Origin of the sequence: Halobacillus sp. SY10, from assembly GCF_045401165.1 — a bacterium.
Lineage (GTDB): Bacteria > Bacillota > Bacilli > Bacillales > Halobacillaceae > Halobacillus > Halobacillus aidingensis.
This window is the reverse complement of sequence record NZ_CP174345.1, coordinates 1764824-1821204: the sequence shown is the minus strand read 5'-3', so window position 1 is coordinate 1821204 and position 56381 is coordinate 1764824. Positions and strand designations below refer to the sequence as shown.

Here is a 56381-nt window from a genome sequence, read left to right as displayed (position 1 = left end):
CTCTTCTTTAGGCTCTTCAGAAGCAGGAGCATCTTCAGATCCATCATCGATTGTAATGATGACTGTTCCGACAGTTGTTGTTTCACCTTCGTCCACATGGATGTCTTTGACCGTTCCATCTACTTGGGAAGGGATTTCTACTACTGCTTTATCGTTTTGTACTTCACAAAGTACATCGTCTTCTTTAACTTCGTCGCCAGGCTTGACGAACCACTTCGCAATTTCACCTTCGTGGATACCTTCACCGATATCAGGCAGTTTAAATTCGAATGCCACGGTTATTACCTCCTAGTATTAGAGATGATTAAAAGTTCATAACGTCGTTGACTTTTTCAACGATCGTGTTGTGATTTGGCAACCATACTTCTTCTGCTTGTGTGAATGCATAGACCGTGTCTGGTGCAGCTACACGCAATACAGGCGCTTCAAGGTGAAGGATGGCTTTTTCTTGAATTTCAGAAACAACGTTCGCTGCGATACCCGCTTGCTTTTGAGCTTCCTGGACAACTACAGCACGGTTTGTTTTCTTAACAGATTCTAGGATTGTTTCGTAATCGACTGGAGATACAGTACGAAGGTCAATGACTTCTGCACTGATTCCGTCTTTCTCAAGCTCTTCTGCAGCTTTAAGAGAAGAGTGAACCATTGCACCATAAGCAACAAGAGTAACGTCTGTACCTTCGCGCTTAACGGCTGCTTTATCAAGATCTACTGTATATTCTTCTTCAGGCACTTCTTCACGGAATGAACGGTAAAGTTTCATGTGCTCAAGGAAGATCACAGGATCGTTATTGCGGATGGAAGAGATCAATAGACCTTTCGCATCGTATGGATTAGATGGGATGACTACACGAAGACCAGGCTGTTGAGCCATTAGACCTTCAAGACTGTCTGCGTGAAGTTCTGGTGTGTGTACACCGCCGCCGAATGGAGAACGAACAGTAATCGGCATTGGACGAGTACCGCCAGAGCGGTAACGATAACGTGCCATTTGACCGCTGATTGCGTCCATGACTTCGTATACGAAACCGAAGAATTGAATTTCAGGTACCGGACGGAAGCCTGTAAGAGCAAGCCCGATGGACATACCGCCGATTCCGGATTCAGCTAGTGGTGTATCAAATACACGATCTTCGCCGAATTCTTTTTGAAGACCTTCAGTCGCACGGAATACTCCGCCGTTTTGACCAACGTCTTCACCGAAAACTAGCACGTTTTCATCATTTTTAAGTTCTGTGCGCATCGCGTCTGTGATGGCTTGGATCATTGTCATTTGTGCCATGATTTACTTCGACTCCTTTTCCTTGTATTCTTCCATCTGCTCTTTCAAGTTAGAAGGAAGTTCCTCATGCATGATACCGATCAAATCAGTAACCGTTTGTTTTGGAGTATTGTCAGCTTCTTTAACAGCTGCTTTGATTTCTTCTTTTGTTTTTTCGATCAGTTCGTTCTCTTCCTCTTCAGACCATAGGCCTTTCGCTTCGAGGAACTTACGGAAACGAACGATTGGATCTTTTTTCTCCCACTCGTTGTCTTCATCTTCCGTACGGTAACGAGTCGGATCGTCTCCGGCCATAGTGTGTGGACCATAACGATAAGTAAGTGTCTCGATCAATGTCGGACCTTCACCGTTCACAGCACGCTCACGAGCATCTTTCGTTGCCGCATACACAGCAAGTACGTCCATACCGTCAACCTGGATGCCTTCGATTCCGGCTGCCACTGCTTTTTGAGCGATTGTTTGAGCTGCAGACTGCTTCTCAACAGGTACAGAAATCGCGAAACGGTTGTTTTGTACGACGAAAATAGCCTGCGCACCGAATGCACCAGCAAAGTTGATACCTTCGTAGAAGTCACCTTGAGATGCACCGCCATCACCTGTGTAAGTGATTGCTACAGCATTTTCACCACGTTTTTTATAACCAAGACCAACACCAGCTGTCTGCGTGATTTGCGCACCGATGATGATTTGCGGGCTCACTGCGTTCACACCTTCAGGCATTTGGTTACCTTTATGGTGTCCACGGGAGAATAGGAATGCTTGATAAAGTGGAAGACCGTGCCAGATCAACTGTGGTACATCACGGTACCCTGGAAGAATAAAGTCTTCCTTCTCAAGTGCAAATTGGCTTCCAAGCTGGGATGCTTCCTGTCCAGCAGTTGGAGCGTAGAAACCAAGACGTCCCTGGCGGTTAAGCGCGATGGAACGCTGGTCAAGAATACGCGTATAAACCATACGGCGCATAATTTCTTTCAGATCTTCATCAGATAGGTCAGGCATAAAATCTTCGTTTACGATTTCGCCTTCTTCGTTAAGGATTTGAAACATTTCGAACTGATTTTCAATGTTCTCAAGAGTTCGTTTCAAATTCATTCACCCTTTCCTTTCGTATTTTAAAATGGATGCTGTGAGTAGCTTTCCCAATTATGAAAAAAAACTGTACCGATTTGCTCTTTACGTTTTACCCTGAACACTTCTTTATTAATCATGCAGGGACGTTTATAGAAACTGTTACATTCTTCAAGTAAGATTCAATGGTACAATGTCAATCCATTATGTAGTTTAGCTCAAATCGCCATCATTCGTCAATCACTTCGCTACATAATATCTATACATAGTCATAGAGGCTTCTGACAGCAGTCGAAAAATGACTTATTTTGTTATTTCAGAACATGATACTGTATCACCACAAAATTAAGCCTGTATTAATCTTACGTTTTTTCCCCTATACAATCAAATGAATTGTTTAGTTTAGAGCCAATTTATAATTCCAGACTTCGGATCCTTCATTATGGAAGAGATGCCGGACGTGCACCTCCCTCATTGTTAAAAAGGTAGAGATAAACGTTTCACGATCAAATGTCCTCACTTAAGACAAAAAGCCGTTGACGAATCACGTCAACGGCTTTTCCATTACTCTTCTGATGTCGAGGATTCTGATTGTTCCTCATAGGTTACATCAAGTTCCATCGCTTCATAAAGTTCTTTTTTCAATGCATTATACTCTTCTGTATGTTTGTTGAACGTTTCGTTATGTTCAATCACTTCATTATATTTCTGATTGATCTTATCGATTTGTTCTTGAAGTTGTTCTTCTGTTAAATCCTCATTCTGCATCATTTCATATAGTTTGGCATCCAAAGTTAAAGCTTCGTCATAAGCCTTATATAAATTTTGATACGAATCATACCGTGCATTCATCGTTTCGACTAATTGCTCTGCTTTTTCCTTTGCCTCTGCATTCTCTTCGTCCAAGTCTTCGATTAGAGGTTCAATCTTATCGAATTCCTCTTTTGCTGTATCAATGCTTTCTTTTTCAAGCTCAAGCTTTTCTCTGCGCTTTTCTACGATAGAGGCCGCCTGCTTGGACTTCTCTTGGATTTCATCAAATTGATCCATGTTCAAATTGATGATTTCTTCATATAATTGTTGTTCTTCTGTCTCAAGATCCACCATCGGCTGCTGCTGTTCGCGGAAAGCATCTTCTAACGTCACCGCTTTTTCAAGATGTTCATAAATCTGTTCTTCTGCTGACTGACCTGTACAGGCAGACAAGAAAGCTGCTACTGCCAGGAGCACCACTAGCTTATGTACTCGCACACCTTTTCCCCCTCGAATTCCGTGAAACATTATTGTAATCTAAACGTATCTACAATAGTATAATAAATGATATCAAATTGAAAGTGCCTTTTTCACATATGTTACCATTGACATGGAGAGGAAAAAGGTCTATTTGAGAGAGCTCTTTATTCCATTCATTATATATACTGAAACCAATGAGTTAGAGCTTTTTATGAAAATGTATAGTTTGAAAGGATGTTGCTTAATGATTACAATGGACGATATTGTTCGTGAAGGTCACCCCGCTTTGCGTAAAGTGACAGAGGAAGTACCCCTCCCCCCTTCTGAGGAGGATAAAGAAACGTTGGAAGAAATGATTCAGTACTTGAAGAATAGCCAGGATGAGCAAGTTTGTAACCGGTACGGACTCCGTCCTGGGGTCGGCTTAGCTGCACCGCAGATCAATGTGAATAAACGGATGCTGGCGGTCCATTTCACGGATATGAAAGATAAGTTATACAGCTATGGCTTATTCAATCCTCGTATTGTCAGTCATTCGGTGGAAAAGACTTACCTTTCTACAGGAGAAGGCTGTCTTTCCGTCGATCGTGAAGTCCCTGGTTATGTTCCGCGCTATCGCCGTATCACAGTGAAAGCTACGGACCTTGAAGGTAATGATGTGAAGCTGCGCTTGAGAGATTATGCAGCCATCGTGTTTCAGCATGAAATTGATCATCTGCACGGGGTCATGTTCTATGATCACATTGATCAGGATAATCCTTTCAAAGAGCCTGAAAATGCTACACCTGCCGATCGATAAAACAAACCAAAAGCTCCACCGTCACCGACGGTGGAGCTTTTTTATCCTTTTAACTTCTTCCATATAAGCTCCCGGTTGTCGAAGACTCGATTTTGAGATATTCCTGGGTTCGTTGCTTGGGTTGAGCGTCAGGGGGGAGCGGCGAGCTTCCTCGGGCTAGTGCCCTGCGGGATCTCACCTATCTCCTTTCTCCCACGGGAGTCTCGCAGCTTCACAACCACCCCATTCCATTTAAGGGAGAAACGAACCCTTTACCAAGTTGGATGGTCTTCCACTATCCCACTGTTAGAAGTATAAGGCACTCTGTATTAAGCTTTTACGTTCCGTAGAAAGGTTTATGTTATACACTTCCCTCGATCATACAAGCTGATTTTTAGAAGTGGTTTCGGGAATCTTCCTTTGCAAAGGGGCGGAGGGGAATGGCGAGACTCCTGCGGGAAAAAAGTGCAGGGTGAGACCCCGCAGGACGCAGTCCGAGGAGGCTCACCGCGCTCCCGCGGAAAGCGAGCCATTCCCTGTAGCCCCACCCACTCAATAAAGGTTATTTCAGCAATCCTAGTTCATAAATTGCATGGGAGAGTCCATCTTCTCCAACATCTTTCGTGACGAAATCGCTGACAGCTTTGGTTTCAGGAACGGCATTTCCCATTGCGACTCCTGTTCCTACCTCACGGATCATTTCTATATCATTCAAGCCGTCGCCAAAAGCGTACGTATCTTCCATCTTGAGACCGGCTGCTTCGATCATCTTTTTAATCCCTTCTGCTTTTGATCCTCCTTTAGGAAGTACATCACAGGAAACGGGATGCCAGCGAATGTAATCGAAGGAATCATAGGCTTCTCTGTACTCTTCTATTTCGTCCCCTTCACAGAATAGAAGGGACTGATAAATGTTTCTTCCTTTAAAAAAGGACGCATCAGCACTTGGATGGTCGATATACAGCGTCCCAAGACTTTCTTCTATATGATCGTGATCCGGTACGGAGGACTTCATCTCTTCATGATTCATGAAAACCATCGGATGGTCGTTCTGCTCTGCGTGCTTATGAAGACGCGCAAGTTCTGGTTCAGACAATGGATTCGTATAAATTTCTTTTCCCTCGAAAACGACATACTGACCGTTAAAGCTTACAAAGGAATCGATTCCAAGTTCTTCTCTCAACTTCTTATACATGAAAGGAGCACGTCCGGTGGCAATGGCGCAGTACACACCTTCATCTTTAAGCGCTTGAATCGCTGCTTTCGTTTTCTCCGGCAGTTTTTTATCGTGATCCAGTAGTGTTCCATCAATATCAAAAAAAGCAATTTTTTTTGTCATATTCTTGTTCCTCCTCGTCGGCTGCGTACAATTTCTCTTATGTATCATAGCATACCCCATTCTTTGGCTATACTGTAGCATGAGTGGATAGGTTTGAGAAGAAAAACACACGATATATATAAAATCTAATATGTAATTGTTTCATTCTTCCACAAACCGTATTATACTAGAGATAACAGGGATTGGGCGGTTTAACGTTTTTTGTTTTCTTCATTTGGAAGAAAGGGGATAGATGCCGATGATGAAGCGTCTACGAAGGAAGCTTAGAAAACGTTGGAAAAATTTCTTGAAACGAAAAACATACGCGTAAACCATTGTTTAGGGGTGTACCGAGCACCCGCACATACCATTATCATTCCCATATACGAAATAATCGTGCTATGATGATGACAGGACAAGAATGTGGAAATTATATCTAGTTAGGAGCGATAGAGTAATGATATTTAAAGTATTATATCAGGAACTTGCGAGCGAAGTTCCTGTCCGTGAACATACAGAAAGCATGTATGTGGAAGCGGAAACAGAAAGACAAGTTCGTGAAAAATTAAAAAATGAAGGATTCAATATCGAATATATTCAGGTGCTTGATGAGGATCACCTTGAATATGAAAAGCAATCCGAAGATTTCAAAGTGGAGAATTTTTAACTGATGAAATTCGTGAAAAATGACCAGACAGCCGTATTCGCCCTGGGCGGACTCGGTGAGATCGGTAAAAACACGTACGGTGTACAATTCCAAGACGAAATCATCCTCATTGACGCTGGTATCAAATTCCCGGAAGACGAGCTGCTCGGTATCGACTATGTTATTCCGGATTATACGTACCTCGTCCAAAATCAAGACAAAATCAAAGGGCTGTTCATTACGCACGGTCACGAAGACCACATTGGTGGAATTCCTTACCTGCTGCGTGAAATCAACATTCCAATTTATGCGGGTAAACTGGCGCTCGGCCTCATCCGTAATAAGTTGGACGAACACGGTCTGTTGCGGAATGCAAAGCTGAATCCGATTCAGGAAGACGATGTAATTAAATTCCGTAAAACATCCGTTTCCTTCTTCCGTACGACGCACAGTATCCCTGATTCCTACGGAGTTGTGGTAAAAACTCCACCAGGAAACGTCGTACACACAGGAGACTTCAAGTTCGATTTTACCCCTGTAGGAGAACCAGCGGATCTTGCTAAAATGGCTGAAATCGGTAAAGAAGGCGTGCTCGCCCTATTATCCGATAGTACCAATGCAGAAGTTCCTGGTTTTACAAAGTCCGAACGAATCGTGGGACAAAGTATCGATGACATCTTTTCGCGTATGGATGATGGTCGATTAATCTTTGCTACCTTCGCATCAAACATCCACCGTCTTCAACAAGTGGTGGAATCTGCCGTGAAGAAAGGTCGTAAAGTGGCTGTTTTCGGACGCAGTATGGAATCTTCCATCCGAATCGGTCAGGAACTGGGATATATCCGTGCCCCTAAGGATACATTCATTGATGCCCAGCAGATCAACCGACTTCCAGCAAATGAAGTCGTGATCCTGTGTACAGGCTCACAAGGTGAACCAATGGCTGCCCTGTCACGTATTGCCAACGGTACTCACCGTCAAATTCAAATTCAACCTGGCGACACCGTCGTGTTCTCTTCTTCCCCAATCCCTGGAAACACGATCAGTGTCAGCCGTACAATCAATAAACTCTACCGCGCCGGTGCAGATGTCATCCACGGCCCATTGAATGACATCCACACTTCTGGTCACGGTAGTCAGGAAGAAATGAAGCTGATGCTTCGTTTGATTCAACCGAAATTCTTCATGCCGATTCACGGGGAATATCGTATGCTGAAAGAGCACACGAAACTCAGCCACGATTGTGGAGTCGAGCCTGAGAACTGCTTCGTCATGGATAATGGTGACGTACTGGCTCTTGGTAAAGACGAAGCAAGCGTTGCAGGTAAAATTCCTTCAGGCTCTGTCTATGTTGACGGAAGCGGTATTGGTGACATCGGTAACATCGTCCTTCGTGATCGACGTATTCTTTCCGAAGAAGGTCTTGTGATCGTTGTCGTAAGCATCAACATGAAAGAATTCAAGATCGCGTCAGGTCCTGATATCATCTCCCGCGGATTCGTCTACATGAGAGAATCAGAAGACTTAATTAAAGAAGCACAGAATCTCGTCAGCTCCCATGTTGAAAAAGTGATGGAACGTCGCACGACTCAATGGTCTGAGATCAAAAATGAAATTACAGATACCATTGCACCGTTCTTGTTTGAAAAGACGAAGCGTCGTCCGATGATTCTTCCAATCATTATGGAAGTGTGATCATAAAGAAATCCCCGCTGGAATTCCAGCGGGGATTTTCTTTTATGTCAGGCGTTTCAATGCTTTTTTCATATCCGGTAAGTCGAGGTTTCCGGATTCAAAGAACTCTTTGACGATATACTTGGAAAAGTTCACTGCTGACTGGTAATCAATTTTTCCAGGGAGTGGGGCCTGGTCTTCAATGACGACATCGATCAGCACAGGTTTTTCGGAAACGAAGGCTTGTTTCATTTTTGTAGAGAGCTCCTCATAGGATTCAATGCGATATCCTTCTCCCCCACAAGCTTCCGCAAACTTAGCGAAGTCCACTTCCCCTAAGTTCGTCGCATAATTTAGGTGCCCCATCTGTTCTTGTTCGTATTTAATCATTCCGATTTTACTATTATTCAGCACAATCATTTTGATTGGCAGGTCATATTTGACGGCCGTCACAAAATCATGCATCACCATGGAGAATCCACCGTCGCCGGACACTCCAATCACCTGCTTATCCGGATACGCTTTTTTCGCTGCTATCGCGCCTGGAAGCCCACTTCCCATCGTTGCGAGCCATCCGGACAAAACGAATTTCTGGTTCACGAGGTGTAAGAAGCGAGAAAGCCAAACGGTCACGTTCCCTACATCCCCAGAAATAATGGCTCCTGGTTCCATATGCTTTTCAAGTTCATACATCACTTGAGGTGCATGTAATGGGTTCTCAGTGGATCGTTTCTCTTCTTGTAGCGCGATTCTCCAATCGTTCATTTTTTCCTGGTAATACTCGAGGTACTCTCTCTTCTCTACAGATGCTGTAAGCTTCGTCAAAGCGGCGAGCGTCTCTTTACTGTCGCCAGCTAGGCCAACTTCAATGGGATAGTACTTCCCAAGGTTTTCAGGTTTATTGTCAATTTGTATGGCTGTGACCTCATCAGGGAGGAAATCACGGTATGGAAATTGTGTTCCTACTAGAATCAACAGGTCCGTTTCTTTCATGGCATGATAAGCTGGTTTCGTTCCGATTTGACCATGCTGCCCAAGGCAATACGGATGATTATCCGGTATCACTCCTTTAGCAAGCAAACTCAAGATAATCGGAGCTTTGATCGACTCGGCAAAATCAATCAATTCGTTCGGAGCATTTCTCGTTCCCTGCCCCGCCAGAATAATCGGTTTCTCTGCTTTTTCAATCCTCTCTCTCGCTTCGTTCAATTGGTTCTGCGAAGGGAAGATTTCTGGTCTGTAATAGTCTCCAGATGTGAGGCGAACCTCATCTGTCTGTTTGGCTGCAAATAAATCATCCGGAACGATCAGTACAGACACTCCTTTATGGGCGTATGCCTCTTTGATTGCCTGGTCAAGTAAGTCCGGGAGCTGGGCTTCTGTCTCTGCCCGACGATTGAAGACAGCAACATCATCGAACATTCTCTCCAAGTTGATTTCCTGGAACGCCCCCGTCCCCACTTCTTCACTATGCACTTGTCCGACGATTGCCAGCACAGGCGCGCTGTCCGCTTTGGCATCATAAAGGCCGTTAAGTAAGTGGACAGCTCCTGGCCCTGCAATCGCTGCCGTGACACCGAGTTTCCCTGTCAACTTCGCATAAGCGGCCGCTGACAGTGCTCCGGTCTCCTCATGACGGACTTGGATGAATTCAATTTCATCCTGCCTTTTCCTTAAATCATCAATCAATTCGTTGATAGAGTCTCCCGGCATTCCATATATGTGATCGACACCCCAATTAATTAGTTGTTGTGTCATGACTTCTCCTGTTCGTTTATTGAACATCCAAATCATCCTTTCAAGCTCCATAAATTATCTTCTATAACCTTTCTTATTTCCTTTTCCAGCATTTCTTAAACACTTAAGGCTCAACGACCCCTTCTCTGAGACATTTGTTATGACTCACTTATCAGTAGAAACTTCACACAAATGGTTGAAATTAAAAAAAACGCTCCGATCAATACGAAGCGCTTTTCCTATTATTATTTTTCATTGCTCTTGTTTTCCAGTTCAAGTATTTCATTGCCTAACTGTTCAATTTTCTCTTCCAAGGATTTCATAAACACGATTTTAGAATCCAATTCTTCTTCGTACTCAAAAGTTTGACCAAGGATGTTTTTCATTTGTTCATCCAAAAACGCCACAATATCTTGAGATGCCTCTCCTGTGCCCTTTGAAAAAGCGTGGATATATTTTTGATTTTGCTTTTTCAAGCTTTCATTTTGCTGCTTTAATTGATCCAACTCCTGTTTTTTTTCTATTAATTCAGAAAGGGCTTTGGAATGCTTTTTTTCTATTTCTCTATTGGCTTTCTCCCATTCGGATTGTTTGTTCTCCCATTTTTCCACTTCTTTTTCGAACGCCTTGATATTGGATTGAAATTGCTCATTTTGTGTTTTTAATTGGATGACCATTTGTCCATTGGTCTTTTTCTGCTCCATCAACTTATTTTTTTCTTCCTTTAATTCCTGTACAGCCTCTTGTAAAGTAGGTAATTTTTCTTCATATGTTTTACTCGCTGCTCTCCGTTTTTCAATTTCCTCTTTTAAACTTCGGACCTTCTGTTGTAGATGTGACTTTTCTTCCAATGAATTCTTTAAACGGGCTGCCTGAGAGTCATTTTTGGAAAGAAGTCTATTTATTTCTCTTACCTTTTGATCATATTGAGTTTTCAGTGTTAAAGCTTTTTCCATTTCTGTTTCTTGTTGACTCTTTAATTGTTTATTAGTTTCTTCATACTGATGAAGTGACTTCTTATACGTGTGAATTTCTTTATCTTTTTCCACATGTGCAGATTCCAAATGATTGATCCTCTTTTTACATTGATCCCTTTCTTCCATAATGTATTGTTTATCTTCTTCCAATGCTTTGTTTTGTTTTGATAAGTCTGAGATTCTGCCAGCATGAGCTGCTGATTTCTCTTCATATTCTTGAATGGTATTTTTTAATTGTAATTTTATATCCTCCCGTTCTCTTTCCTTATTCCTTAACCGGTATTCCATCTCTTTGAGCTCTTTTTTTGCTGAAGCGAGATGGTGCGCTATCTCTGATATATTGTTTTTGTAACGCTCCGATTTTTCTCTCCATACTGTCACATCAACTTGAAGAGCTTCCTGACGCTTCTGACTGTTTCTTAATTGCGTTTCCATACCTTGCAACCTTCTGTGAGCTTCCTCTGCTGCTACTCCCTTTTGTTTAAGTAATTCTTCATTCTCCTTTATAAGTTCAGCATTCTCTTCTTTGAGCTTACTTAACAGAGCGTAGTGGTAATTCTCCTGATAATCCTTAACCTTTTCTTTATATTTCGCGAGCTCTGATTTAAAATGAATGATTTTCTGTTGAAGAACGATGGTGTCTTTCTCCATTTTCATTCCTCCCGATTAAGTATTGGCTTAATCATTTAACAAATCTAAAATTTCTTTTAAATTCTTTTCATTATCTTCCAGAAGCGACTCCCAGCCTTCGGTGTCCTGAGAAACAGAAGTTGAAGACATCAGCTGTGACGGGCTACTATGGACCATCAGCATCATAAGTATCATATGAAGGGTTTCCCCATCTAAAAACAAATAACTTTGTGCTGTATTTCCGCCTTTTACTGCATCCAACTGCTTCACCATCCATTGTTTCAAATATTTTTTCATAAGTATCTGCAGATCTCGATCATCCACCTTCGTCCTCCTCCTCCCTCACATTTGTTCCACCGATATTGATTTGATTCAAGGAAGGAATTCCTTTTTCAAACCCTTCCCCATACGCAAAACCATTCAAGCTCTCTGCATATTTTTTATGAGGTTTCCATTTAAGCTGAAAATTATTGAATGATAAAGATTCCCCTGGTTCAATGTGAGTCGCACCTATAGGCTGCAACCAAAACTCTTCTTTTTCCGATTTTTCGTTAATCTTTTCCCATGCGCCGGGCATGCGTACTTTTTTCGTAGAATCTTTGTAGACATACTTTCCTGAAAAATGAAGAATGGAATTCTCCTTTAGCTTTAAGCAAATATAAGGATTTTGAAACACATCCTTTCCATTGTTCTGAATATGAAAACTGCCTATAAGCAGGCTTTCGTTTGCAGGATCGTGGGAAAATTGAATCGAGTATGTAAAATAGCTGTAAATGTGGGAAGCTTCTTTTTTCTTTAATTCTTCAATCCTTGCTTTGATGGATTGCATATACTCTTCGTTTTTTCTTTTCCACTGTGAAATTTTAGCATCCACTTCGACCACCTCCTCCTCGTTTTATCTTTAAGCGAAAAAAATAAAAAAGAGAGGAATAGATCCTCTCTTTCAAGATATGCTTAAATCTTAACCCTCATCACCATTGTCATCCCCATTAGGGAACAACACAGGGCATTGTGGTGGGATGGTCGGGGACGGGCAAGGCGGGATAGGAAGAATGTCACGCGGCTGACAGAATTCAGCTACGATTTCTAGTGTAACATCGAATGTAGACTGAATGCTCTGGCAAAGACGTACAGTAACATCAACATCAAGTTCGTCAACTTCTGTTCCGTTTTCTACACAAGATGCCGTACACACGAAGCAGCTCAAGTCTGTGTATTCAACGTCAATCTCTGTACCTTCTGGTGCACAAAGCAGTACTTGCTCACAACGTGTAAATTCTGCACTGCCTACCTCAACTGTTCCGCCACCCAACTCAGCTGTAAGTTCAACGAAGATCGTAACCTCGAAGTTTTTACGGATGTTGACCAATTGAAGAGTCAACAATGTTCCATCGACAACAAGTTCCTGGTCCACCCGGCCAAGAACCTCGACACCGTTTGGTTCAACTTCACATGTCACTGTATCAATTTCGATATCGTCACATGTCAGCTGGCTTCCATCAGGACCGACTGGCAATTCAAGTCCATCGACACTTAAATCAAATGTCGCTTCATTGATAATCCAATCATAAACTTTTTCAGTGTTGATACATAGGAGCTCTTGGCCCCCTGTAAGATTTTTTGCTTGCATGATATGCAAACACCTCCGAATAAGATTTTTCTTTCATTCGTAGCATATGAACGGATGTACCGATGGGTCTAGTGCAAACGCTGATATTTCGTTCGTTTTAGCATTTTGTGCGAACACCTATAGTCGATTCCGGGACATGTTGTTATGTGACTGTCCACATTAAAATAAAAATCTCTAAATAATCCATTTTTCAAGGCATACAATGATTATTATAGGAATATATCTGCGAAACTTCTGAAATCATCGGCACATATGTCACGCATTGGCAACACAAAAATAGTATATTAATGTGCTTGAAAAGGGTGATGAGTGATGGATCAAAAACGTCCGGATAACACAGCAGAACTGGAATCGAAGATGGAGAAGCTTTCCCTTTATAAAGAAATGCTGCATTCATTGAAGAAAACAAATGTCATCGATGACTATCTTCTTACTAAACAGGGATTTTATGATTCTAAGTACCAAACAGAAGGAGTTTTTAAAAAAATGGAAGAATACCATTATAATGCTGAGCAGAGAACTCAGCAGCTCACTGCTCAGCTACAATCCGTGACGGAAACGGTAAATGGATTAAAAAAAGATATCGACTTCATTAAAGAAAAGATGGACCGTATCCAAGTCCACGATTTGATGGAGAAGATGAACCGTTTTATGGATCATCAAAATGTGAATAAAAAAACAGAGGAATCAAGCGAAGTGGACCGTTTAACTCAAGAAATTCAACAGCTGAAACAACAAATACAAACCGTTCAACATCCAAAAGAAGTTCCAACAGGAGATATGCCACCTAAACAAAATGAAAAAGTACGCACATCTGAATACCGCAAACTTCAAAACATGCTTAAATCATCCAGAATCTCGCCGCAGCGAAATGACTATCACCAGCCAGTGGCTCATCAACCATCCTACACACCATACCAGCAGAATTACCCTACTCATTCTTCAGGGTTTCAGTCGCAATCACCTTCTTACCCTAAGCAAACAAAAGCCAAGGTAGGAAAGTCAAAAACGTACGTTAACCCTCAGTTCGATCTGAATCAACAAACAACCGTTAGAGCAAATTCAAAAAAAAACGATGAAAAAACCGCCCAAATCAATATAAAAAATAATCAAGAGCTGACGAACAGAAACATTCAGTTTCAATTGATGAAACCAGAATCAGCACAATTGGATATCCAACATGCAGAGATGCAGAAAAAACGCATTCCAAAGAATAAGTCCACAAATATTCAACCCGACGCGAAAGTAGAAAACAAGAAGCCTCAACCCGACAATTCTGATAATGAACCTTCAAAAAATAAAGAACGCTCCCTATTCTCCATCTTCCAACGTTGGAATAGTTAACAATGAAGATCATGAAAACACTGTATGATCAAATGGTTCAACAAGGTGCTCTTGCTCTACCATATGAGACGTGTGGGTTTGTAACAGGAACGGATGCCCATTATATTAAAAAAATTTGGCCTTTAAAGAATGAATGGAAATCGACCAATCGTTATTATGTCAGTAAGAAGGTTGTTGCCGAGACATTACAGAAAATAAAAACCATGGATCAAATGGTGCTGGGCATCTATCACTCTCACCCCACCACAGCACCTACACCCTCTTTTTATGACTTAAAAAATCATCCTGATGATGATGTGAAAATGATTATCCTCTCTTATAAATCCGCCCCCCCAACTGTAAAATGCTATACCGTCCAAGCCTATACTTATGATGAACACCCTTTTTTTATAGAATAAGCATCTGCCCTGCCCCTTTATGAAATTCTGACTATAATACAATATAAAGGTTAAGGAGAGGTAATTATGAAAGCTAGAAATGTGAAAAGACAAGTTCAAAATGTAAAGACTTATAAAGCTTCAAGTCAACCCATTGTCATAAACACATCTTCAAATAAAAGCAACCGTCCTGTAAGACGGGGCGGATGTTGCGGCCGTAAAAGAACCTGATTCACTCGCCTCCGAATGAGAGAAATGTGCGTTCTTATATTAGGCACCTTAACCATAAGTAACTCTTTGTATCTAACGTTTTGAAGTTCATTGGATCATTTTAAAACTAGTCTCCAAACGAGACCTTTGAATAATAAATATATTATAAACGTAAAAGAAGCAGACACTGTATGGTAGTGTCTGCTTCTTACCGTTTATATTTGTTATATACCTGTTCTGATAAAGAAGCAATTTTTAATCCTCTAATACGAGATTCTTCTCAAAACGACTAATATCTTTATCCGCACCTATGACGATAAGGACATCACTCTCTTTGATTTCTTCCGTGGCCATTGGCGAAACGATGACGTCCTTGTCTCGTTTGATGGCGACAACGTTACATCCGTATTCGGCACGGATATCAAGATCCACGAGCGTTTGGCCGCCCATTTTGCTTCCTGCTTTCACTTCGACAACACTATGGTCATCAGAAAGCTCGATATAATCGAGAATGTTATTGGATATGATGTTATGTGCGATTCGTTTCCCCATGTCACGTTCCGGGTGAACGACTTGATCGGCACCAATCTTATTTAAGATTTTTTCGTGATAATCATTTTGTGCTTTGACCGTAATCATTTTGATGCCCATTTCTTTCAGTATTAATGTCGTAAGCATGCTTGCCTGAATGTTATCACCAATAGCAACGATGACGTGATCGATGTTGCGGAATCCGAGCTCTTTCAGCACATTTTCATCAGTAGAATCGGCAATGACGGCGTGTGAAGCGATATCACGGTATTCATTTACTTTATCTTCATCAAGGTCAAGGGCGAGAACTTCCATCCCTTCACGGCTCAACTCGCGGCAAATGCTGCCTCCAAACCGGCCGAGACCGATGACGGCAAATTCTTTTTTCATACGTCAACCTCCAGCTGTCTCGCAAAATCTATGCTTATTCTATCACATAAATTCCCACCTCGACATATGAACCTCCATATTAATAAAAGATCTTCCACTAAAGCTCCCTATTCTTGAAGACTCAGTTTCGAGATGTTTGTTGGAGTTTAGGGGCTCCGGGAAACAGTTCGCTTTCCATGGTGCGGGCGCTGAGCCTCCTCAGGCTACGCCTTCCGGGGTCTCAGCTGTCCCACACGTCCCATAGGAGTCTCATCGTTTCCCTCCGCCCCTTGGCCATATAAGTGTCTCGAAACCACTTCCAGAATAAGCTGCTTTTATGCACAGATTTAATGGAGGATACGAACTTGCAGGCACTCTATTCTGGGTGCGGAAAGCTTGTTATGTAGCGCTTTATGCATATAACACAAGGATAGTGGGAGAACCCCCACACAGTAATGTGGTTCGTTTCTCACATTCATGGAAAGCGAGTGGCTTCCCAACCACCCCTGACGCTCCACACTGCAAACGAACCCCGAAATCATCTCGAAACTGAGTCTTCAACAATCCTGCTATTTTCTTTAATAACGAGAAAAAGCATAGAGCCCGTGGGCTCTATGCTTTTTGCTTAGTTGAATTATTTTTTTCCTTTTACATAATCCGCGTCGAAAAGGAAGAGTCTCATTAATAGAATGAGAGATGGAATCAATAATAACAGTCCTGCGATAAACACGATGACCAAAGCGATCGCCATAGATTCGTTGGTCACACCACTCGTAATGGTCACGTAAGGGTAGAGCAAGTACGGCAAGTGAGAGGCTCCGTAACCAAAGAAGGCTATGAAAAATTGAATCATGACGGCGATGAACGCCCAGCCATAATACTTCCCTTGATATACGAGAAAGACAGCGATCATGAAAAAGGCGACGGATATTCCGAAGACCCACCATAATTCAATGGCTCTTTGAAAATGATCCATATTTTGCTGACTGAGTGCGATGAATGTCGTAAGACTGGCAATGATTGTCGGCGAACTCCAAAACAATGCGTATTTTCTAAGGATTTCTAGCGCTGGCTCATCCCCTGCCCTGTTGGCATAATAGGTCAAAAACATGGCGCTGATATAAAGAACACTAACGATGGCAAGGAAAACGACACTCCAGGAATATGGACTACTCAATAGTTTACCAAACAGCAGTTGAACGCCCTCTGAGGTCTCTTCGATGTATCCACCTTCGGAAATGGTAAGAGCTGTGGAAAGAGACGCCGGAATAAGCAGGCCTGTTGCTCCATATAAAAACATATAAAGAGAGTTGTCCTTCGATCCATAGTTTTCAAACGCATAGAAGGATCCGCGGATGGCGAGCAGGACAATCGCTATACTTCCCGGAATGAGTAAGGTTTGTCCGAAGTAGTACGCCATATCCGGGAAAAACCCGACCAGTCCAACGAAAAAGAATACAAAAAAGACGTTGGTCACTTCCCATACGGGTGATAAATAACGTGAAATCAGCTGGTTAATCAAATGATCCTTCTTCGTCATTCGTGCGTAATAGGCGAAAAAACCAGCTCCGAAGTCGACGGAAGCGACGATCAAATACCCATAAAGGAAGAGCCATAGTACGGAAATTCCTATCAATTCATAACTCATGCGTCACCCTCCTTACTTGCAGCGGCTGTCTGAGGATAACGATGTTCCAACTCCAATTCAGCCGGTTTTCCTTTGAAAATTTTGCGCAATGTGATGAGACATCCCATTCCCAGCACAAGGTACACAGCTGCGAAAAGGATGAACATCGAGAACACATACGGAGAAGTTGTCGCACCTTCTGCAACGGTCATGAATCCACGTAAAATCCATGGTTGCCGCCCTACCTCTGCATAAATCCACCCGAACTCGATCGCAAGCATCGTCAGTGGGCCTGTAGCTACAATTCCCCATAAAAGAAGCGGGTTGTACTCGTTCCACTTTTTCATCTTCCAGAAAATGAGGAATAGGAGCGAAATCCCAAGTGTATAGAAGCCGATGCTGACCATGAGGTCGAACATGTAGTGAATCCATAAAGGAGGCCGTTCTTCTTCTGGCGTTTCATTCAGCCCTTCCACCTCAGCATTAAAATCACCGTGCGCAAGGAAGCTCAACGCTTTCGGAATCCGAATCGCATTTTCCACTTCATTGTTTTCATTCAACGTACCGAATACAACAAGGTCCGCGCCTTCTTCTGTCTCAAAATGCCACTCCCCTGCCGCCAGTTTTTCCGGTTGGTACTCTGCGAGGAATTTAGCTGATAAATCTCCAGCAACAGCTGTCAGAATCGCAAATAGAAATGTCATCATAACCGTTAGCTTCAACGCTTTTTTATGATATAACGACCCTTTTTTCACGAGAATGATAAAGGCTGCAATTCCTGCAAGTACAGCAGCAGCTGTTAAATACGAGGAGGAAATGACGTGAAACACCTTTGTCGGGGTCGCAGGGTTAAACATCGCTGCGAGAGGATCCACCGCTGTAAAGCGTCCGTCCTCCATTTCGAATCCTTGTGGTGTGTTCATAAATGAGTTGACTGTCGTAATGAAGAAAGCAGACAGTGTTCCTCCGATGACTACAGGAATAGATAATAGCCAGTGATAGATCGGTTTCTTAAACCGGTCCCATGTATATAAATAAATCCCAAGAAAAATCGCTTCAAAGAAAAACGCGAACGTTTCCATGAATAATGGCAAAGCAATGACATTCCCTGCCAGCTGCATGAAACTTGGCCAAATGAGTGATAACTGCAAGCCAATCGCCGTACCTGTCACCACTCCGACAGCTACAGTAATCGTATAGCCGCGAGTCCAACGGCGGGCAAGCAATGTATAGTGTGGATCTTTTTTCTTAATTCCGATGAGCTCCGCAATCGATACGAGCACAGGAACACCGACTCCAAGCGTCGCGAAAATCGCATGGAAAAGCAGTGTCATAGCTGTAAGCGCCCGGCTGACTTCCACGGTTTCAAATCCAAACATCTTTGTTCCCCCTAACTAAAATCGGTCACTTCTACCGTTAGTATAAAGTGTGAAAACGGTTCATGGTCAGATGGTTGTTGACGATTTTGTGACATCCTTCACAAAGTGTCTATTTTATGAAAATCTTACCCGATCTTTTCCATGCTGTCGAACGATATGCCTATACCTCCTCTTCCCCATTGGTCACTTAAATTAACGTACAAATGCCGATGACCAGCACACCTCTTCTTCTGGTATAGTTCCCTTTTCTGGAAGACTCAGTTTCGAGACTTTTGTGTGAGTTTAGGGGCGGAGGGGAATAGCATAGCTCGCTTTCCTTAGGAGACAAGGAGCACATACCGCGCATCCTTAAAGGAAGCCTTGACTGGTTGAAATAATGAATGACAATTCCTGGCCATGGATACGGGGTCAGGGAAACGACGATTTGCGTTGTCCTGGATCAGTCAGTAGAAAAACACACACGTTGTGAGTCCTTTAGCTATTCATGCGGACGTTTCCCAGACCCTGTTCTCAAGCTTTATTCGTGCAGGATGCGTGGTTTAAATAACTCTATAACGGCGTGTGTGAACAGGCCTTCCTTGCAGAGCTCGGCAGGTTACTGTTAGAAGGATTTCGAGACACTTCTATGATAAAGGGGCGGAGGGAAACGGTGAGACTCCTACCTTAAGTGTGCAGGCGCCTTGGTCAGCGGCGTATGGACTGGACTGAGTTGGAGGAGATAAAGGAAACACGAAGAGCGGAGCGATTCGATGTTGACTTATCGTACAGAAGCGAGGGAAGTCTCACTAGCCGCTAGGCGCCGGAACCGGATACCTAAGAGGAAGTGCGTGGTAGATGAGACCCCGCAGAGCTTTAGCTCGAGGAGGCTCATCACTCGCCCACGGAAAGCGAACCTTTTCCCGGAGTCCCTAAACTCCCACAAAAGTCTCGAAATGGAGTCTTACACAACCCTGCCATTTAGTTCAACAAAAAAAGACACCGGGTTTCCGGTGTCTTACTGAAATGTTTATATGGCGTCGAGCATTTGGAACTGGGCTTTTACGAGGTCGTAGTACTCGCCTTCCTGGTCCATCAGTTCATCATGCGAACCCTGCTCAAGGATGCGTCCGTTTTCGAGAACGAAAATGTTGTCCGCTTCTCGTATGGTCGACAAGCGGTGGGCGATCATAATCGCCGTCCGTCCTTTAAGCAGTTTACGAAGCGCCTGCTGGATTTTCAGTTCTGTTTCTGTATCGATACTAGCGGTTGCTTCATCTAAAATTAGAATTCTTGGATTGGCAAGAAGCGCACGAGCAAAGGACAGGAGCTGTCGTTCACCGGCGGATAGGATGTTTCCGCGTTCTTCTACTTCTGTTTCATACCGATTGTTTAAGCGTTGAATAAAGTCATCGGCTCCGACGACTTTTGCCGCTTCGATGACTTCTTCATCGGAAGCATCGGGACGTCCGAAGCGGATGTTTTCCATGATCGTTCCTGAGAAAATGAAGGTATCCTGCAGGACGACACTGATCTGCTGGCGGATACTATCAATCGTGGCATCCTTCAAGTCTACCCCATCGATTTTGACCGAACCCTTGGTCGGATCATAGAAGCGACTGATCAAGTTTGCAATCGTCGACTTTCCAGACCCGGTATGGCCGACAAGAGCGACGGTCTCACCCTCTTTCATTTCAAGATTGATATTATGGAGGGCGATGCGTTTAGAATCATAGGCGAATTGAACATGATCAAATTCGATATGGCCCCTCATGTCTTTCAATTCAATGGCATCTTTCTTCTCCTCCACGTTTGGTTCCTCATCCAGGAATTCAAAGATCCTTTCGGAGGCAGCCATCGCCATCAGAAGCTGGTTATACATCTGTCCTAAACGGGAGATCGGCTCCCAGAACATGCCAAGGAAGAAAGCGAACATGACAAAGTCACCTACTTCGATACTTGACTGCAAGATTAAATGGGCTCCATAAGCCACAAGGATGACTGTTCCGACCGCATTGCTCATTTCAACAAATGGGCGGAACATGGCACTTTTCCTTGCAGCTGTGTTCCAGGATTGGAAGTTATCCGTATTCACACCATTGAAGTACTCTGTATTTTCTTTTTCCTGAGAAAAAGATTGAGTAATTCGAATGCCCTGGAGGCTTTCATTCAAGTGCGAATTCAACTTGGATTGTTGAATACGTACATTCTGCCAGGAGCGCCGGATGTTACGGCGCAGCTTTGTTGAGATATAGAACATGATCGGCAGGATGACGAGAATCGCAAGCGCCAGTTTTGGACTGAAGACTAATAAAATGACGACAATTCCCGTCAACATGACCACGTCCATCAGCAGGTTGATGATTCCGTTCGTAAACAATTCCTGCAGGGAGTTGATGTCGTTCATGATCCGGACAAGGATCGACCCCGCGGACCTCGAGTCGAAAAACTTATGTGAAAGTCTTTGAACATGGGAAAACAAGTGCTGCCTCAAGTCATAAATGACATTCTGACCGAGGATGTTCACATATTTTATTCTAAGCCCATTTCCGATGTAACTGAGTAAATACATGATGGCAATTCCAACCACGAGTTGGATCAATAGATTGGTGTCCCTATCAGCAATCGCAATATCAATTGCTACTTGACCAATTAAAACGGGAACAACCAGCCTCACGATGGTGGATACGAGCATCGCAATGATCGCTACGGGCAGCAATGTTTTGGCATAGGGCTTCAAGTACTTAAGCAGCCTCCACATTTGCGCCCAGTTGAACGGCTTTTCAATCGCCTGGTCCTGCGTATATTTAAAACGATTCAAATGGGTGCTCGTTTCTGGTTCATGCTTTGGTTTGCGAGCCATGGTCTCCCTCCTTTTATGAAATTTTAGATGTCTTTAAAATTTTCTCTTTATCCTGGTATTGAATATCGTAGATTCGTTGATAAGGTCCTCCATTAGTTAAAAGGTCCTCATGCACTCCACGTTCCTTGACCGCTCCGTCTTCAAGAACGATAATTTCATCGGCGTGTTTCAATGAGGAAATACGGTGTGCGATGATGAATGTCGTACGACCTCTCATCACTTCCTGCAACGCTTTTTGAATCTTGAACTCTGTTTCCATATCAACAGCAGACGTTGCATCATCCAACACGAGAATCGCTGGATCAATAAGAATCGCACGTGCAATGGCAATCCGTTGCTTTTGACCGCCGGAAAGTCCCATTCCACGCTCTCCTAAAAGAGTGTCATAGCCGTCCGGCATCTCCATGATAAATTCATGAGCCTGTGCCCTCTTGGCGGCATCGATAACATCTTCAAGTGTCGCGTCGGGATTTCCATAAGCGATGTTTTCTTTAATGGTCGTAGAGAAAAGAAATGACTCCTGTAAAACAAAGCCGATATTTTTGCGCAGACTTTTCAATCCATAATCCTGGACCGGGCGGCCATCGACGAGAACTTCCCCTCTTTCCGGTTCGTAAAAACGGGTGATCAATTGAGTGATACTCGTTTTTCCTGAGCCTGTAGCTCCGATTAGTCCGATCGTTTTTCCAGGAGGCGCATCAAAGCTTATATCTTTCAATGCAGAATCGTCATCTTCAATATAAGTGAGAGTGACATCCTTGAATGTCACATGACCTTGCAAACGATCTTGATGAATGGCTGAGTCCTTCTCACTTATTTCTTCTTCTGCTTCTAAAATTTCAAGCAACCGTTCACCAGAAGCTTTTGCCTGAGAGAAAAGGTTAATGACAAAACCTAAGTTCATCAAAGGGCCAAGAATATACCAGACTAGACTGAAAAAGGCCACCAATTCTCCTAACTGCATCGAGTTGTTCATAACCATGTAGCCACCGTAGGCAAGCAGAGCGACAACGGATACGTTACCGATAAATTCCATCAATGGGAAATAACGAGCCCATATGTTGGATGTTGTAATGAATTTGGATCGGTAATCTTCACTTCTGTTCGAAAAACGTCCGATCTCAAAATTCTCTCTTGAAAGAGATTTAACGGTATTCATCCCGCTAATATTTTCCTGCACCCTGGTATTCAGTTTCCCGAACGACTTACGGATCTTCCGGAATGCCGGGTGGACTTTGCGATCAAACCGGTACACCACAAGTGCTAGAAACGGCATGGCAGCCATCGTGACAAGGGCGAGGGGAATGGAGAAATAAAACATGACGCTCAAACTGATTACAATTAAGAGGAAGATTCGGATAAGTTCCGAAAATCCAACGGAAAGGAAGAAACGAAATCCTTCCACATCTGCCGTAAGTCTCGACATTAAATCCCCTGTCTTCGCATTGTCATAATAACGGAAAGGAAGCCGCTGCAGCTTTTTATACAACTCATCACGCATCGTATATACGGAACGGATCCCGAAGAAGTCCCCTAAATACTGGTGATAATATGTAGCAAACCCTTTGAGGATCATGAGTGCGATAAATGCGATACATATATAAGGAATGAGACTGTACTCTTCAGCGAGAACGACATCATCGATTGTCACTTTCAACACGATTGGATATACGACGGTAATAATGGTCACGAAGAATAATGAAAACAAGGACCAAAAGAAATATTTTCGATACGGCCAATAAAATGCCTTTAGTTTTTTAAACGTATCCAAAGGTTTCCCTCCTTCTTATTTTTTAACGTAATATTAAATATATCGGGTTACGAAATAAATATCTACCCATTTGCAATAATTTTTGAAATTTTCTATCTAGAGGATGATTTTCCCTCATACAAAAGTTGTAGAAGTAAGTGTTTGGAGGCTTCCAGGAAAGGTTCACCTCCCTCTCTGGATCTTCTCATTAAAAATCTTGAACCAGAACCTTCAGCATGAGAGAGCTCATTTAGAATTTCCATAGAAAGCTAAGGTATTTTAAAACACAACCCTACCATTCTTATGGTGGTTCATCTCCTTCTATACCTTCTTCATGGGTAAGCTTATTGATCCTCTTCACTATTCCCTCTACTTTTGTTTTCGTGGTTATCCAAAAAAATTTGTGTCTTTAAATGTAAAACATTGAATTCTCCTGTCAGATTCCGCTATTCTAATAGAGGAGACCGGAAGATGGAAAGGAGTTTATTGATGAACTTATTTGAAGAAGGATTAAATTTTAATTTTGATGTCCTCGTTGAGTGGCTGATCACGGGAGGACTGAAAATCATTGTCATCCTCATCGCCTTTGCGATCATCAAACCTCTAGGTACAAAAGCGATAGAAGCAGCGATTAATCGTATGAGTCAGCAGCGCAATATTACAGACGGAAGAAATAAAACATTACAAAAAGTTGCTGTAAACCTGTTTTCTTATGTATTACTATTTATTCTGATTATGATGTTGTTAAGTGCGGTGAACATCGAAATCGGACCATTGCTTGCTGGTGCCGGAATTCTCGGTTTAGCGATCGGATTCGGTGCCCAGGGTCTGGTTTCTGATATCGTTACCGGATTTTTCTTACTGATCGAGCGCCAGATTGAGGTGGAGGACTACGTCACAGCCGGCGGTTATGACGGGGTCGTTGAAGAAGTCGGTATCCGTACGACGAAAATACGCAGTTTTGATGGGACATTGAACTTTGTACCGAACCGTAACATCGTCGGTGTCGCCAACCACTCCCGCGGCAACATGCGCGCGCTGGTGGACATCGGCATCGGTTATGATGAAAACATCGATGAGGCATTGGCCGTTCTGCAAAAAGTCGCGGACCAATTCGCAGAGGACGAGCGTTTTGTCGAAGGGCCGAACGTGCTGGGTGTCCAGAGCCTCGGTTCTTCTGACGTTGTCATCCGTATCCTCGGTAAAACCGAAAACATGGAACAATGGGCGGTTGAACGTGATATGAGAAAAGCGATGAAAGAAGCCTTGGATGCTGCGGATATTGAAATTCCATTCCCACATCAAGTGTATATTCAAAAAGAATCCTAATAAAAGAAATAACCCGACCTCGAGAGGTCGGGTTATTTTGATTCTTCTTTCCACATTTCCACTTTTTTGATTTGTCCTTTGACTAAATCAACGATTTTAAAATGATACCCTTCCCCTTCGACAACGGTGCCTTCTTTCGCTTCAAAATCTTTCGTATACATCCATCCTGAGATCGTATCAATATCGATATGATCCAATTGGATATCAAAGAAATCATTGATGTCCTGGATAGCGGTCTTGCCTTCGATCAAAAAGTGACCGTTTTTCAGCCGTTTAATATCTCTTTCTTCTTCTGCATCAAATTCATCCCGGATTTCTCCGACGATTTCCTCAAGAATATCTTCCACGGTCACAATGCCTGACGTTCCCCCGTATTCATCAATAAGGACAGCCATATGCGTGTGATCTTTCTGCATTTTGACAAGCAGGTCGTGAATTGGGATATTCTCAAATACTTTCATGACCGGTCGCAAAAACGGACGGAGCGTACTCTGATTTTCCGCATCATCATAGAGCAGTTCCTTCATATGAATGATGCCGATTATTTGATCTTTGTCGCTCTCAATTACCGGATAGCGTGTATAGCGGTTATGCTTCACTTCCCTTACCGCATTCGACACCGACTGCCTTACATCGAGAACGGCCATTTCTGTGCGAGGAATCATAATCTCTTTTGCCGTACGATTATCAAATTCAAAGATACGATCGACATACGTATACTCGGACCGGTTGATCTCACCTTTCTGATAGCTTTTCGTAAGGATGTGTCTCAGCTCTTCTTCCGAGTGGACTTCATCCGATTCACGAGCTGTCTGAAAACCGAGCATACGCACGAAAATATTGGCGGATCCGTTCAACAGCCAAATGAGTGGATACATCAATTTGCTGTACAACATGAGAGGTCTCGCTAAAAGCAAAGTAATGCTTTCTGCCTTCTGGATCGCCATTGTTTTAGGAGCGAGCTCTCCGAGAACGACGTGTAAAAAGGTGATGACAAAAAAGGCGATGACAAATGAAAGGGTGTGGGTGAGTCCTTCTGGTAAAGCAATTTGATCGAACAAAGGTCTCAACAAAACTTCAAGTGTGGGTTCCCCTAACCAGCCAAGCCCGAGGGCAGTAATCGTGATGCCTAATTGGCATGCACTTAGATAATAGTCAAGATCACTGACGACACGAATGGCATTCTCCGCTTTTTTATGCCCTTCCGCTACCTTTGCTTCCAGTCTTGTTTTTCTAACCTTTACGATGGCAAATTCACTGGCTACAAAAAAAGCAGTGAGCAGGATCAAAATTGCTACTGCTGTCAATTTAATCGTTATTTCCATCAGGGCCACTCCTTATAAAAAAGAAGGAGGAAACCTCCTCCTTCTCTCATCTATCCTCTATTGTTAACTGGAATGGCCAACCTATGCGCACATTAAAGGTTTCGAAGTGTTTTTTCAACGATATTGACGCCTACAGTGAGTGCTTCTTCCTTCGGTTTCAACGTCGATTGGTGAAGACCTGCTTCAGAATCAACACCAAGCCAGAACATGAATCCTGGAATTTCTTTGAGCATATATCCGAAGTCTTCGCCCGTCATCGCCATGCTCGCTTCCTGAAAACGATAATCTGTCTCTTTTACGATTTCCTCAAAGCGCTGCACTTGTTCTGCATCGTTGAACACCTGATGATAATTGGCTCCGTAATCGATGTGAATATCACAGTCATTCGCGATTTCATAGCCGCGCGCCACCTTTTCGATCTCCCCTTTCACCTTTTCCATCGCTTCTGGAGATAAAGTGCGGATCGTACCTTCCAGCCGGGCTGCCTGAGCGATAATATTCTGCACCGTTCCTGCTTCGATTTTTCCGATGGTAATGACCGCACTGTCCAATGGATCGACTCTGCGGGCGACGATTTGCTGCAAATGGGAAACGAATGCACTTGCTGTGACGACCATATCATGAGTCAAATGAGGAAAGGCCGCGTGTCCCCCGACGCCTTTGAAGTCGATGAAAAGTTCGCTCGTATTAGCAAACAGTAACCCAGGTTTTGAAGAAACGGAACCGACCGGTAGTTCTGGTGCCACGTGCAACCCGAAAATCACATCCGGGCGGTGCCTGTCCATCGCTTCCGATTGAAGCATCGGTTCTGCTCCGCCTGGACCTTCCTCGGCAGGTTGAAATAGGAAAACGACATCATCATCGGCCGGTTTCTGAGCGAGGCGTGTCAAAGCTCCAAGCGCGATGGTCATATGAAAGTCATGGCCACAGGCGTGCATACGTCCATCGTGCGTCGACTGGAAGTCATACCCTGTCTCTTCCGTCAAAGGAAGTCCATCGATGTCGGCACGGTAGCCGATCGTTTTTTGACCGACGTTCCCTTGGACTCGTACAAAAATTCCTGTACGCCACATTTCTACCGTCAAAGCTTCTTGAGGCAGTTGGTTTATATAATCCAATAAATACTGCTGTGTTTTGTACTCTTTGAAGCCAAGTTCAGGAATCTGATGCAGCTCTCTTCTGATTCTAGTCAACATTTCTTGTTTCAAAAAGAATCCCTCCCTATACGAAGGGCCCTGCTCCAGGAGCAAGGCCCTTCCATCTGTTTAATCGGATTGAGAAAATTAGTTATCCAGTTTACGAAGTGCCTGCATGATTTCAGTCTTGGACTTCGTCTGATCGTCGATTTCTTTGATCACTTTGGCAGGTGTGCCGGCGACAAGTGTGTTTGCTGGTACATCTTCTGTCACAATCGCTCCAGCAGCAACGACCGCACCTTCACCGACCGTTACGCCTTCTAGGACAACCGCGTTCGCACCGATGACGACACCATCTTCAATGACGACCGGTTTAGCAGAAGGTGGTTCGATGACCCCTGCAAGGACAGCACCGGCACCGATGTGGCAGTTCTTCCCGACCGTGGCACGTCCTCCAAGCACGACGTTCATATCGATCATCGTCCCTTCACCGACGACAGAACCGATGTTGATCATCGCTCCAAGCATGATGACCGCTCCGTCTCCAATTTCAACTTGGTCACGGATAACAGCGCCCGGCTCGATGCGTGCGTTAACTTTTTTCAAGTCAAGCAAAGGAATCGCTGAATTACGGCGGTCGTTCTCAAGCACATAGTCCTCGATTTCGTTTTCATATTTTTCGAGAATTGGCTGGATGACTTTCCATTCTCCGAAAATAACCCCGGAGTTGCCTGTGATGAAATCCTGCACCTGTTCACCAAATTCGATGTTTTCCAAATTTTCACCTTTCAAATAAACTTTGACCGGTGTTGATTTTTCACTATTTGATATGAATGAAATGATTTCATTTGCGTCCATTTGTTTCATGAGTAGTTCCTCCTTTATGTATCTTTCATCCTTTACTTTATCAAAGGAGGGCTGACTTTTTCAATCTTCTTTTTTTGGAATTCTGAGAATTAGTAGAAAACTTAAGACAGCAAGTACGAGTAATCCCATGTACACAAGATGCAGACCTGATGTCAATCCATCCTGTAAAACAAGGAGAGCTTCCTGACTTAACAGCTCTCTCGTTTCCTTTCTAAGCAGGGAATTGGCAGAATCGACACTGAAAGACGCTGGAAGACTCGAACTCTCAATAGCATTTGCCACCTGGCTGTTCAAGATCCCTCCAAGCAAGGCGGCTCCAACAGCACTCCCAATCGTCCGCATGAACATATTGGTCGCGGTCGCAATGCCTCTTTTTTTCCAATCGACACTGTTTTGAATCGAGACGATAAATGAGGTCGACGATAACCCCATGCCGATTCCTATGAATAACGAGCCCATCGCAGCAAACAAGGGGCCTTTTTCCGGACTGAGCATGGAAAAGATGATTCCTCCTATGATGAGCGAGACCCCGCCAAGGATGGCGGTCGGACGAAAACCGATTTTCAAAATCAGGCGTCCAGCGACAGTAGCTGCGATCGGCCAGCCGATCGACATCGTCGTCAAAGTGAAGCCGGCAACGGTCGCTGATTGCTCCATCACCCCCTGGACGAAGGCCGGTAAATAGCTGCTCACGCCGATAAGGATCATCCCGGTCGTAAGCGATGTGAGGTTGGCAAAGCGGATGGAACGGATGTGCCATAAATCCATCGGCATCATCGGATCATCCGTTTTTCTCTCGTGAAAGAAAAAGGCCAGGGCACCAATGAGAGATACGACAACCATGGAAAGCATCGTCCATGACATCCAATCGATCCCTACCCCGCCTTCTACAAGGATAATCATCAACGTGCTGACTGTGATAACGACCCACATAGAACCGGCAACATCCACACTCCTTTTTTCTTTGGAAACCTCTTCTTTAAAGAAAAAGAGAATGCCGAAAAGAGCAAGCAGGCCGAGAGGGATATTCATCCAGAATACATACGGCCATGAGAGGAGGTCGACGAAGAAGCCCCCAAGCGCAGGACCCGTCACAGCTGAGATGCCCCAGACGCTCGATAAATACCCTTGGATTTTCGCGCGCTCTTCTTTTGTATAAATATCACCAACAATCGTTGTCGCAATCGGCATCAAGGCTCCAGCTCCCAGTCCCTGGACGAGCCTTGCCCCGATCAGAACATTCATCGACGGAGCAAGAGCACAAAGAACAGCCCCTAATAGAAAAAGGCTGATTCCGAGCATGAAGATCGGTTTCCGACCGAAAACATCCGCTAATCGGCCAAAAAGCAGGACGGTCGCTGCATTCGTCAGGAGATACGCAGAAAATACCCAGCTGTATAAGCTGAACCCTCCCAGATCCGCTACGATACTCGGCATCGCCGTGGAAACGATCGTCGCTTCAATCGCTGCGAGGAACATGGCGAGCATAATCGATGCAAGCACAAGCCCCCGTTTTTGTTTATCTTTCTTCATATGTAGGTTCACCTTCAATACAAAAATAGATGACATCTTAGATGCCATCTATTCTATCATAATCGGTTTATTCACTTGCTTCTACCATTGTATGTTTGAAAGTTTCATGATAATGCTTGCTGAATTGTTTGAGGATTGTCCGACGTGTTACAATCCCGTCGAATTCTCCTTGTGGATTCGTCACGCAGACAAAAGGATAATCAATAAGCTTGTGCATCGCATCAATCATATTGTCATGGAGCTGTAGACAAGGCACTTCATCATCCATCACTTCACTAACCGTCATTTCAGACAGTCGATTTAATTCAAATTGTTCAATTCCCAACGTTTCTTCCAAAATTTTCGTTTTGCTGATGACTCCCTGAAATTTAAACGTAGGATCCAGTACAGGTACCGCAGAATAACCAGACTTCACTAAAACCAAAAGCGCATGCTCGAGCGGGTTACCAATTTGCACGTGGGCTACTTTCTCTGATGGAATCATAAGTTCTGAAACGAGCGGGATCCTCAATGCTTCTTTTTCTAAACTAACCATGTTCTTATTCACTCCTCTTTTTCTTGAACATTGAAGGAGCAGAAAGAGACGCTCTTAAGACCATTACATATTCTAACACAATTTCTCCCTAAGCACGAACGCAATTTCCGACATTTCTCTCTCTCGCTTACTTCCGACTTCCTTTTACCCCAATCACTGTTCTCGTTAAACCTATTTAAGTATCCAGTCTTTATAAAAACAAGAATCCGGCGTATAATGAAGACAGTTCATTACATTGGAGTTGAAAAATTTGCTCACACACACCTTTACAAAGCGTGAAGAAATCGCCAATGCCATCACCCATGGAATCGGTGCCATTTTAAGCATCGCGATGCTCGTCCTGCTCATTGTGTTCGCAAGTATCGGCGGCAATGCCTGGCATATTACGAGTGTGACGATCTACGGGGCCACTATGCTCATCCTGTATGTATCCTCGACGCTCGTCCACAGTTTTCCACCAGGCCGGGCCAAGGATCTGTTTGAGATCTTCGACCATTCCGCCATCTATCTATTCATTGCCGGAACGTACACACCAATCATGCTCGTTCCGTTACGGAGTACACTCGGGTGGACGTTGTTCGGCATCGTCTGGGGCATGGCCATTCTCGGAATTGTTTTCAAAGTGTTTTTCGTCAAACGATTTGTTGTGATGTCTACGGTTTTCTATGTACTGATGGGCTGGTTGATCGTTCTCGCCTGGGGTCCATTGACAGCGGAAGTACCTGCAGCAGGCATCACCTATCTCGTTGTAGGAGGCGTCATGTATTCGATCGGATCGATTTTTTACGTCTGGCGGAGCTTCAAATACCACCACATGGTCTGGCATTTGTTCGTTCTCGGCGGTTCGATCCTCCATTTCTTCTCGATTTTTTTCTATATCATCGGTTGATGGAAGACTCGCAGGGTGCACCTGCGAGTCTTTTTTTATGGAGAATTCCCTTTCTACGCCTCAACGGGTCCCCCTGCAAGAATAAAAAAGAACTCCAATGATTTTCCATTGGAGTTCCTTCATTAAGAAACGGTTTCCCCTTTTTCTACAATCTTCTCCCAATTCTCTCCTCCGTCTTCAGAGACATACGCTGCACCATTAAAGGTGTAAATCGCCATTCGATTGTCTTCTTCTGCAAAATACATGACAGCGTCTTCTTTCAGGTCGGGAAGTGGAACATCCGATGTGCCGGATTCACCAATTAAATAGGATGTCATGGTCGCTTCCCCAGTGTATAAGCCATAAAACAATTCATCTTCGTTAAAATATAGTCCTCCAGCTTGTCCAGACTCAGAAATCCTCTCAAAGCTCTGACCACCATTTTCGCTTAAGAAAACCCCTGAGTCTGTAGCTACGGCTACCGTTTCTCCATCTGTAGGATGGACAGCCATTTGGAATACACCGCCTTCGATTCCTTCCGCATGGATAGACTCCCATGTCGCGCCAAGATCTGTACTCCTATAAAATCCTTGATCTAATTGGGAATTAGGCTGCTCATTGAACACGTAAACAGATTCATTGGCAAACCCTGCTCCCATGACGTGAAAATCACTTTCCCCATCAAAAGCAAGAGCCTCTAAACTCTCTTCAGAAACTTTTCCTCTTTGCAGACCCAGCGGATTTTGAAGATCACTGGAAGGAATCGGGTGCCCTGAAGACAGAAATCCGTCCTCCCTCACCTGGAATCCCATGTAATCATGAGGGTGATACACCGCTTCTTTCCATTGCCCCTCCTGAAAAATTTTGATTCCTGTGTGGGCGGCAAAAGCGAACCCCTCTTCCATATGGCCAAGACCGTGGACATGTCCGAGATTTCCTTCAAATGATTGTAAGTATTCCTGATTCTCCGCCTTATCTTCTGTGCTGTCCTTAGCTTCTCTTGCCTCTTCTTCGACTTCCTCGCTGCAAGCACCAAGAAAAACGAAAACTAAAAGAAGACTCAGTGCTGCTTTTTTAACGTTTCCCATGTTTCCCCACCTCTTTTTAAAAATACCCCCGGGCAGTTTTACACCGGGGGGTTGTATTTGCTATACGACGTCATAGCCTTGTTCTTCGACAGCTTCTCTCATTTCTACTTTATTGGCGCTTTCTGCGTGGGAAACTTTTACGTTACCTGTATCCAGGTCCACGTTCACATCGTTGACGCCATCGATTTCTTTCAGTGCTCCTTCAACAGCACTCTTACAATGTCCGCATGTCATTCCTTCTACTTTCAATGTTGTTTCCATTTTCAACATCCTTTCATCTTTCACTTGTTTGCTTCATCAACAACCGACGGGGATTATGGAGGAAAATTCCCCCTCTCCCCTATGAACTAATAATCGTATCAGATTCCAAGTTTTCATTTTATATTTTTGCCCGCTTCAGTCTAAGTGAGTTTGTGACAACACTTACTGAGCTGAAGGCCATGGCGGCGCCGGCTACCCATGGCGCGAGAAGCCCGAGAGCAGCGACCGGGATGCCTGCAGAGTTATAAGCAAGCGCCCAGAAGAGGTTCTGTCGAATGTTGCTCATCGTTTTTCTGCTCAAGCGGATGGCCTGGCTCAAGTGAGCAAGGTCTCCACCTACAAGTGTAATGTCTGCCGTTTCAATGGCAACATCTGATCCGGTCCCGATGGCGATTCCGATATCAGCGGTCGCAAGAGAAGGGGCATCATTGATACCATCTCCCACCATGGCGACTTTTTCTCCACGTTTTTGCAGTTCTTTCACTTTTTCAGCTTTCTGTTCGGGAAGGACCTCAGCAAAGACTCCATCGATTCCGACTTGCTTGGCAATCGCATCAGCAGTACGTTGGTTATCACCTGTGACCATATAAACGTTGAGGTTCATTGCTTTTAAATTTGCAATCGCTTGTTTGGATGTTTCTTTAACTGTATCTGCTACGGCGATATAGCCTCTCAATTCCCCTCCGACGGCGATGAACATTGCTGTTTTCCCTTGTTGTTCCAGTGTAACCAAGGATTCTTCATACAAACCATAATCGATGTTTTCGCGCTGCATCAATTTTCTTGTTCCAATATAAACATGTTCGTCGTCCACCACGGCTTTAATCCCATGTCCAGGAATCGCTTCGAACTCTGCAGCAGCTGTTTTCGTGACACCCTTTTCCTCTCCGTATTGGACAATCGCTTCTGCCAACGGATGTTCGGATGATTTTTCTGCAGAAACGACGAGAGGTAATAAAGCTTTCTCATCATCAAAAGCTACAAAATCAGTTACTTCCGGTTTTCCTTTTGTGACGGTGCCTGTTTTATCTAATAGAATCGTCGTCAGTCGGTGGGTGCCTTCCAAATATTCACCGCCCTTGAACAAAATCCCCTGCTCAGCGCCTTTTCCTGTACCGACCATGATTGAAGTCGGGGTAGCCAGGCCAAGGGCACATGGACAAGCGATGACGAGAACAGCAATGGCAGCTTCCAAGGCAGGCGGCCATTCTCCCGGAGAGACGATGAGAAACCACACAAGGAAAGTCAAAATGGCAATACCTACAACAATCGGAACGAAAATTCCAGAAATCTGATCCGCCGTTCTTTGGATCGGTGCTTTCGATCCTTGCGCTTCTTCCACGATTTTGACGATACCGGATAAAGCCGTATCTTTTCCTACCTTTTCTGCTTTCATTGTAATCGTTCCGTTTTTGTTGATCGTTGAGCCGATGACTGGTTCTCCTGCTTGCTTATCGACAGGGATCGATTCTCCTGTGATCATCGATTCATCGACAGAAGTGATGCCGTTGATTACCGCCCCGTCCACAGGGATTTTTTCTCCTGGTTTAACGAGGATTTCATCGCCGACCTGAACATCATCGACAGGAACTTTTTCTTCTTTTCCATCACGGATGACGGTCGCTTCTTTCGCCTGAAGGTTCAACAGTTTCGTCAATGCAGCTGTCGTGCGGCCTTTGGCAAGTGCTTCAATAAGTTTCCCTACAAGGATGAGGGTGATCAGTACGGCACTCGTTTCAAAATATAACTCAGGCGTGACCCCAGGATTCAACTGCCAGCGGATGGCTTCGACCAAACTGTAAAAGTATGCGGCCGAAGTTCCAAGTGCTACAAGGACATCCATATTGGCACTTTTATTAGACAGCGCCCGGTAGGCTCCTTTATAAAACTGGGCTCCGATATAGAATTGGACAGGAGTTGCGAGCAAGAATTGAAACCATGGATTCATCAGCCACATGGGCACCGGAAGACCGATATCCCAAGGTAAGTGACCGACCATCGCGTACAGAAGCGGAAAAGATAACAGGGCTGAAATCCAGAGTTTCCGCTTTTTCTCTTTGATTTCTTCTTCCTTCTGCTCTTTTTGTTCCTCCCGGTTCTGCTTCGTAACCGCATGATAACCTAGTTTCTCGACTTTCCCAATGATGTCATCGACGGTCAGTGTGTTTGGGTCGTATTCGATGACACCCGCTTCTGTCGCTAAGTTAATGTTCGCCTCACTCACACCACTTGTTTTAGACAATACCTTTTGTATTCTTGATGAACAGGCAGAACAGGTCATGCCTTGAATATCCAGCTCTACACGCTCTTTTCGCACACCATAGCCAAGCTTTTCGATTCTCGCCTGAATGTCTTCCGGCTGGACCTTTGACTCATCATAGTGGACATTCGCCTTTTCCATCGCGAGGTTGACGTTCGCCTCAACGCCATCCATTTTGTTGAGCACTTTTTCAATTCTTGTGGAGCAGGCGGAGCATGTCATCCCAGTGACCCCTACATTCATCTGCTTCTTATCTGCCATACTTTTGCCCCCTTTACTTCGAGAACTGTCGGACAACTTTCATCAATTCATCAATTGCTTCGTCGCCATTGCCTTTTTGAATGGCATCTTTGACGCAATGATGCGTGTGACGCTCCAACAAGTTGTATCCGACTTTATTCAAAGCGTTATTGATCGCTGATATCTGCACGAGTATATCCACACAGTAACGATCGTCTTCCACCATTTTCTGAATGCCGCGAACTTGACCTTCGATACGTTTCAAGCGGTTCAATACCGCCATCTTTTCATCTTGTGTCCTCGGTTTGACCGGTTGTTTCCCACTATCTTCCGGAAGATGATTCTCTGTCATAACACCGCCTCCTTCGCTTACTATTATATACCCGGTATAGGTATTATAGTCAATTGTTTCACCTTGGTGATCCTTATAATTTTTACTAGTTTATTTATTTACTACCTTAGGGTATAGATATTTAAACTCCGAAAATATAGAGGTGATTGTTTTGTTGTCTACCATTTCTGTAATCGCTCTTGCGATTGGTCTTTTATGTTCTCTTATTATTACCGTGGATATCATGAGGCACCCACAAATGATGAAGATTATGAATATCGTCTGGCCGATCAATGGATGGTTTATGGGCCCTGTCGCCCTGTGGACTTATTTTAAATGGGGACGTCTGAAAAGTAAGGATAATGATAAAGAGGATCATCGAGGCAGACCTGCGAAAGTGTTTGTTTCCACGAGCCACTGTTCAGCAGGCTGTACCCTTGGCGATGCTGTAGGTGTACCGATTGTTGCCTTGACGGGCATGATGATTGCAGGCTCCACCTTGTTCGCCCACTACATCGTTGAATTCGTGCTGGCTTACTTATTCGGCATCCTTTTTCAGTATTATGCGATCTATCCGATGAATGAAGATCTCGGAAAAAAAGGAGCCGTTTGGGCTGCTATTAAAGCTGACTCCCTATCGTTGATCGCTTTTGAGGTGGGAATGTTCGGTTGGATGGCCATCGTCCACTTCGTCCTGTTTCAGGAGCCACCGAAGCCGAACGAGGCTTCTTACTGGTTCATGATGCAGATTGCGATGATTTTAGGGTTCTTGACAAGTTATCCGGCTAACTGGGTATTGGTGAGAAAAGGGATTAAGGAAGAAATGTGAAAAATGGATCGATGAATGGAATCGCAAAAAAAATTGTTAACAAAAATAAACGTCCAGGAGGGATACCCTGGACGTTTATTTCTTATTACCTCAAATATTTATCGTGAGAATCAATCATATCAGGGTTAAGCCCTGTAGACGTTTGCGCATCTTTCTGCATCGATTGATTACAAGATTTACACACATAGGACGCCTTAGGATTTTTACTTATCTTCATATACTGCGGGTCTGAACGGTCTAATTTATACGTCTTTTTGCAAAAGAAACACTTCTTTTCCATGCCACTCTCCCCTTTTTAAAAAGGAAATTTGTTCAGCCACTGGCCTCCATCAAGGGTAACGACCTCTCCATTCATATAAGCCCCTTCTTCAGATAGAATGAACTTCGCAAGGCCTGCGATTTCCTCTGGCTTCCCTAAGCGGCCAAGAGGTACGGAAGCAAGGGTACGCTGGGCTGCTTTTTCCGATTGAAACAGTTTCTCAGCTCCACCCGTCCGTTCGATTGGCCCAGGTGCGATGGCATTGGCACGAATGCCGTATTTCGTTCCCCATTCCACAGCGAGCGTACGGGTCATCGTAAGCACCCCTGACTTCGCAGAAGCGGAATGAATCACACCAGCACCCGCATTCCAAGCGTAGGTGGCGACGATGTTTAAAATCGACCCTTTGATTTCATTTTCAATCCAATACTTTCCGACCGCCTGGCTGCAATAAAAAGTTCCATTTAAAACGATGTTGATGACAGAATTCCAACCGTTCGGAGACAGGTCTTCCGCAGGTGCAATGAAATTACCTGCTGCATTATTAACGAGATGATCGACTCTCCCGAAGGCCTCCACTGTTTCTTTGACCATCCGTTCGGTATCTTCTACTTCACGGACATCCATTTGAACCGTTAGGACATGATCTTCTTTTCCGGCTGCGATCTGTTTCTTCGCTTCTTCCAGCCGTTCTACATTCCGGCCGGTAATCGCGACCTTCGCTCCTTCTTGTACAAACCTTTCAGCCATATGCAGCCCCATCCCACTGGAACCACCTGTAACGATGACGACTTGATTTTCCATATGTAAAACCTCCTCTTCTTGACTACTTATGTAATTCAACAAGAACAAACTGAATACCTGTTCATTTTTAAAATAAAGTATAAAAATTCGACGTTATCTTTCCTTCAGCCATGTTATAATGGCGGAAGAATTCAGAGGAGAGACGTCATGAAAATTACGAGAAGAACCTTCATCAAACGTACATTAGCAAGCGCTGCAGCCTTTATCGGACTCAATGCGTTCGGTTATTCGTATGCACGTTACATGGAACCGAATATGCTCGCCATCCGCCGCCATGAGATCGAACACGGGAAGATCCCACGGCATTTTCATAATTTCAAAGTCCTCCAGTTTTCAGACACGCACGTCGGCTTTCATTATGAATTGGATGATTTGGAGCGTCTCGTTGAAAAAATCAATGCAGAAAAAGCAGACCTCATTTTGTTTACAGGGGATCTCGTAGACGAACCGCACACCTACTCGTTTCCTCCCCGCCTCATCCAAATATTAAAGCGTTTGGAAGCGAATCAAGGCAAGTATTGGATCTATGGAAACCATGACCACGGCGGCTATGGAACGGAAAAAATTCGTGATGTCATGGAGCAGAGCGGCTTTCAACTTTTACAAAATGAACATACCCTCATTGAAAATGGATCTGCGTCCTTCACGCTTGCCGGTGTCGATGACATCATGCTCGGCCAACCTGATTTAGAACAGACACTCGAGAATGTTCCCACAGATTCGTTCACCTTATTGATGGTTCATGAGCCGGATGTTGCGCTTGAGTATCAGCACTACCCCGTGGATGTCCAACTGTCCGGGCACAGCCATGGCGGACAAGTGCAGGTGCCTTTTTTCGGCTACCTTGTCACTCCGCCGTTCGCTGAGCATTTCGTCGAAGGGCACTACCCATTAGTGAACGGGTTCAACCTTTATGTAAGCCGTGGGATCGGTACAACAAGACTTCCTTACCGGTTTATGTGCCGCCCGGAATTTTCCGTGTTCCGATTGAAATCCACACAATGAACCAAATCGAACTCTTACATTTTTGTGACAGATAGAAAACAAGTCTGTCCTTTTTCCTTTGGAGTGGTACACTGAAGACAATTTAGAAAGTTGGAGGATCCCATGAAATTAAGATTTTGGATCAGCATCATTTTTCTCATAACCATCACGGCGGCCTGTGGGTCGAAGGATGTCGGTGAATTATCAGCCGTGAATCAACACGGAAAAGAGGTATCCGTCCCCGAAGCGTATGCTGGAGGTTACTGGGTTGCGGACTTCATCTTCACCAACTGTGAAACCGTCTGTCCTCCGATGACAGGGAATATGTCCAGGCTGCAAGCACAATTAGAGCAGGAAAATTTAGACGTACAGCTCGTTTCTGTTAGTGTAGATCCAGCAAATGATACACAAGAAAAACTGCTATCTTTTGCTGAGAACTATCAGCCGAATTATGAGCAGTGGGACTTTCTGACAGGTTATTCTTTTCAGGAAGTGAAAGAATGGTCCATTAAATCATTCCAGTCCCCCGTCAAGAAAATGGAAGATTCGGATCAGGTCGCTCATGGAACGAGCTTTTTCCTCGTTGACCCTGATGGAAACATTGCAGAAACTTACAGCGGAACAAAAGCTGAATCTGTCGAAAAAATCGTCGAAGATCTGAAAAAGTATAAAAATGAATCTTGATATTGTAAAATGTTGTAAAATGATAAAAAGAGAGCTATACTTGGATGGAAAGGAGATCATAGATGAAAGACAATCAAATATCCAACCGCGAATTAGCCGAATCCCTATTTATCGTCAATCGACATGCCAAAACAGCCCCAGAACCGAGGCATCTCTATGACATTAAAAAGCATACGATTGACAAACTCCTAAATGAAAACCGCGCCAAAAAGGTCGGACTCCATTTTTCCGACCATCCGAAATTCAGCCAGCAGCACTCGACCCTCCTCATTGAAATTGGTGGTTACTATTTCCATGTTCCTGCAACAAAGAAAGACTTTCAAGATTTGGAGCATTTAGGAAAAGTCGACCAGTCTTACCGGAACCCAAAACCCAAATTATCATTGTCGAGAGCCAAACGTACGCTTTACCATTATTTGAATTGGAAACAACCGAAAAAGCCGGCCTATTCATTCCAAGGCACTTCACAACCAAGTATGCTCGGCCAGCCGACAGGCAGCCCATGGAACCAGCGCAGAAGAAGACGCCCGTAAACCCTTTTCGAGGTTTCATTTCTTACTAAATAAGGAATGGACAAATAGAGGAGGATGATAGGATGGCTGTAAGTGAAGTCGAAGATTTTTTATATCATTTGAAAAAGTATATGGAATACACAACGGAAATGCGTGCTTCTTATGAGCATCTTTCAGAGCATCACAAGAATATCGTCGTAGATTCATCACCAACAAAAGCTGGGCCGGAAACGTTGTCCAAGCATGCTTATGACTGGCATGATGAGTTGTTCGAGCGATTAAAGAAGGAATAAAAAAATCCGCCAAGGAGCGGATTTTTTTATTCCTTCTTTTTTATCCATCATGACTATTCCACTAAAGCTCCCTATTCTTGAAGACTCAGTTTCGAGACTTTTGTTGAGTGGATGGGGGCTGCGGGGAATGACTCGCTTTCCGCGGGAGCGCGGTGAGCCTCCTCGGACTGCGTCCTGCGGGGTCTCACCAAACACTTTTTTCCCGCAGGAGTCTCGCCGTTCCCCTCCGCCCCGTTGCCATATAAGTGTCTCGAAACCATATCCGGAATAAGCTGCTTTTATGCATATGGTAATTACATGCGAAAAGCTTGACATAGTGCGCTTTATGCTTATAACACCAGAATAATGGACGGCACCTTCCCATAGTAAAGGGGTTCGTTTCTCATCTTCATGGAATGGGGTGGTTGGGAAGCTGCGAGACTCCCGTGGGAGAAGGAGATAGGCGAGATCCCGCAGGACGTAGTCCGAGGAAGCTTGCCACTCCCCCACAGGAAAGCGAGTAGCTTCCCAGCCACCCCTGACGCTCAACATGGCAACGAACCCCGAGAACATGTCGAAACTGAGTCTTCCACAATCCTGCCATTTACTTTAATAACAAAGACAGACGTTCATTAATGGAGCCTGCTTTTTTTAGAGGATGTGATGATCGATGATTTTTACGAGTTCTACGATTTCCGGTTTGGAAACTTGGGCATCGGCTCCTACGATTTCCCCTTTGTGACGAAGGTCATCCGTAATCAGTGAGGAGAAAATGACGACTGGGAGTTTGCTTAAGTCACTATGCCCCTTCAACAAACGAGTAAAGTGGTGGCCGTCCATACGCGGCATTTCGATATCAGTGATGATCAGCTGATATTCCTCTTCGATCGTTTTCCCTTCATCCAATAAATCTTCCAGATGTTCGTAGGCTTCTTTTCCATCCTCAAAAGAGATCGTATTTTCATATCCAGCTTCACTTAACGTTTCCTGTAGCATGGCACGAAGCATGCCGGAATCTTCAGCGATCATTATTTTCTTTTGTGAACGTTCCCTTTGGCCTAGTTCGCGCAGCTGCTCCGCGTTAATACTGGATTCAGGATTGATATCAGCGACTACCTTTTCAAAATCAAGCAGCAAAAGCATGTCTTCATCCATTTTGATTACACCGGTAATTTGCGTTTCCAGCCCCTGATACATCTTATTCGGTTTTTCTATCTGTTCCCACGAGATACGGTGAATCTGTGTAACGGTATGCACATGGAAAACGATTTTTGTTTTATTGAATTCCGCCAGAATAAATTTATCCTGCTTCGGATTTTCGGATGGTGAAAACCCGAGGGCATGGGCTACATCTACAACAGGGACCACTTCCCCACGAATTTCGATAATCCCTTCCACCGATTTATGTGAATGAGGGATTTTTGTGACGGGGTGAGGGTTCAGGATTTCTTTTACTTTTATGACGTTTATGCCAAAACGGTTGTTGCCGATTCCGAATTCGACGATTTCCAATTCGTTCGTTCCACTTTCGAGTAATATGCCTTGATCCTGCTTCATGAAGCATCGTCCTTCCTTTGATAGAATCCACTCTTTATATCGTCTATCAAAGGTTAAATATAAAGCAGTTGTCCTCGATTACTAAAACCTCTCATTTGTTCCATAAAAGCTCCCTTTTCTGGAAGACTCAGTTTCGAGACTTTTGTTGAGTGGATGGGGGCTGCGGGGAATGACTCGCTTTCCGCGGGAGCGCGGTGAGCCTCCTCGGACTGCGTCCTGTGGGGTCTCACCAAGCACTTTTTTCCCGCAGGAGTCTCGCCATTCCCCTCCGCCCACTTGCCGGAAGAGATTCTCGAAACTACCTCCCAGTAATAGAAGCTTTTATGGTTAAGAATCCTATATCGGCGCGGGTTAAGGAGGGTTTTACACAGAACTAGGCAGGGTGCTTTAAGAGCGATTTCGAGAACCTCATATGGTAAAGGGGCGGAGGGAAACGGTGAGACTCCTGTGGGAAGTGCGTGGTAGATGAGACCCCGCAGAGCGTTAGCTCGAGGAGGCTCATCACTCGCCCACGGAAAGCGAACCTTTTCCCGGAGCCCTAAACTCCCACAAACGTCTCGAAATCAAGTCTTCAACAATACTGCCATATACTTTAATAACGAAGAGCACAAAAAAAGAGCGGGGGCCCGCTCTTTTTTTAGTCATTTCGTATAATGAGATAAACAATTAACCCGACTAAGGGGAAGAATAATGTTGCGATAAGGACGACGAGGCTGTAGGCGGAACTTCTGCCTTTGCGGACAGAATCGCGATACGCCCATACACTCGTAATAATATTTAATACTAACAACCCGACCCCGAAGATCAGGAAAGTGAGAAAAAAGATGCCGATTTCCATGATGTTCCTCCTCTACTCCCGTTTCTAACTTATTCTACGATCAAGAAAAGAGAAGGTTTCAAAATCAGGCTGCTTTTCTTTTGCTTCGTTTCGATAAGCGCGCATAAAGTTTACGCATCCATGTTACGGTTACATACACTAACCCGAAGCTGCTGATCGCGAGCAGGCAGACCGACCAATAAGAAGCGGGCAGGGTTGAGGTCGTATCGGACATGGCGTAACGATCGACAAGCTGAAGGAATACGAGGGCTAGAAGAGTGCTTGTCACGTAGCTTGACAGGGTCTTCCAATGATTCAGCATCATCCATTCGATGACCGGTTTGACGACCCACATGAGGGACAGCATGAACAGAAAGACGAGTGAGAATTGAACATACTCCGGCTCCAGACCGAAAACATCCAATAGATCGTGATCAAGCCAGCTAATGGTCTCTTCTAAAAACGATGGATCGAACCAATCCATAATATTCATCTTCTACCGCTCCTTGTTCTTTTTTTACCATTATGAACAAGGATAGAAAGGAATAAACTTCACCCCTCTAAAAGCTCTGGATGTTTGCTTTTCAACCACTTCAATCCTTCCCGGCGGCTCAAAGGACGAACCTCTTCCCGCTTGAGGTAATCTATAACAGCGCGTGCATCGGTTTTGCTGTATTCGCGGAGCGCCCAGCCGATCGCTTTTTCAATAAAAAATTCTTTTTCGTGCTTGAGGCTATCAATCGTTTCGAAAAGAAGGAGTCCATCTGTCTTTTCTTTATATTTCAACTGATGGAGGACGCTCGAGCGACGTACCCATAGGTGATCCGACTCTCTCCACTCCTCTGTAAAAGGGCGGAGCTTGTCTTCGTATCGGAAGAAATATCCGCCGCACAAAGTGGATGCAATCATGTCGACCGTGTCCCACCACGGTTTCGTCATAAGCAATTGTTTGTATGTATCAATACTGTGTTCTGGAGCTTTCTTAATCCCCTTTTCAAGAAAAGCGAGAGCGGCATAGTGACATTCCCTTTCCGGCTTTTCAAAAAGCAGAACCGCTGCCTCCAAACGCTCCTGTTCCGTGATTTCTTTGTATTTTTTCAGCAATGGTGCGAGGATTTGTTTCCGCTCAGGGGCTTTAATTCCGAAAAATGGATAGTGGTTCTTCATATAGTTCTCCATTGGAATTCGATTTTCTTCATTTCTATGTTCTTCAAACACTGTAGTTACGGCTTCACAAAATTCAGCAGCCTGGTTCATCATCTCTCCTCCGTTTCTTTAAAAAGCCCATCCCTATGATTGAGCAATGGATGGATGCGTGCCAAATAAATGCAGCGCTCCCTAATTGAAGCGACACCGCAGCTAAAGCCATGGACTGTGGTTCATCTTCAGTGGAGCGTGATTTCAGGGATTGAAGTGTCCAGCCAACGGATAGCGCAGAAAAGATAACAAGGGCAAGCACCCAGCCAAAAGGGCGCTTGTCTTTCCTTCCCTTCATCTGAGAAGGATGGTAATAGTGGGGAGCAGTGTAACCACTGAAAGGCGGATCAGCATCTCCCCCGCTTCCCGTTCAAACCACAGATCATCCACTCACTTGCAAAAACTTTTCCAGTCTAGAGGCATGAGACTCAGCTTCTTCATATCCTTGAGCATACAAGTCGTGCAGACGGTCACGGTTCCGTTCGATCCGGCTTACTTTCAAAGGTTTTAATGGACGGATGACGAACGCCTCTCCGTTTTGTTCCGCTTCCCTCACTTTTTGCAGCTGCTGATTATAACGAACGTGCCTTTCAAGTAAAGCTTTTGCAAAGAGCGGGAACTGCCTGTACTTTCGGTTGAAGTACCAGCCGCCCTTCATTCTGCCTTTGATGTATCCATCGTTTCGTGTAAGCACGACAATATGTTTTTTGTTTCCATCCCTTTTCGAAGCCTGCATCGGTATGGGGTCGGCAATGCCGCCATCCATCAATTCACGTCCATCATACTGAATACTTGGGGCGACCATCGGCAACGAACTCGAGGCGCGTATGACTTTCAACAGACTCTCCCTGTCAGGGAAACGGTCATAAAAGACAGGTTCTCCTGTTTTCATATCAGTGGTTCCCACGACAAAACGTGTTTTTTGTTGAAGAAACGTATCATAATCGAATGGAACAAGCTTGTTAGGAAGCTTATCAAATATGAAATCCATTCCAAACAACTGCCGTTTCGTAATCATCCGTTTGTACGATATGTATTCGGGATGCGCCCCGTACTCGACAATCACCTCATAGTTTCTCCCCCGCTGTCTCGCAACATAAGAGCTGCCATTACATGCCCCTGCAGATGCACCGACAACATAAGGGATGTGAATCTCTTCATCAAGGAAAAAATCAAGCACGCCTGCTGTGTATGCGCCTCGCATCCCTCCGCCTTCAAGAACTAAACCGACATCATCCATAGATCAAACCCCTTCCTTTTCACATTTGGTACCTATATCTATATTTTGCCATGTCCCATCGGAAAAGTAAAAAAGCAACCCAATCTATGCGGTTGCTTTTTGGTGTGATATCATCAGTTTACATAAGCATCGGAATCGTTTTTTCTTGTATGTTTTTCATCTATTTGACGTTCGATTTTTTCGATTGCTTCCTGATCGTTCAACAATTGTCGCTTGTTACGATCCACTAAGTCTTCAAAGGAAATTCGTTTATGGCTTCTCATTATACAACTCCTTTCATAGGCTTATTTTAAATTATAACAAAATTCAACAAATTTAACGTGATAATTGTTTGAACATTTTGTTAACTTTATGTAAAGAAGGAGAATACGCATTGGAACACTTCATTAACCCAAAAGTGAAACAGATTGAAATATCGGGCATCCGACGTTTTTTCAACATGGTCTCCCACTATGAAGACGTGATTTCATTGACCATTGGACAGCCTGATTTCCCAACACCTCCGCAAGTGAAAGAAGCAGGGATCCAGGCCATTAGAGATAATCAAACCAGTTACACCCATAATGCCGGGATGCTGCCCCTCAGAAAAGCGATCCAGCAGCACGTGAAACAATCCTACGGTCTCCATTATGAAGCGGAAGAAGAAATCATCGTCACGATCGGTGCTTCCCAGGCGCTTGATATTACCCTTCGAACTATCATCCAGCCCGGGGATGAAGTGCTGTTGCCAGGTCCCGTTTATCCAGGATATGAGCCGCTGATCCGCTTAGCTGGCGGCACCCCTGTGTTCATCGATACTAGTCAGGACGGATTCAAGTTGACGGGAGAAATGATTAAAGAAAACATCACTACGAAAACGAAGGCTGTTATTTTACCGTATCCTTCCAATCCAACGGGGGTTTCTTTGACGGAAGAAGAGCTGCGTGGGATTGCAGAGATAATTAAGGAGCATCAACTCTTTTTATTAGCCGATGAAATTTACAGTGAACTTGTATATGATCGTCCCCACACATCGATTGCAAGCTTTCCCGATGTTCGCGACCAGGTGATCGTTATTAACGGTGTATCGAAATCCCATAGTATGACCGGCTGGAGGATCGGCTACCTGCTCGCCCCTTCCTGGCTGAGCCGTCACCTATTGAAAGTCCATCAATACAACGTGTCATGTGCGACTTCGATCAGCCAGCATGCAGCTCTTGAAGCTTTGACCAACGGGAAAAAAGACGCCGAATCGATGCGTGATGCTTATAAAGAAAGAAGAGCGTTCGTCGTCAGACGCCTCAAAGAAATGAACATTCCATTTGCTGAGCCTAATGGGGCCTTTTACGTTTTCTTAAACTTTCCGTTGAATGGAAAGACAACGTTCGAGCGTGCCGTGCAGCTCGTCGAAGAAGCAGGAGTCGCACTCGTTCCAGGGGACGCCTTTTCAGAATATGGGAAAGGCTATATGCGCCTATCCTATGCCTACAGCATGGATACATTGGAAGAAGGACTCCAGCGCCTGCAAGACTTTATTTCAAAAGGAGATTAACGTAGTTATTCATGTACGGGGAAGTGACGCTCCCTTCCTGCCACAAAGCTTTTTCAGACATGAAAGAACTCATGGATGCAGGCCCCATGAGTTCTTTTAATTCGACTTATTTTTTTGTACTTCATTCAAAAGGGCATCGAGTTGTTGACTGATTTTGACAGACTCCGGGCTTGACAACCCTTTCTCAAACGCCACTTTCGTCATTTTTTTCCGCAAGTACTCTAATTCAGCAATACGAGGATCTTTGTCGGCCACTTGCACCATCGACTACCTCCTGACTTTTCTTCCCTATTATTGTACACCTTTTATCCTAAAATGAAAAGAATGTGTGTTCGCATCCATTCTTGCACGAAAAAAATTATCTCAATTTTCTATACTTTTGTAAAGACTATCGGTAAAGGTTCTAAAATTTCGACAGAGGGTGATAAAATAAGATAAAGGCTGGAAAAGAGTTTACAATTTCGTAAAAGCCTTTCCCCGCACCTTTTCTTTCCGTAACGATGTGGTAAAATTAAGGATGAGATATTCTATGTTCATCTAGAAAGGAAGATGAGTTTGTCTGAGCAATCTAAAAAAGAATGGTTGGAATGGTTGAAAGCCATTGCTGTCGCCATTACACTCGCATTTATATTACGAACATTTTTCTTCGCCACATCGATTGTTGAAGGGGCAAGTATGGACCCGACACTCAAAAACGGGGAACGCGTCATGTTCAATAAGATCATATATTATGTAGATGAACCCGAACGCGGGGATATCGTCATCATTGAGAGACCAGTAAAAAGTTATGTTAAACGAGTCATCGGCCAGCCGGGAGATACGGTGGAGATCCGTGATCATGAACTGTATGTAAACGGTGAAGAGCAGACGCAGGAATACTTGACGGAAGAGGCAGCGTCCTCGACTAGAGATTTTGGACCAATCGAAGTTCCAAAAGGAAAGTATTTCGTCATGGGAGACAACCGTTCCATAAGTAAGGACAGCCGGAATGGACTTGGCTTTGTCGAAGAAGAAGAAATCATCGGACGTACGGAGTTGATCATTTATCCATTCAATGAATGGGGCTTAACGAAATAAACACACAAACGACCCGCCAGTCATCCGGCGGGTCGTTTTATGTCCTCAGGTTTGTGGGCTAGAAAAGCTGTGCATTCATTTAGTCGTGACTATTTTTTCTGGCAGCTGATGTAACGTTTCAATCAGTTGATCCAGCTTCCCTTCCACACGGTGTAACAAGTAAAACGTCACCGCTACAGGGAAACCAACATCCGCTAATATTGAAATCCATGCATCAATCCCCATTCCATTCACCTCTCCCCTAAATTTTAATATAAGATCCCTATTGTGGAAGACCTAGTTTTGAGATAACCGGGGTTCGTTTGCCAAATTGGCAGTCAGGGGTGGTTGGGAAGCTACTCGCTTTCCTATGGGGGAGTGCCGAGCTTCCTCGGACTACGTCCTGCGGGATCTCGTCTATCTCCTTCTCCCACGGGAGTCTCGCAGCTTCCCAACCCCCCCCATTCGGTGTATGAAAGAAACGATCCCCTATACTAAGATGTGACGTCTTACATCCAAGCATGGAAGTCTATATCCCTCTACTTTCGCTGTGAGCGAAAGCAGATGCTTCCAGAAGTAGTTTCGAGACACTTATTTAGCAAGGGGCGGAGGGGGATGGGGAGACTCCTGTGGGAAAAAAGTGCTTGGTGAGACCCCACAGGACGCAGTCCGAGGAGGCTCACCGCGCTCCCACGGAAAGCGACTCATCCCCCGCAGCCCCGATCCACCTCACACAAAAGTCTCGAAACTAAGTCATCAACAATCCTGCCATATACTTGATTAACTCATAATGATGGGTTTTGCTAAAAAGAGCCGCTAATGATGGTTAGCGGCTCTTTCGTTTTTTAGAATGAGATCTCAAAGACGTTGCGTTCGACAATACGTGCTTCTTTCTTCTCAACAAGGTCTCCCCCGTTGGAATAGAAGCAGCCTTGGGTCAGGATGGCATCCATTGCTGCATTGACCTGCGCAGGATCGACAGGTTCTACCGGGTCGTCCAGGCTGATGGTGACTGTTTTTCCTTCTTCATTCAAGAACTTAAGCTCCAGCTTTTTCATGTATTCTCCTCCTTTTCAAATTAAGATTCAGTCAAAACTGAGCGGTCATCACGGGCGATATCGACAAGAATGTGCTGCTGCAATGGGGATAGAGCGACAGATACTTCATGCATTTGTTCATCTGTAGCATCTGTTTTAATGTTGTTGAATGATTTACGTTTCAGAATCATGTTTCCGTCTTCATCAGTTCCTGTTGAAAAGACTAGCTGTAAGCGACTGTCTACCTTCAAAGTATTTACGGCCATCTGCTTCACCTCCTCTCACTTCTATAATCGAAGGAGATAAAGAAAAAGTGTCGCTGGTACTTTTTTTATTTTTCAGGACTCTATTAAATGTTGCCGATAAAAATACTTATTAAAGAATATGGCAGTATTGTTGAAGACTTGATTTCGAGACGTTTGTGGGAGTTTAGGGCTCCGGGAAAAGGTTCGCTTTCCGTGGGCGAGTGATGAGCCTCCTCGAGCTAACGCTCTGCGGGGTCTCATCTACCACGCACTTCCCACAGGAGTCTCACCGTTTCCCTCCGCCCCTTTACCATATGAGGTTCTCGAAATCGCTCTTAAAGCACCCTGCCTAGTTCTGTGTAAAACCCTCCTTAACCCGCGCCGATATAGGATTCTCAACCATAAAAGCTCCTATTACTGGGAGGTAGTTTCGAGAATCTCTTCCGGCAAGTGGGCGGAGGGGAATGGCGAGACTCCTGCGGGAAAAAAGTGCTTGGTGAGACCCCACAGGACGCAGTCCGAGGAGGCTCACCGCGCTCCCGCGGAAAGCGAGTCATTCCCCGCAGCCCCCATCCACTCAACAAAAGTCTCGAAACTGAGTCTTCAAGAATAGGGAGCTTATATTAATGAACATAAAAAAGCGTCCGGGGAAGGAGCCTGATGTGGATCCTTCCCCGGACGCTTGTCTTCATTAAGTATCAACCGTTATCAAAAATCGTTAAACCTATGAGTCCTAATAATACAATTAGACTGACAAAAAACATGATAATTTCCATCTATGTTCCACCCCTCTTTCTTCTCTATCATAGCAAATATTTTAAGCGTTTGCTTTGCATGTTTCCTATTCAACATATATTTTTATCCTACCCTTAAAAGGAAAGGGAAACACAAGCTTTTTCACAATTCTGCCATAAAAAATTGAACAGATTGTGAAGTGTTGAACAAAGTGTGGATATCCTTTCCTTCTCCGTATATACTTAAATTGTAAGAAAGAGATCTTCTTACACAGCATCATGTGAAATGGTGAACAAAGTATAATAAGGAGTGAGTTACATGTTGAATGAACTGTTACGAAACAACAAGGTTGTAGCGATGATCCTGACCGTCTTCCGTGTGTATCTAGGGTATGCCTGGCTGACTGCTGGAATTGGTAAAATCACGGGTGGATTTGAAGTGAGTGGTTTTCTGAATGGAGCGATTGCGAAGGCAGAAGGCGCGCACCCGGCTGTCCAGGGTTGGTGGGCCGCCTTCCTCGAACAATTTGCTCTTCCGAACCATGAGTTTTTCGCTTTCATCGTCATGTGGGGAGAAGTTCTCGTCGGCATCGCACTTATCCTAGGATTATTCACAAACGTAGCTGCTTTCGGTGGCATTCTCATGAACTTCGCTTTCTTATTCAGCGGAACGGTCAGCACGAACCCGCAAATGGTTCTGCTCACCATCTTCCTCCTTGTTGCCGGAGCCAATGCCGGACGCTATGGATTAGACCGCTGGGTCATGCCAATGCTCAAAAAACAAGGAACAAAACTTCCCCTTGGAAGAGGAAGACTTGCTCATCAATAATTCATCAAGCCCTATGGATTGCGCATAGGGCTTTTTTCGTTTATTTTACTTCCGGATGAGGTATGATGATTTTATACATAACTCTTTTGAGGACCGTAAAATGAGAGAGGTGCTCTATGACTACTTATATTTTCCGTTTTTTTATTTTTTGGTACATCTGCGGTGTTTTTTTAGTGACGTTTGACTTGCTTCCGCCTTGGCTCGAATGGGCGAACAGCGTCTTTTTAATTACCGCAGGGGTCGTTGCAGGGATTTATTTTTCAAAAATGTACGGTGTTTGGCGCGGTTTCATTTACAGCTTGATTATCATTGTGGTCAGTATTTATGTGGAACACTTAGGAGTAAAATACAATTTCTTATTCGGGGCCTATCATTACACAGAAAACTTCGGATTAAAAATTGCGGACACACCGATTACGATCGGTTTCGCCTGGCTTTTAATCATCGGCTGCTCTCATGAACTGGCCCGTGTATTATCGAGCGGATGGAACCTCTGGGCCAGCCGGTTCATTTTCGTTTTAACAGGTGCGCTTGCAGCGGTGACGATGGATCTCATCCTCGATCCGGTATCTTTCAAAGTGAAGGAATATTGGATTTGGGAAGATCCAGGCTTTTATTACGATATCCCGTTTTCTAACTTCTTTGGCTGGTTTGTTTTGGCTGCACTGTTTCACCTGATTTTCCTGTTCATTTATCGAAACACGGAAGAAAAAAACGTTCATCCCTGGCCTGGAAGGATGGTTCTTACGTTCGGTCTGATCATATTCCTGTTTCTCTGCATCGCGTTCACCGGCCGGTTGTATGGAGCGATTGTGTTCGTGAGTGCTCTTACAATCTTATGGTATGGCTTGTACTTTTGGAGGAGATCATATGTTTCTACCCGCAAGTAAAACATCATGGATACAGTGGGGGTTCACCCGCTTCAATCGGCTGTTTTTAAACTATCATTTCAACAACATCCAAATCCAGCACCCTTCTACCGTACCTGATGAGAAGACCTTGTTTCTTATCAATCACTCGACATGGTGGGATCCGCTTTTTATCTTTTATATCAACGATCATCTTGTGAAATCAGACGGATATGGCATGATGCATGAAGAGGGCATACGCCGCTTTCCTTTTTTTCGGAGGATTGGTGCTTATTCGGTGAACGGTGAGGTTCGCCGACACCTGGTGCAATCCTTACGTTACAGCAAGCATTTGCTTGAACAAGGCAAAACGGTGTGGATTTTCCCTCAAGGAAATGAGCAGCCGCTCGAGAAAAGACCGCTCGAATTTTTTTCTGGAATCAGTTACCTTACTCAGCAATGTCCGGACATCAAGGTCGTTCCTGTTTCCCTATACTATGCGCTGGAGCATACAAAAAAACCGAATGCCTACATACGATTGGGAGAAGCTCTTCCCAAAGAGGAGTACGTGAATCTACCTAGAAAAGAAATGACGCGGTATTTTGAAAATGCGGCTACCAAACAGCTGGATGAATTACGCCAAGACGTCATCGAAGAAAATCTGCATTCCTTTAAAAAGTTGTAATGGAAAGGGGGAATCGTCATGTCGCTGTTTTTTATTCTATTCATCATCACGATCGTTTTGAATGTGTGGACCATTTTCAACAGCCTCTTCCTCTACCCTTTATCTGCGAAAAGAGAGCTTGAAGAAAAGCCGTCCGTTTCACTACTCGTACCGTTAAGAAACGAAGCAGACAATGTAGAAGGATTGATACGGTCGCTGCGTTCGCTTACTTATCCCGACTTGGAAGTGATTCTGCTTGATGATCATTCGGAAGATGGCACGCTGGATAGGCTCAACGAACGGGTCGTTGATGATGAGCGTTTTACAGTGATTCAGGGAAAAGAGCTTCCTGAAGGTTGGAACGGAAAAGTTCATGCCTGTCACCAGCTTTCGCATGCAGCCAACGGTGAGTACTATTTATTCCTCGATGCTGATGCGCGTGTAGCTCCTGGCGTTATTCAACAAACGCTCGCAATGATGCAGCAGAAAAAGGCGAGCATGTTAAGCGGGTTTCCGAATTATCCGAATGCCAACTTTCTAAGTCATATGCTCGTCCCGCTTCAACATATGGTCGTCCTGCTCCACCTCCCTCTATTTGTCGCCAACCGGACGACGAAGCCGATGTTCACGGCCGCGTGCGGAATTTTTATTATGATTGAGAAAAATGCGTATGAAGCGATCGGAGGTCATGCTTCCGTCAAAAGCTCTCTCGTTGAAGACGTACATATTGCGAGAGAGGTAAAAAAACACGGCTATAAGATGATTCTCGCCAATATTACAGAATCTGTTCTTTCCTACATGTACGATTCAGGACAAGAGACGTGGGAAGGCTTTAAAAAGAATGTGTACACAGGCATCGGACGTTCTCCTGGCATGGTCGTGTTTTTGACCTTGTTTTATGCGGTCGTTTTCTTATCCCCCGCCGTCCTCGCGGTAGTTGGACTTGTCGCCGGAGATTCTGCCTTTTTTCTTCCTTACCTGTTGACGGTTGCATTCAAGATGTATGTGGACGCACGGACGGGGCATCCGCTATGGCTATCCTTCCTGCTTCCATTGTCTGTTGTGCTGCTGATTGCAATCATGATGGCGTCGATGTTCGTCCATAAACGAGGGGAAAAATATCAATGGAAAGGGAGGTTCTATCAATGAAAGTAGCCATCATCGGGGGAGGCCTCGGCGGCTTATCAGCTGCGGTCACCCTCGCCAAGCAAGGAGCTGATGTGAGGCTGTTCGAAAAAAACGAGCATTTTGGCGGGAAAATGATGAGCGTCGATGAAGCTGGATTTCATTTTGACTTTGGACCTAATACAATTACGATGCCTGAAGTGTTTCAGGATGTCATCCGACAAGGGGGCCTTGACCCACGGGAGGAACTTCCTTTTGCAAAAATTGTTACCCACACGAGAAATGAGTTCCACGACGGGACGACTTTTGATTTTTCTACAGATCAAACCTATATGCAGAAGCAGCTAGAAAAGCTGGATCCCAAAGGGCATGTGATGTATGAAGACTTTCTAGTAGAAATCGAACGCTTGTACCACCTATCACACAAGCACTTTTTACACAGGACCTTCAATGGTTGGAGCGACTACCTTTCCCCCTCCCTCGCGAAAAGTATGACGAAGGTACGTCCTCTCGAATCGATGGATCACTTTTTCAGGCGGTACTTTTCAAATCCGAAGATCATCCAGGCATTGAACCGGTATTCCACCTACATCGGCTCCAACCCTTATCAAGCACCAGCCACGTTCAGTATGATCGCTCATCTTGAGTGGAATGATGGGGTTTACTTTGTTCGTGGAGGCAACACGAGGATTGCGGACCGGTTCGTTAAAGCTGCGGAGAACGTCGGGGTTCGGTTATACAGCGGAACCAAAGTAACAAAGATCCTCCACGAAAATCAAAAAGTGACGGGTGTGGAAACGGATGATGGGGAACGCTACGAGGCGGATCATGTAATCATGAACGGCGACCTCATTCAGGCTGTTCCCGAATTGATTGATCCAGAAGCGAGACGCAGGATGACCAATCGAAAACTGAAAGGTTACGATCCTTCCATTTCCGCTTTTGTCATCATGGCAGGACTTGATACCAAAATCAGCCGCTTAAAGCATCATCATTTATTTTTCTCAAGCGACTATAAAAAGGAATTCAATGTGTTAAAAAACGGCTATTACGCAGACGACCCCACTATTTACATTTGTACTTCATCCAAATCGGATTATTCCGTCTCGACTCAAGGAGATAACTGTTTCATCCTCGTCAACGCCCCCGCTCTTAATGAAAAAGGCGGGTATGATAAACAGGCCTACAAAGACCATATTTATGATCGACTTCAGCACGCAGGCGTTCCCATCAAAGATCATATCCAAGTCGAAAAAGTTTGGGATCCCGAAGACATACAGAGGCATTTTGGGGCCTATCGCGGATCATTATACGGACCATCCTCCAACACGAGATCCCAGGCATTCATGAGGCCGTTTAACAAATCCCAGGATCTGAGTGGTCTCTGGTTTTGCGGCGGAAGTACACACCCCGGCGGCGGGTCTCCGATGGTCGTGTTGAGCGGACAGAACGTCGCCAACCAAATTCTCGGAAAAATTGTCCATATCGAGTAACCTCCTGCATACTCCTCCCCTTTTCAGCCAAGCTAAAAAGGGAGGTGTGCAGAATGGAGAAGAACAAACGCAACAAACCGCGAAAAGAAGAAAAACGTACGATCAACCCCGTAACCAATGATCTTGGTGTCGATCAGGATGAACAGGCGATGAATGGCGATTATGGCATGCTGGAAACGGAAGAAGAAGATCGCCTGCACGACCGTAAAAAATAAAAAAAGAGGAAAGCATAACGTCACTGCTATGCTTTCCTCTTTTTAATTCATCCAAGATAAAGTTTCATCCATTTTGAATAGTGTAGGATGCTTTTTAGAGGCAAGGTTCAGATTTAACGAATAGTCACTTTCATTTGTTCTCGCTTCTTTTTTCTTTCAGCCGAGTCGACCACTGTATCATCGTACAAGTGACAAGCGACTTGATGGCCTTCTTCCGCTTCCTGCCAGACAGGAGCTTTCTCACTGCACACATCCATCGCAAAAGGACAGCGTGTCCGGAATACACAACCACTCGGAGGGTCGATCGGGCTTGGTATTTCTCCTTCGATAATGACTTGTTCCCGTTCATCCTCAATATCCGGATCCGGAATGGGAATGGCTGAAAGAAGCGCTTGAGTATAGGGATGGAGAGGGGCATCATACAACCGGTCACTGCTTGTTAACTCTACCAAGTGACCGAGATACATGACACCAATTCGATCTGATATGTGCTGCACCATGGAAAGGTCATGGGCAATGAACAAATACGTCAATCCTTTTTCTTCTTGAAGCCGCTCCAGCAAGTTTACCACTTGTGCTTGTACAGAAACATCCAAGGCAGAAATCGGTTCATCAGCGATAATGATGTCCGGATCAAGGGCCAGTGCGCGGGCAATTCCAATCCGCTGGCGTTGACCACCACTGAATTCGTGAGGATACCGGTTGGCGTGATCGCGATTTAAACCGACTTCTTCAAGCAGTTCGTAGACACGCTCCATCCTTTCCTTATTAGAAGAAAAGAGTTCGTGGATCTCCATTGGTTCAAAGATGATCTCTGCTACGGTTGAACGTGGGTTTAATGATGCATAAGGGTCTTGAAAGATCATTTGCATTTGGCGTTTTAAAAGAAATTGTTCTTTCGGTGTACGATCATGAACACTTTTCCCTTCATAAATAACTTCTCCACTTGTTTTTTCATAAAGGTTCATGATCGTGCGCCCTGTTGTCGACTTCCCGCAGCCGGACTCTCCGACAAGTCCGAGCGTCTCCCCTTTGTACAAGTCAAAGCTGACACCATCCACAGCTTTCAATGATTTTCCTTTTCCCATTTTGAAATGTTTTTTAAGATCTTTCACTTCAAGTGTCTTTTGCAGGCTCATGAGGGTTCCTCCGTCTCGCTCCAGTATCTTCTTGCGACACATAGTTCTTTTTCGTACACGGTTCCTTCCAAATCAATAATTTCAATACTCTTTCCAACGTTCGGAGAATGAAGCATCTTGTTTTCTCCATAATAAAAGCCGACGTGGTGAATGCGCCCTTGTCCTTCTTCGTAAGCGAAGAACAGGAGATCCCCCGCTTGCAGATCATCCAAGGCTACGTTCGTTCCACTTTTGGCCTGGTCTGTCGCATCTCTTGGAATCTCGTAATGAAAAGCCTTGTGCATGTTGTAAGCAAAGCCGGAGCAGTCGTATCCGAAAGCACTCATCCCTCCCCAAAAATAAGGAAGACCGACAAAGGCTTCTCCTGACCGAATAAGGTCCTCTCCGCTGCCTTTTGCTTTTGTTTCATGCTTCGTTTGTACGGCCACGTCTTCTGAAGCAAAATACCCAACACCATCCGGGTAAAGAACTTTTACGAACGTATCTTTTTCCTCTATGACAGGAAGGGACGTTAAATAACTCACTTCCACGAGCGGTTCTTCTGCACCATTGTAAAGCCATGCTTGTTTCTTATGTACAACCGCCCGCTCGTTTGAATTCCAGTCGGCTTCATCTGTTTTGACCAGCTGACTTATAGGAATATACCCAGGATACCCTCGTTTGTCTTTTTTGGAAGGCTGGGACGGCACCACGACTTTTGCCCAGTCACCTACCCACTCATCTACCCAGACTTCTTCGCCTATCAGCAGTTGTGATTGGACAAGGTTCTCATCACACAGTTCGCGTTTTTGATCGTCATCCAAAACCTTCAGCCAGTCTCTCATAGAAGCTGATGCTGTAAGCGAAGTTTGATCGACTTCCCTCGGAGAATCAGGTGCTGTCCAAAGAGTCGCTACAGGTACACGCACAACTCTCTTCTCATTGTTTTCTTTTGTATGTGTCATCATTGACCTCCTTCTATAGATATGTCTTTATATTTTTACGGTTTGTTCGGTATTAACATTGACAATCCCCAGCCCGAAACCTTTCGAAAATGTAAGCATGGATTTGTCATATTGGACCCCGCCGTCAATAGGGTCATCCGTAAGCATCAATGGGGCATCAAAGTCTACCCTCGTTACATTGTTCTGACTTGCTG

At 44.5% G+C, this 56381-nt stretch carries 59 protein-coding genes (2 of these 59 running past the window's edge); 20 read left to right on the top strand and 39 right to left on the bottom strand.

The features are described 5' to 3' along the window. The 4 genes from ACJA3J_RS09345 to ACJA3J_RS09330 form a co-directional block, all read right to left on the bottom strand. Nucleotides 1-276, bottom strand: partial view of a dihydrolipoamide acetyltransferase family protein gene (locus ACJA3J_RS09345; RefSeq protein WP_089652752.1) — the start only. Its footprint begins 1023 nt before the window's first position; only the first 276 of its 1299 coding nucleotides appear in the window; it begins with the start codon at nt 274-276; the stop codon falls past the left edge of the window. Nucleotides 277-304: 28 nt separating this feature from the next. After that, the gene (locus tag ACJA3J_RS09340; RefSeq protein ID WP_089652751.1) at nt 305-1282 is read right to left on the bottom strand and encodes an alpha-ketoacid dehydrogenase subunit beta; all 978 of its coding nucleotides are present in this window, start codon (nt 1280-1282) and stop codon (nt 305-307) included. Nucleotides 1283-1285: 3 nt separating this feature from the next. Next, nucleotides 1286-2368 carry a pyruvate dehydrogenase (acetyl-transferring) E1 component subunit alpha gene (gene pdhA / locus ACJA3J_RS09335; protein WP_089652834.1) on the bottom strand — a complete coding sequence of 361 codons (1083 nt, stop codon included), beginning with the start codon at nt 2366-2368 and terminating at the stop codon, nt 1286-1288. Between the two features lie 546 nt (nt 2369-2914). Further along, entirely contained in the window at nt 2915-3601 is a 687-nt protein-coding gene (locus tag ACJA3J_RS09330) for a YkyA family protein (protein ID WP_244157182.1), read from the bottom strand. A 226-nt stretch (nt 3602-3827) separates the two neighbouring features. Here ACJA3J_RS09330 and def point away from each other — a divergent pair, with 226 nt between their 5' ends. Then, nucleotides 3828-4382 (top strand): peptide deformylase, encoded by a 555-nt coding sequence (gene def, locus ACJA3J_RS09325; protein WP_089652749.1) that lies wholly within the window; start codon nt 3828-3830, stop codon nt 4380-4382. A 541-nt stretch (nt 4383-4923) separates the two neighbouring features. On the opposite strand, the gene ACJA3J_RS09320 is transcribed toward def, so the two are convergent. Continuing rightward, the gene (locus ACJA3J_RS09320; RefSeq protein ID WP_089652748.1) at nt 4924-5700 is read right to left on the bottom strand and encodes a Cof-type HAD-IIB family hydrolase; all 777 of its coding nucleotides are present in this window, start codon (nt 5698-5700) and stop codon (nt 4924-4926) included. A gap of 436 nt (nt 5701-6136) precedes the next feature. Between ACJA3J_RS09320 and ACJA3J_RS09315 the strand changes: the two genes are divergently transcribed. Continuing rightward, complete coding sequence (locus tag ACJA3J_RS09315) at nt 6137-6346, top strand: DNA-dependent RNA polymerase subunit epsilon (protein ID WP_089652747.1); 210 nt, start codon at nt 6137-6139, stop codon at nt 6344-6346. 3 nt (nt 6347-6349) lie between these two features. Continuing rightward, the gene (rnjA, locus tag ACJA3J_RS09310) at nt 6350-8020 is read left to right on the top strand and encodes a ribonuclease J1 (protein WP_089652746.1); all 1671 of its coding nucleotides are present in this window, start codon (nt 6350-6352) and stop codon (nt 8018-8020) included. A gap of 42 nt (nt 8021-8062) precedes the next feature. Here the strand turns inward: rnjA and ACJA3J_RS09305 are convergent, their stop codons facing one another. The 5 genes from ACJA3J_RS09305 to ACJA3J_RS09285 form a co-directional block, all read right to left on the bottom strand. Beyond that, nucleotides 8063-9784: a pyruvate oxidase gene (locus tag ACJA3J_RS09305; protein ID WP_406946129.1), complete on the bottom strand. Its 1722-nt coding sequence runs from the start codon at nt 9782-9784 to the stop codon at nt 8063-8065. A gap of 197 nt (nt 9785-9981) precedes the next feature. Continuing rightward, a complete protein-coding gene (locus tag ACJA3J_RS09300) occupies nt 9982-11364 on the bottom strand; it encodes a hypothetical protein (RefSeq protein WP_406946128.1) in 1383 nt (460 codons plus the stop codon). A gap of 27 nt (nt 11365-11391) precedes the next feature. Continuing rightward, nucleotides 11392-11667 (bottom strand): hypothetical protein, encoded by a 276-nt coding sequence (locus ACJA3J_RS09295; RefSeq protein ID WP_406946127.1) that lies wholly within the window; start codon nt 11665-11667, stop codon nt 11392-11394. Next, a complete protein-coding gene (locus ACJA3J_RS09290; protein WP_406946126.1) occupies nt 11660-12217 on the bottom strand; it encodes a hypothetical protein in 558 nt (185 codons plus the stop codon). Before ACJA3J_RS09290 ends, ACJA3J_RS09295 begins: the two co-directional genes overlap by 8 nt. Nucleotides 12218-12304: 87 nt before the next feature. Beyond that, a complete protein-coding gene (locus ACJA3J_RS09285) occupies nt 12305-12973 on the bottom strand; it encodes a hypothetical protein (RefSeq protein WP_406946125.1) in 669 nt (222 codons plus the stop codon). 312 nt (nt 12974-13285) lie between these two features. Between ACJA3J_RS09285 and ACJA3J_RS09280 the strand changes: the two genes are divergently transcribed. After that, nucleotides 13286-14317, top strand: coding sequence for a hypothetical protein (locus tag ACJA3J_RS09280; RefSeq protein WP_406946124.1), 1032 nt, complete (start codon nt 13286-13288; stop codon nt 14315-14317). Between the two features lie 2 nt (nt 14318-14319). Further along, complete coding sequence (locus ACJA3J_RS09275) at nt 14320-14715, top strand: M67 family metallopeptidase (RefSeq protein ID WP_406946123.1); 396 nt, start codon at nt 14320-14322, stop codon at nt 14713-14715. Between the two features lie 444 nt (nt 14716-15159). Here ACJA3J_RS09275 and ACJA3J_RS09270 read toward each other — a convergent pair whose 3' ends face one another. The 5 genes from ACJA3J_RS09270 to ACJA3J_RS09250 all read right to left on the bottom strand — a co-directional run bounded on the left by ACJA3J_RS09270 (nt 15160) and on the right by ACJA3J_RS09250 (nt 23420). Continuing rightward, nucleotides 15160-15825 (bottom strand): TrkA family potassium uptake protein, encoded by a 666-nt coding sequence (locus ACJA3J_RS09270; protein ID WP_089652745.1) that lies wholly within the window; start codon nt 15823-15825, stop codon nt 15160-15162. 613 nt (nt 15826-16438) lie between these two features. Continuing rightward, nucleotides 16439-17452 carry a cytochrome d ubiquinol oxidase subunit II gene (locus ACJA3J_RS09265; RefSeq protein WP_406946122.1) on the bottom strand — a complete coding sequence of 338 codons (1014 nt, stop codon included), beginning with the start codon at nt 17450-17452 and terminating at the stop codon, nt 16439-16441. Next, the gene (locus tag ACJA3J_RS09260; RefSeq protein WP_406946121.1) at nt 17449-18810 is read right to left on the bottom strand and encodes a cytochrome ubiquinol oxidase subunit I; all 1362 of its coding nucleotides are present in this window, start codon (nt 18808-18810) and stop codon (nt 17449-17451) included. The genes ACJA3J_RS09265 and ACJA3J_RS09260 overlap by 4 nt, the downstream gene beginning before the upstream one ends. Before the next feature lie 1006 nt (nt 18811-19816). After that, the gene (locus ACJA3J_RS09255) at nt 19817-21649 is read right to left on the bottom strand and encodes an ABC transporter ATP-binding protein (RefSeq protein ID WP_115822227.1); all 1833 of its coding nucleotides are present in this window, start codon (nt 21647-21649) and stop codon (nt 19817-19819) included. A 13-nt stretch (nt 21650-21662) separates the two neighbouring features. Next, complete coding sequence (locus ACJA3J_RS09250; RefSeq protein ID WP_089652741.1) at nt 21663-23420, bottom strand: ABC transporter ATP-binding protein; 1758 nt, start codon at nt 23418-23420, stop codon at nt 21663-21665. Nucleotides 23421-23870: 450 nt separating this feature from the next. On the opposite strand from ACJA3J_RS09250, the gene ACJA3J_RS09245 reads away from it, so the two are divergent. Next, nucleotides 23871-24728: a mechanosensitive ion channel family protein gene (locus tag ACJA3J_RS09245; RefSeq protein ID WP_406946120.1), complete on the top strand. Its 858-nt coding sequence runs from the start codon at nt 23871-23873 to the stop codon at nt 24726-24728. 32 nt (nt 24729-24760) lie between these two features. On the opposite strand, the gene ACJA3J_RS09240 is transcribed toward ACJA3J_RS09245, so the two are convergent. From ACJA3J_RS09240 to cbpB, 5 genes are all read right to left on the bottom strand, one after another. Further along, on the bottom strand, nt 24761-26053 hold the full coding sequence (locus tag ACJA3J_RS09240) for a hemolysin family protein (protein WP_406946119.1): 1293 nt from the start codon (nt 26051-26053) through the stop codon (nt 24761-24763). 92 nt (nt 26054-26145) lie between these two features. Continuing rightward, nucleotides 26146-27261 carry an N-acetyldiaminopimelate deacetylase gene (locus ACJA3J_RS09235; RefSeq protein WP_406946118.1) on the bottom strand — a complete coding sequence of 372 codons (1116 nt, stop codon included), beginning with the start codon at nt 27259-27261 and terminating at the stop codon, nt 26146-26148. Between the two features lie 75 nt (nt 27262-27336). Then, the gene (gene dapD / locus ACJA3J_RS09230; protein ID WP_089652739.1) at nt 27337-28056 is read right to left on the bottom strand and encodes a 2,3,4,5-tetrahydropyridine-2,6-dicarboxylate N-acetyltransferase; all 720 of its coding nucleotides are present in this window, start codon (nt 28054-28056) and stop codon (nt 27337-27339) included. 60 nt (nt 28057-28116) lie between these two features. Continuing rightward, on the bottom strand, nt 28117-29589 hold the full coding sequence (locus tag ACJA3J_RS09225; protein ID WP_406946117.1) for an MDR family MFS transporter: 1473 nt from the start codon (nt 29587-29589) through the stop codon (nt 28117-28119). A gap of 67 nt (nt 29590-29656) precedes the next feature. Further along, nucleotides 29657-30124, bottom strand: a complete 468-nt coding sequence (gene cbpB, locus ACJA3J_RS09220; protein ID WP_089652737.1) for a cyclic-di-AMP-binding protein CbpB — start codon at nt 30122-30124, stop codon at nt 29657-29659. A 250-nt stretch (nt 30125-30374) separates the two neighbouring features. Here cbpB and ACJA3J_RS09215 point away from each other — a divergent pair, with 250 nt between their 5' ends. Beyond that, nucleotides 30375-31013 (top strand): hemolysin III family protein, encoded by a 639-nt coding sequence (locus tag ACJA3J_RS09215; protein ID WP_089652736.1) that lies wholly within the window; start codon nt 30375-30377, stop codon nt 31011-31013. A gap of 122 nt (nt 31014-31135) precedes the next feature. Here ACJA3J_RS09215 and ACJA3J_RS09210 read toward each other — a convergent pair whose 3' ends face one another. The 4 genes from ACJA3J_RS09210 to ACJA3J_RS09195 all read right to left on the bottom strand — a co-directional run bounded on the left by ACJA3J_RS09210 (nt 31136) and on the right by ACJA3J_RS09195 (nt 35193). Beyond that, nucleotides 31136-32080, bottom strand: coding sequence for a F510_1955 family glycosylhydrolase (locus ACJA3J_RS09210; RefSeq protein WP_406946116.1), 945 nt, complete (start codon nt 32078-32080; stop codon nt 31136-31138). Nucleotides 32081-32140: 60 nt separating this feature from the next. Continuing rightward, nucleotides 32141-32341, bottom strand: a complete 201-nt coding sequence (gene copZ, locus ACJA3J_RS09205) for a copper chaperone CopZ (RefSeq protein ID WP_406946115.1) — start codon at nt 32339-32341, stop codon at nt 32141-32143. 118 nt (nt 32342-32459) lie between these two features. Continuing rightward, a complete protein-coding gene (locus tag ACJA3J_RS09200; RefSeq protein ID WP_406946114.1) occupies nt 32460-34862 on the bottom strand; it encodes a heavy metal translocating P-type ATPase in 2403 nt (800 codons plus the stop codon). Between the two features lie 13 nt (nt 34863-34875). Beyond that, nucleotides 34876-35193, bottom strand: a complete 318-nt coding sequence (locus ACJA3J_RS09195) for a metal-sensing transcriptional repressor (RefSeq protein WP_089652732.1) — start codon at nt 35191-35193, stop codon at nt 34876-34878. A gap of 154 nt (nt 35194-35347) precedes the next feature. On the opposite strand from ACJA3J_RS09195, the gene ACJA3J_RS09190 reads away from it, so the two are divergent. Further along, complete coding sequence (locus tag ACJA3J_RS09190) at nt 35348-36001, top strand: DUF4396 domain-containing protein (protein WP_406946113.1); 654 nt, start codon at nt 35348-35350, stop codon at nt 35999-36001. 85 nt (nt 36002-36086) lie between these two features. On the opposite strand, the gene ACJA3J_RS09185 is transcribed toward ACJA3J_RS09190, so the two are convergent. Then, nucleotides 36087-36281 carry a DUF2197 domain-containing protein gene (locus ACJA3J_RS09185; protein ID WP_115822217.1) on the bottom strand — a complete coding sequence of 65 codons (195 nt, stop codon included), beginning with the start codon at nt 36279-36281 and terminating at the stop codon, nt 36087-36089. Nucleotides 36282-36296: 15 nt separating this feature from the next. Beyond that, complete coding sequence (gene fadH / locus ACJA3J_RS09180) at nt 36297-37064, bottom strand: 2,4-dienoyl-CoA reductase (RefSeq protein WP_089652729.1); 768 nt, start codon at nt 37062-37064, stop codon at nt 36297-36299. Between the two features lie 147 nt (nt 37065-37211). Here fadH and ACJA3J_RS09175 point away from each other — a divergent pair, with 147 nt between their 5' ends. The 4 genes from ACJA3J_RS09175 to ACJA3J_RS09160 all read left to right on the top strand — a co-directional run bounded on the left by ACJA3J_RS09175 (nt 37212) and on the right by ACJA3J_RS09160 (nt 39537). Further along, entirely contained in the window at nt 37212-38069 is an 858-nt protein-coding gene (locus ACJA3J_RS09175) for a metallophosphoesterase (protein ID WP_406946112.1), read from the top strand. A 102-nt stretch (nt 38070-38171) separates the two neighbouring features. Next, nucleotides 38172-38732 carry an SCO family protein gene (locus ACJA3J_RS09170; RefSeq protein ID WP_406946111.1) on the top strand — a complete coding sequence of 187 codons (561 nt, stop codon included), beginning with the start codon at nt 38172-38174 and terminating at the stop codon, nt 38730-38732. Between the two features lie 62 nt (nt 38733-38794). After that, a complete protein-coding gene (locus tag ACJA3J_RS09165; protein WP_089652726.1) occupies nt 38795-39265 on the top strand; it encodes a YkyB family protein in 471 nt (156 codons plus the stop codon). Between the two features lie 62 nt (nt 39266-39327). Then, a complete protein-coding gene (locus ACJA3J_RS09160) occupies nt 39328-39537 on the top strand; it encodes a hypothetical protein (RefSeq protein WP_089652725.1) in 210 nt (69 codons plus the stop codon). 630 nt (nt 39538-40167) lie between these two features. On the opposite strand, the gene ACJA3J_RS09155 is transcribed toward ACJA3J_RS09160, so the two are convergent. The 6 genes from ACJA3J_RS09155 to ACJA3J_RS09130 form a co-directional block, all read right to left on the bottom strand. Further along, nucleotides 40168-41073: a chemotaxis protein gene (locus ACJA3J_RS09155; RefSeq protein WP_406946110.1), complete on the bottom strand. Its 906-nt coding sequence runs from the start codon at nt 41071-41073 to the stop codon at nt 40168-40170. A gap of 637 nt (nt 41074-41710) precedes the next feature. Further along, the gene (locus ACJA3J_RS09150; RefSeq protein WP_089654751.1) at nt 41711-41911 is read right to left on the bottom strand and encodes a PLDc N-terminal domain-containing protein; all 201 of its coding nucleotides are present in this window, start codon (nt 41909-41911) and stop codon (nt 41711-41713) included. A gap of 64 nt (nt 41912-41975) precedes the next feature. Then, nucleotides 41976-42383, bottom strand: coding sequence for a hypothetical protein (locus ACJA3J_RS09145; protein ID WP_115822208.1), 408 nt, complete (start codon nt 42381-42383; stop codon nt 41976-41978). A 59-nt stretch (nt 42384-42442) separates the two neighbouring features. After that, nucleotides 42443-43147 (bottom strand): DNA alkylation repair protein, encoded by a 705-nt coding sequence (locus ACJA3J_RS09140; RefSeq protein WP_406946109.1) that lies wholly within the window; start codon nt 43145-43147, stop codon nt 42443-42445. 322 nt (nt 43148-43469) lie between these two features. Beyond that, nucleotides 43470-44327: a patatin family protein gene (locus tag ACJA3J_RS09135; RefSeq protein WP_406946108.1), complete on the bottom strand. Its 858-nt coding sequence runs from the start codon at nt 44325-44327 to the stop codon at nt 43470-43472. A 113-nt stretch (nt 44328-44440) separates the two neighbouring features. After that, on the bottom strand, nt 44441-44590 hold the full coding sequence (locus ACJA3J_RS09130) for an FbpB family small basic protein (protein ID WP_089654755.1): 150 nt from the start codon (nt 44588-44590) through the stop codon (nt 44441-44443). 110 nt (nt 44591-44700) lie between these two features. Here ACJA3J_RS09130 and ACJA3J_RS09125 point away from each other — a divergent pair, with 110 nt between their 5' ends. After that, nucleotides 44701-45858, top strand: coding sequence for an aminotransferase A (locus ACJA3J_RS09125; RefSeq protein ID WP_406946107.1), 1158 nt, complete (start codon nt 44701-44703; stop codon nt 45856-45858). Nucleotides 45859-45954: 96 nt separating this feature from the next. Here ACJA3J_RS09125 and ACJA3J_RS09120 read toward each other — a convergent pair whose 3' ends face one another. Beyond that, nucleotides 45955-46122: a Spo0E family sporulation regulatory protein-aspartic acid phosphatase gene (locus ACJA3J_RS09120; RefSeq protein WP_406946106.1), complete on the bottom strand. Its 168-nt coding sequence runs from the start codon at nt 46120-46122 to the stop codon at nt 45955-45957. A 291-nt stretch (nt 46123-46413) separates the two neighbouring features. Here ACJA3J_RS09120 and lepB point away from each other — a divergent pair, with 291 nt between their 5' ends. Beyond that, nucleotides 46414-46935, top strand: coding sequence for a signal peptidase I (gene lepB, locus ACJA3J_RS09115; protein WP_089654757.1), 522 nt, complete (start codon nt 46414-46416; stop codon nt 46933-46935). Between the two features lie 75 nt (nt 46936-47010). Here lepB and ACJA3J_RS09110 read toward each other — a convergent pair whose 3' ends face one another. The 3 genes from ACJA3J_RS09110 to ACJA3J_RS09100 form a co-directional block, all read right to left on the bottom strand. Next, on the bottom strand, nt 47011-47154 hold the full coding sequence (locus tag ACJA3J_RS09110; RefSeq protein WP_089654787.1) for a YvrJ family protein: 144 nt from the start codon (nt 47152-47154) through the stop codon (nt 47011-47013). Nucleotides 47155-47759: 605 nt separating this feature from the next. After that, on the bottom strand, nt 47760-47972 hold the full coding sequence (locus ACJA3J_RS09105) for a DUF2922 domain-containing protein (protein WP_089654758.1): 213 nt from the start codon (nt 47970-47972) through the stop codon (nt 47760-47762). A gap of 20 nt (nt 47973-47992) precedes the next feature. Beyond that, complete coding sequence (locus ACJA3J_RS09100; RefSeq protein WP_406946105.1) at nt 47993-48217, bottom strand: DUF1659 domain-containing protein; 225 nt, start codon at nt 48215-48217, stop codon at nt 47993-47995. Between the two features lie 1032 nt (nt 48218-49249). On the opposite strand from ACJA3J_RS09100, the gene ACJA3J_RS09095 reads away from it, so the two are divergent. The 6 genes from ACJA3J_RS09095 to ACJA3J_RS09070 all read left to right on the top strand — a co-directional run bounded on the left by ACJA3J_RS09095 (nt 49250) and on the right by ACJA3J_RS09070 (nt 54104). Continuing rightward, the gene (locus ACJA3J_RS09095) at nt 49250-49759 is read left to right on the top strand and encodes a DoxX family protein (protein WP_089654761.1); all 510 of its coding nucleotides are present in this window, start codon (nt 49250-49252) and stop codon (nt 49757-49759) included. A gap of 116 nt (nt 49760-49875) precedes the next feature. Further along, a complete protein-coding gene (locus ACJA3J_RS09090) occupies nt 49876-50649 on the top strand; it encodes a carotenoid biosynthesis protein (RefSeq protein ID WP_406946104.1) in 774 nt (257 codons plus the stop codon). Next, nucleotides 50630-51292: a lysophospholipid acyltransferase family protein gene (locus tag ACJA3J_RS09085; RefSeq protein WP_406946103.1), complete on the top strand. Its 663-nt coding sequence runs from the start codon at nt 50630-50632 to the stop codon at nt 51290-51292. Before ACJA3J_RS09090 ends, ACJA3J_RS09085 begins: the two co-directional genes overlap by 20 nt. 18 nt (nt 51293-51310) lie before the next feature. Then, nucleotides 51311-52420, top strand: a complete 1110-nt coding sequence (locus tag ACJA3J_RS09080) for a glycosyltransferase (RefSeq protein WP_406946102.1) — start codon at nt 51311-51313, stop codon at nt 52418-52420. Then, complete coding sequence (locus tag ACJA3J_RS09075; protein ID WP_115895250.1) at nt 52417-53889, top strand: NAD(P)/FAD-dependent oxidoreductase; 1473 nt, start codon at nt 52417-52419, stop codon at nt 53887-53889. The genes ACJA3J_RS09080 and ACJA3J_RS09075 overlap by 4 nt, the downstream gene beginning before the upstream one ends. A gap of 53 nt (nt 53890-53942) precedes the next feature. Then, nucleotides 53943-54104, top strand: a complete 162-nt coding sequence (locus ACJA3J_RS09070; protein ID WP_115822198.1) for a DUF4021 domain-containing protein — start codon at nt 53943-53945, stop codon at nt 54102-54104. Between the two features lie 113 nt (nt 54105-54217). Here ACJA3J_RS09070 and ACJA3J_RS09065 read toward each other — a convergent pair whose 3' ends face one another. The 3 genes in view from ACJA3J_RS09065 to ACJA3J_RS09055 are tightly spaced (at most 27 nt apart) and all read right to left on the bottom strand, a layout consistent with a single transcriptional unit that may run on beyond the window. Then, a complete protein-coding gene (locus ACJA3J_RS09065) occupies nt 54218-55243 on the bottom strand; it encodes an ABC transporter ATP-binding protein (RefSeq protein ID WP_406946101.1) in 1026 nt (341 codons plus the stop codon). Beyond that, nucleotides 55240-56187: an NlpC/P60 family protein gene (locus ACJA3J_RS09060; RefSeq protein ID WP_406946100.1), complete on the bottom strand. Its 948-nt coding sequence runs from the start codon at nt 56185-56187 to the stop codon at nt 55240-55242. Before ACJA3J_RS09060 ends, ACJA3J_RS09065 begins: the two co-directional genes overlap by 4 nt. Before the next feature lie 27 nt (nt 56188-56214). Then, nucleotides 56215-56381 carry the 3' end of a dipeptide epimerase gene (locus tag ACJA3J_RS09055; protein ID WP_406946099.1) on the bottom strand. 931 nt of this gene lie beyond the right edge of the window, so 167 of the gene's 1098 nt are visible here — the last part of the coding sequence; its start codon lies beyond the right edge, outside the window; it ends in the stop codon at nt 56215-56217.

What these genes read in the sequence shown, in the direction of transcription:
- ACJA3J_RS09340 (WP_089652751.1), bottom strand. Translation starts at nt 1,282, where the DNA reads ATGGCACAAATGACAATGATCCAAGCCATCACAGACGCGATGCGCACA.
- def (WP_089652749.1), top strand. Translation starts at nt 3,828, where the DNA reads ATGATTACAATGGACGATATTGTTCGTGAAGGTCACCCCGCTTTGCGT.
- ACJA3J_RS09320 (WP_089652748.1), bottom strand. Translation starts at nt 5,700, where the DNA reads ATGACAAAAAAAATTGCTTTTTTTGATATTGATGGAACACTACTGGAT.
- ACJA3J_RS09315 (WP_089652747.1), top strand. Translation starts at nt 6,137, where the DNA reads ATGATATTTAAAGTATTATATCAGGAACTTGCGAGCGAAGTTCCTGTC.
- rnjA (WP_089652746.1), top strand. Translation starts at nt 6,350, where the DNA reads ATGAAATTCGTGAAAAATGACCAGACAGCCGTATTCGCCCTGGGCGGA.
- ACJA3J_RS09305 (WP_406946129.1), bottom strand. Translation starts at nt 9,784, where the DNA reads ATGTTCAATAAACGAACAGGAGAAGTCATGACACAACAACTAATTAAT.
- ACJA3J_RS09300 (WP_406946128.1), bottom strand. Translation starts at nt 11,364, where the DNA reads ATGGAGAAAGACACCATCGTTCTTCAACAGAAAATCATTCATTTTAAA.
- ACJA3J_RS09285 (WP_406946125.1), bottom strand. Translation starts at nt 12,973, where the DNA reads ATGCAAGCAAAAAATCTTACAGGGGGCCAAGAGCTCCTATGTATCAAC.
- ACJA3J_RS09280 (WP_406946124.1), top strand. Translation starts at nt 13,286, where the DNA reads ATGGATCAAAAACGTCCGGATAACACAGCAGAACTGGAATCGAAGATG.
- ACJA3J_RS09275 (WP_406946123.1), top strand. Translation starts at nt 14,320, where the DNA reads ATGAAGATCATGAAAACACTGTATGATCAAATGGTTCAACAAGGTGCT.
- ACJA3J_RS09270 (WP_089652745.1), bottom strand. Translation starts at nt 15,825, where the DNA reads ATGAAAAAAGAATTTGCCGTCATCGGTCTCGGCCGGTTTGGAGGCAGC.
- ACJA3J_RS09265 (WP_406946122.1), bottom strand. Translation starts at nt 17,452, where the DNA reads ATGAGTTATGAATTGATAGGAATTTCCGTACTATGGCTCTTCCTTTAT.
- ACJA3J_RS09260 (WP_406946121.1), bottom strand. Translation starts at nt 18,810, where the DNA reads ATGTTTGGATTTGAAACCGTGGAAGTCAGCCGGGCGCTTACAGCTATG.
- ACJA3J_RS09255 (WP_115822227.1), bottom strand. Translation starts at nt 21,649, where the DNA reads ATGGCTCGCAAACCAAAGCATGAACCAGAAACGAGCACCCATTTGAAT.
- ACJA3J_RS09245 (WP_406946120.1), top strand. Translation starts at nt 23,871, where the DNA reads ATGGAAAGGAGTTTATTGATGAACTTATTTGAAGAAGGATTAAATTTT.
- ACJA3J_RS09240 (WP_406946119.1), bottom strand. Translation starts at nt 26,053, where the DNA reads ATGGAAATAACGATTAAATTGACAGCAGTAGCAATTTTGATCCTGCTC.
- dapD (WP_089652739.1), bottom strand. Translation starts at nt 28,056, where the DNA reads ATGAAACAAATGGACGCAAATGAAATCATTTCATTCATATCAAATAGT.
- ACJA3J_RS09225 (WP_406946117.1), bottom strand. Translation starts at nt 29,589, where the DNA reads ATGAAGAAAGATAAACAAAAACGGGGGCTTGTGCTTGCATCGATTATG.
- cbpB (WP_089652737.1), bottom strand. Translation starts at nt 30,124, where the DNA reads ATGGTTAGTTTAGAAAAAGAAGCATTGAGGATCCCGCTCGTTTCAGAA.
- ACJA3J_RS09210 (WP_406946116.1), bottom strand. Translation starts at nt 32,080, where the DNA reads ATGGGAAACGTTAAAAAAGCAGCACTGAGTCTTCTTTTAGTTTTCGTT.
- copZ (WP_406946115.1), bottom strand. Translation starts at nt 32,341, where the DNA reads ATGGAAACAACATTGAAAGTAGAAGGAATGACATGCGGACATTGTAAG.
- ACJA3J_RS09200 (WP_406946114.1), bottom strand. Translation starts at nt 34,862, where the DNA reads ATGGCAGATAAGAAGCAGATGAATGTAGGGGTCACTGGGATGACATGC.
- ACJA3J_RS09195 (WP_089652732.1), bottom strand. Translation starts at nt 35,193, where the DNA reads ATGACAGAGAATCATCTTCCGGAAGATAGTGGGAAACAACCGGTCAAA.
- ACJA3J_RS09185 (WP_115822217.1), bottom strand. Translation starts at nt 36,281, where the DNA reads ATGGAAAAGAAGTGTTTCTTTTGCAAAAAGACGTATAAATTAGACCGT.
- fadH (WP_089652729.1), bottom strand. Translation starts at nt 37,064, where the DNA reads ATGGAAAATCAAGTCGTCATCGTTACAGGTGGTTCCAGTGGGATGGGG.
- ACJA3J_RS09175 (WP_406946112.1), top strand. Translation starts at nt 37,212, where the DNA reads ATGAAAATTACGAGAAGAACCTTCATCAAACGTACATTAGCAAGCGCT.
- ACJA3J_RS09170 (WP_406946111.1), top strand. Translation starts at nt 38,172, where the DNA reads ATGAAATTAAGATTTTGGATCAGCATCATTTTTCTCATAACCATCACG.
- ACJA3J_RS09165 (WP_089652726.1), top strand. Translation starts at nt 38,795, where the DNA reads ATGAAAGACAATCAAATATCCAACCGCGAATTAGCCGAATCCCTATTT.
- ACJA3J_RS09160 (WP_089652725.1), top strand. Translation starts at nt 39,328, where the DNA reads ATGGCTGTAAGTGAAGTCGAAGATTTTTTATATCATTTGAAAAAGTAT.
- ACJA3J_RS09155 (WP_406946110.1), bottom strand. Translation starts at nt 41,073, where the DNA reads ATGAAGCAGGATCAAGGCATATTACTCGAAAGTGGAACGAACGAATTG.
- ACJA3J_RS09150 (WP_089654751.1), bottom strand. Translation starts at nt 41,911, where the DNA reads ATGGAAATCGGCATCTTTTTTCTCACTTTCCTGATCTTCGGGGTCGGG.
- ACJA3J_RS09145 (WP_115822208.1), bottom strand. Translation starts at nt 42,383, where the DNA reads ATGAATATTATGGATTGGTTCGATCCATCGTTTTTAGAAGAGACCATT.
- ACJA3J_RS09140 (WP_406946109.1), bottom strand. Translation starts at nt 43,147, where the DNA reads ATGAACCAGGCTGCTGAATTTTGTGAAGCCGTAACTACAGTGTTTGAA.
- ACJA3J_RS09135 (WP_406946108.1), bottom strand. Translation starts at nt 44,327, where the DNA reads ATGGATGATGTCGGTTTAGTTCTTGAAGGCGGAGGGATGCGAGGCGCA.
- ACJA3J_RS09130 (WP_089654755.1), bottom strand. Translation starts at nt 44,590, where the DNA reads ATGAGAAGCCATAAACGAATTTCCTTTGAAGACTTAGTGGATCGTAAC.
- ACJA3J_RS09120 (WP_406946106.1), bottom strand. Translation starts at nt 46,122, where the DNA reads ATGGTGCAAGTGGCCGACAAAGATCCTCGTATTGCTGAATTAGAGTAC.
- ACJA3J_RS09105 (WP_089654758.1), bottom strand. Translation starts at nt 47,972, where the DNA reads ATGAAAAAGCTGGAGCTTAAGTTCTTGAATGAAGAAGGAAAAACAGTC.
- ACJA3J_RS09100 (WP_406946105.1), bottom strand. Translation starts at nt 48,217, where the DNA reads ATGGCCGTAAATACTTTGAAGGTAGACAGTCGCTTACAGCTAGTCTTT.
- ACJA3J_RS09095 (WP_089654761.1), top strand. Translation starts at nt 49,250, where the DNA reads ATGTTGAATGAACTGTTACGAAACAACAAGGTTGTAGCGATGATCCTG.
- ACJA3J_RS09090 (WP_406946104.1), top strand. Translation starts at nt 49,876, where the DNA reads ATGACTACTTATATTTTCCGTTTTTTTATTTTTTGGTACATCTGCGGT.
- ACJA3J_RS09085 (WP_406946103.1), top strand. Translation starts at nt 50,630, where the DNA reads ATGTTTCTACCCGCAAGTAAAACATCATGGATACAGTGGGGGTTCACC.
- ACJA3J_RS09080 (WP_406946102.1), top strand. Translation starts at nt 51,311, where the DNA reads ATGTCGCTGTTTTTTATTCTATTCATCATCACGATCGTTTTGAATGTG.
- ACJA3J_RS09075 (WP_115895250.1), top strand. Translation starts at nt 52,417, where the DNA reads ATGAAAGTAGCCATCATCGGGGGAGGCCTCGGCGGCTTATCAGCTGCG.
- ACJA3J_RS09070 (WP_115822198.1), top strand. Translation starts at nt 53,943, where the DNA reads ATGGAGAAGAACAAACGCAACAAACCGCGAAAAGAAGAAAAACGTACG.
- ACJA3J_RS09065 (WP_406946101.1), bottom strand. Translation starts at nt 55,243, where the DNA reads ATGAGCCTGCAAAAGACACTTGAAGTGAAAGATCTTAAAAAACATTTC.
- ACJA3J_RS09060 (WP_406946100.1), bottom strand. Translation starts at nt 56,187, where the DNA reads ATGACACATACAAAAGAAAACAATGAGAAGAGAGTTGTGCGTGTACCT.